The organism is Achromobacter sp. 1014246743 (genome assembly GCF_059760725.1).
In genome coordinates this window covers 167,693-222,949 of sequence record NZ_JCBANA010000001.1, presented here as the reverse complement: position 1 = coordinate 222,949, position 55,257 = coordinate 167,693, and the positions used below count along the sequence as shown (strand labels likewise).

50 protein-coding genes and 2 tRNA genes (1 of these 52 running past the window's edge) are annotated in these 55,257 nt (G+C 65.0%); 17 read left to right on the top strand and 35 right to left on the bottom strand.

Annotated elements, in window-relative coordinates; translation table 11 throughout:
• Positions 1-68: 68 nt before the first annotated feature.
• From secG to AC6LJ2_RS01050, 3 genes are all read right to left on the bottom strand, one after another.
• Positions 69-560 (bottom strand): preprotein translocase subunit SecG, encoded by a 492-nt coding sequence (gene secG, locus AC6LJ2_RS01060; protein ID WP_263910311.1) that lies wholly within the window; start codon positions 558-560, stop codon positions 69-71.
• Positions 561-581: 21 nt separating this feature from the next.
• Positions 582-1,328 (bottom strand): triose-phosphate isomerase, encoded by a 747-nt coding sequence (gene tpiA, locus AC6LJ2_RS01055; protein WP_263910310.1) that lies wholly within the window; start codon positions 1,326-1,328, stop codon positions 582-584.
• 130 nt (positions 1,329-1,458) lie between these two features.
• Positions 1,459-2,436, bottom strand: a complete 978-nt coding sequence (locus AC6LJ2_RS01050; protein WP_263910309.1) for a zinc-binding dehydrogenase — start codon at positions 2,434-2,436, stop codon at positions 1,459-1,461.
• A gap of 121 nt (positions 2,437-2,557) precedes the next feature.
• On the opposite strand from AC6LJ2_RS01050, the gene AC6LJ2_RS01045 reads away from it, so the two are divergent.
• From AC6LJ2_RS01045 to AC6LJ2_RS01035, 3 genes are all read left to right on the top strand, one after another.
• Positions 2,558-2,647, top strand: a tRNA-Ser gene (locus AC6LJ2_RS01045).
• 256 nt (positions 2,648-2,903) lie between these two features.
• The gene (locus AC6LJ2_RS01040; RefSeq protein WP_498150552.1) at positions 2,904-4,325 is read left to right on the top strand and encodes a DUF1254 domain-containing protein; all 1,422 of its coding nucleotides are present in this window, start codon (positions 2,904-2,906) and stop codon (positions 4,323-4,325) included.
• A gap of 84 nt (positions 4,326-4,409) precedes the next feature.
• Positions 4,410-5,153 (top strand): 2'-5' RNA ligase family protein, encoded by a 744-nt coding sequence (locus AC6LJ2_RS01035; protein ID WP_263910307.1) that lies wholly within the window; start codon positions 4,410-4,412, stop codon positions 5,151-5,153.
• Between the two features lie 2 nt (positions 5,154-5,155).
• Here the strand turns inward: AC6LJ2_RS01035 and AC6LJ2_RS01030 are convergent, their stop codons facing one another.
• The 6 genes from AC6LJ2_RS01030 to AC6LJ2_RS01005 all read right to left on the bottom strand — a co-directional run bounded on the left by AC6LJ2_RS01030 (position 5,156) and on the right by AC6LJ2_RS01005 (position 10,771).
• Positions 5,156-5,788 carry a PqiC family protein gene (locus tag AC6LJ2_RS01030; RefSeq protein WP_445658329.1) on the bottom strand — a complete coding sequence of 211 codons (633 nt, stop codon included), beginning with the start codon at positions 5,786-5,788 and terminating at the stop codon, positions 5,156-5,158.
• Complete coding sequence (locus AC6LJ2_RS01025) at positions 5,785-7,446, bottom strand: PqiB family protein (RefSeq protein WP_263910305.1); 1,662 nt, start codon at positions 7,444-7,446, stop codon at positions 5,785-5,787. The genes AC6LJ2_RS01030 and AC6LJ2_RS01025 overlap by 4 nt, the downstream gene beginning before the upstream one ends.
• Positions 7,443-8,075: a paraquat-inducible protein A gene (locus tag AC6LJ2_RS01020; protein ID WP_445658328.1), complete on the bottom strand. Its 633-nt coding sequence runs from the start codon at positions 8,073-8,075 to the stop codon at positions 7,443-7,445. Before AC6LJ2_RS01020 ends, AC6LJ2_RS01025 begins: the two co-directional genes overlap by 4 nt.
• Positions 8,072-8,704, bottom strand: a complete 633-nt coding sequence (locus tag AC6LJ2_RS01015) for a paraquat-inducible protein A (protein ID WP_263910303.1) — start codon at positions 8,702-8,704, stop codon at positions 8,072-8,074. Before AC6LJ2_RS01015 ends, AC6LJ2_RS01020 begins: the two co-directional genes overlap by 4 nt.
• Positions 8,705-8,906: 202 nt before the next feature.
• Positions 8,907-9,890, bottom strand: coding sequence for an AraC family transcriptional regulator (locus AC6LJ2_RS01010; RefSeq protein WP_498150551.1), 984 nt, complete (start codon positions 9,888-9,890; stop codon positions 8,907-8,909).
• A 290-nt stretch (positions 9,891-10,180) separates the two neighbouring features.
• The gene (locus tag AC6LJ2_RS01005) at positions 10,181-10,771 is read right to left on the bottom strand and encodes a lipid-binding SYLF domain-containing protein (RefSeq protein WP_498150550.1); all 591 of its coding nucleotides are present in this window, start codon (positions 10,769-10,771) and stop codon (positions 10,181-10,183) included.
• Between the two features lie 271 nt (positions 10,772-11,042).
• Between AC6LJ2_RS01005 and AC6LJ2_RS01000 the strand changes: the two genes are divergently transcribed.
• Both AC6LJ2_RS01000 and AC6LJ2_RS00995 read left to right on the top strand, forming a co-directional pair.
• On the top strand, positions 11,043-11,858 hold the full coding sequence (locus AC6LJ2_RS01000) for an EAL domain-containing protein (RefSeq protein WP_445658324.1): 816 nt from the start codon (positions 11,043-11,045) through the stop codon (positions 11,856-11,858).
• A 176-nt stretch (positions 11,859-12,034) separates the two neighbouring features.
• Positions 12,035-12,667 (top strand): class I SAM-dependent methyltransferase, encoded by a 633-nt coding sequence (locus AC6LJ2_RS00995; RefSeq protein ID WP_498150549.1) that lies wholly within the window; start codon positions 12,035-12,037, stop codon positions 12,665-12,667.
• On the opposite strand, the gene AC6LJ2_RS00990 is transcribed toward AC6LJ2_RS00995, so the two are convergent.
• From AC6LJ2_RS00990 to AC6LJ2_RS00975, 4 genes are all read right to left on the bottom strand, one after another.
• The gene (locus tag AC6LJ2_RS00990) at positions 12,634-13,569 is read right to left on the bottom strand and encodes a hydroxymethylglutaryl-CoA lyase (protein WP_263910298.1); all 936 of its coding nucleotides are present in this window, start codon (positions 13,567-13,569) and stop codon (positions 12,634-12,636) included. The genes AC6LJ2_RS00995 and AC6LJ2_RS00990 overlap by 34 nt on opposite strands.
• A 29-nt stretch (positions 13,570-13,598) precedes the next feature.
• Positions 13,599-14,558: a Bug family tripartite tricarboxylate transporter substrate binding protein gene (locus AC6LJ2_RS00985; protein WP_498150548.1), complete on the bottom strand. Its 960-nt coding sequence runs from the start codon at positions 14,556-14,558 to the stop codon at positions 13,599-13,601.
• 72 nt (positions 14,559-14,630) lie between these two features.
• The gene (locus AC6LJ2_RS00980) at positions 14,631-15,824 is read right to left on the bottom strand and encodes a CaiB/BaiF CoA transferase family protein (RefSeq protein WP_498150556.1); all 1,194 of its coding nucleotides are present in this window, start codon (positions 15,822-15,824) and stop codon (positions 14,631-14,633) included.
• Positions 15,825-16,029: 205 nt separating this feature from the next.
• Positions 16,030-16,950, bottom strand: a complete 921-nt coding sequence (locus tag AC6LJ2_RS00975; RefSeq protein WP_263910295.1) for a LysR family transcriptional regulator — start codon at positions 16,948-16,950, stop codon at positions 16,030-16,032.
• Between the two features lie 280 nt (positions 16,951-17,230).
• On the opposite strand from AC6LJ2_RS00975, the gene AC6LJ2_RS00970 reads away from it, so the two are divergent.
• The 3 genes from AC6LJ2_RS00970 to AC6LJ2_RS00960 all read left to right on the top strand — a co-directional run bounded on the left by AC6LJ2_RS00970 (position 17,231) and on the right by AC6LJ2_RS00960 (position 21,676).
• The gene (locus tag AC6LJ2_RS00970; RefSeq protein WP_498150547.1) at positions 17,231-18,205 is read left to right on the top strand and encodes an RDD family protein; all 975 of its coding nucleotides are present in this window, start codon (positions 17,231-17,233) and stop codon (positions 18,203-18,205) included.
• A 59-nt stretch (positions 18,206-18,264) separates the two neighbouring features.
• On the top strand, positions 18,265-19,800 hold the full coding sequence (locus AC6LJ2_RS00965) for a tetratricopeptide repeat protein (RefSeq protein ID WP_498150546.1): 1,536 nt from the start codon (positions 18,265-18,267) through the stop codon (positions 19,798-19,800).
• Between the two features lie 157 nt (positions 19,801-19,957).
• A complete protein-coding gene (locus AC6LJ2_RS00960; RefSeq protein ID WP_498150545.1) occupies positions 19,958-21,676 on the top strand; it encodes a thiamine pyrophosphate-dependent enzyme in 1,719 nt (572 codons plus the stop codon).
• Between the two features lie 10 nt (positions 21,677-21,686).
• On the opposite strand, the gene AC6LJ2_RS00955 is transcribed toward AC6LJ2_RS00960, so the two are convergent.
• Positions 21,687-22,610 carry a LysR substrate-binding domain-containing protein gene (locus AC6LJ2_RS00955; RefSeq protein ID WP_498150544.1) on the bottom strand — a complete coding sequence of 308 codons (924 nt, stop codon included), beginning with the start codon at positions 22,608-22,610 and terminating at the stop codon, positions 21,687-21,689.
• An 80-nt stretch (positions 22,611-22,690) separates the two neighbouring features.
• Between AC6LJ2_RS00955 and AC6LJ2_RS00950 the strand changes: the two genes are divergently transcribed.
• Both AC6LJ2_RS00950 and AC6LJ2_RS00945 read left to right on the top strand, forming a co-directional pair.
• Positions 22,691-23,614, top strand: coding sequence for a carbon-nitrogen hydrolase family protein (locus AC6LJ2_RS00950; protein WP_498150543.1), 924 nt, complete (start codon positions 22,691-22,693; stop codon positions 23,612-23,614).
• 511 nt (positions 23,615-24,125) lie between these two features.
• Complete coding sequence (locus tag AC6LJ2_RS00945) at positions 24,126-24,686, top strand: PIN domain-containing protein (protein ID WP_498150542.1); 561 nt, start codon at positions 24,126-24,128, stop codon at positions 24,684-24,686.
• Between the two features lie 31 nt (positions 24,687-24,717).
• On the opposite strand, the gene AC6LJ2_RS00940 is transcribed toward AC6LJ2_RS00945, so the two are convergent.
• The 4 genes from AC6LJ2_RS00940 to rpsO form a co-directional block, all read right to left on the bottom strand.
• Positions 24,718-25,935, bottom strand: a complete 1,218-nt coding sequence (locus AC6LJ2_RS00940; protein ID WP_175190891.1) for a threonine ammonia-lyase — start codon at positions 25,933-25,935, stop codon at positions 24,718-24,720.
• Positions 25,936-25,950: 15 nt separating this feature from the next.
• On the bottom strand, positions 25,951-26,685 hold the full coding sequence (locus tag AC6LJ2_RS00935) for a hypothetical protein (protein WP_498150555.1): 735 nt from the start codon (positions 26,683-26,685) through the stop codon (positions 25,951-25,953).
• A gap of 211 nt (positions 26,686-26,896) precedes the next feature.
• Complete coding sequence (gene pnp / locus AC6LJ2_RS00930; protein WP_263910284.1) at positions 26,897-29,059, bottom strand: polyribonucleotide nucleotidyltransferase; 2,163 nt, start codon at positions 29,057-29,059, stop codon at positions 26,897-26,899.
• 90 nt (positions 29,060-29,149) lie between these two features.
• Positions 29,150-29,419, bottom strand: coding sequence for a 30S ribosomal protein S15 (gene rpsO, locus AC6LJ2_RS00925; RefSeq protein ID WP_006223612.1), 270 nt, complete (start codon positions 29,417-29,419; stop codon positions 29,150-29,152).
• A gap of 272 nt (positions 29,420-29,691) precedes the next feature.
• Here rpsO and AC6LJ2_RS00920 point away from each other — a divergent pair, with 272 nt between their 5' ends.
• Entirely contained in the window at positions 29,692-30,210 is a 519-nt protein-coding gene (locus tag AC6LJ2_RS00920) for a hypothetical protein (RefSeq protein WP_445658315.1), read from the top strand.
• A gap of 69 nt (positions 30,211-30,279) precedes the next feature.
• On the opposite strand, the gene pssA is transcribed toward AC6LJ2_RS00920, so the two are convergent.
• From pssA to AC6LJ2_RS00900, 4 genes are all read right to left on the bottom strand, one after another.
• Positions 30,280-31,053 carry a CDP-diacylglycerol--serine O-phosphatidyltransferase gene (gene pssA / locus AC6LJ2_RS00915; protein ID WP_025136926.1) on the bottom strand — a complete coding sequence of 258 codons (774 nt, stop codon included), beginning with the start codon at positions 31,051-31,053 and terminating at the stop codon, positions 30,280-30,282.
• Between the two features lie 181 nt (positions 31,054-31,234).
• Positions 31,235-32,251, bottom strand: coding sequence for a ketol-acid reductoisomerase (ilvC, locus tag AC6LJ2_RS00910; protein WP_263910280.1), 1,017 nt, complete (start codon positions 32,249-32,251; stop codon positions 31,235-31,237).
• A gap of 74 nt (positions 32,252-32,325) precedes the next feature.
• Positions 32,326-32,817: an acetolactate synthase small subunit gene (gene ilvN / locus AC6LJ2_RS00905; protein ID WP_006217868.1), complete on the bottom strand. Its 492-nt coding sequence runs from the start codon at positions 32,815-32,817 to the stop codon at positions 32,326-32,328.
• Positions 32,818-32,827: 10 nt separating this feature from the next.
• Positions 32,828-34,597 carry an acetolactate synthase 3 catalytic subunit gene (locus AC6LJ2_RS00900; protein ID WP_498150554.1) on the bottom strand — a complete coding sequence of 590 codons (1,770 nt, stop codon included), beginning with the start codon at positions 34,595-34,597 and terminating at the stop codon, positions 32,828-32,830.
• 555 nt (positions 34,598-35,152) lie between these two features.
• Between AC6LJ2_RS00900 and AC6LJ2_RS00895 the strand changes: the two genes are divergently transcribed.
• Positions 35,153-37,375, top strand: a complete 2,223-nt coding sequence (locus AC6LJ2_RS00895) for an FUSC family protein (RefSeq protein WP_498150541.1) — start codon at positions 35,153-35,155, stop codon at positions 37,373-37,375.
• A gap of 74 nt (positions 37,376-37,449) precedes the next feature.
• Here AC6LJ2_RS00895 and yaaA read toward each other — a convergent pair whose 3' ends face one another.
• From yaaA to AC6LJ2_RS00880, 3 genes are all read right to left on the bottom strand, one after another.
• The gene (gene yaaA, locus AC6LJ2_RS00890) at positions 37,450-38,220 is read right to left on the bottom strand and encodes a peroxide stress protein YaaA (RefSeq protein ID WP_263910278.1); all 771 of its coding nucleotides are present in this window, start codon (positions 38,218-38,220) and stop codon (positions 37,450-37,452) included.
• 13 nt (positions 38,221-38,233) lie between these two features.
• Entirely contained in the window at positions 38,234-39,016 is a 783-nt protein-coding gene (locus tag AC6LJ2_RS00885) for a 3-hydroxybutyrate dehydrogenase (protein ID WP_498150540.1), read from the bottom strand.
• Positions 39,017-39,165: 149 nt separating this feature from the next.
• Positions 39,166-40,452 (bottom strand): cation:proton antiporter domain-containing protein, encoded by a 1,287-nt coding sequence (locus AC6LJ2_RS00880; protein WP_498150539.1) that lies wholly within the window; start codon positions 40,450-40,452, stop codon positions 39,166-39,168.
• Positions 40,453-40,703: 251 nt separating this feature from the next.
• Here AC6LJ2_RS00880 and AC6LJ2_RS00875 point away from each other — a divergent pair.
• Positions 40,704-40,794 (top strand) — tRNA-Ser (locus tag AC6LJ2_RS00875).
• 75 nt (positions 40,795-40,869) lie between these two features.
• Here the strand turns inward: AC6LJ2_RS00875 and AC6LJ2_RS00870 are convergent.
• From AC6LJ2_RS00870 to AC6LJ2_RS00855, 4 genes are all read right to left on the bottom strand, one after another.
• Positions 40,870-42,498, bottom strand: coding sequence for a methyl-accepting chemotaxis protein (locus AC6LJ2_RS00870; RefSeq protein ID WP_498150538.1), 1,629 nt, complete (start codon positions 42,496-42,498; stop codon positions 40,870-40,872).
• Positions 42,499-42,882: 384 nt separating this feature from the next.
• Positions 42,883-43,860 (bottom strand): Bug family tripartite tricarboxylate transporter substrate binding protein, encoded by a 978-nt coding sequence (locus AC6LJ2_RS00865; RefSeq protein ID WP_263910273.1) that lies wholly within the window; start codon positions 43,858-43,860, stop codon positions 42,883-42,885.
• A 119-nt stretch (positions 43,861-43,979) separates the two neighbouring features.
• A complete protein-coding gene (locus AC6LJ2_RS00860) occupies positions 43,980-44,888 on the bottom strand; it encodes a dihydrodipicolinate synthase family protein (protein WP_498150537.1) in 909 nt (302 codons plus the stop codon).
• A 14-nt stretch (positions 44,889-44,902) separates the two neighbouring features.
• A complete protein-coding gene (locus AC6LJ2_RS00855; protein ID WP_445658309.1) occupies positions 44,903-46,030 on the bottom strand; it encodes a mandelate racemase/muconate lactonizing enzyme family protein in 1,128 nt (375 codons plus the stop codon).
• A 157-nt stretch (positions 46,031-46,187) separates the two neighbouring features.
• On the opposite strand from AC6LJ2_RS00855, the gene AC6LJ2_RS00850 reads away from it, so the two are divergent.
• Positions 46,188-47,051, top strand: a complete 864-nt coding sequence (locus tag AC6LJ2_RS00850; protein ID WP_498150536.1) for a LysR family transcriptional regulator — start codon at positions 46,188-46,190, stop codon at positions 47,049-47,051.
• On the opposite strand, the gene AC6LJ2_RS00845 is transcribed toward AC6LJ2_RS00850, so the two are convergent.
• A complete protein-coding gene (locus tag AC6LJ2_RS00845) occupies positions 47,048-48,247 on the bottom strand; it encodes an amidohydrolase family protein (protein ID WP_263910270.1) in 1,200 nt (399 codons plus the stop codon). The genes AC6LJ2_RS00850 and AC6LJ2_RS00845 overlap by 4 nt on opposite strands.
• 55 nt (positions 48,248-48,302) lie before the next feature.
• Positions 48,303-48,503, bottom strand: coding sequence for a hypothetical protein (locus AC6LJ2_RS00840; protein WP_263910269.1), 201 nt, complete (start codon positions 48,501-48,503; stop codon positions 48,303-48,305).
• 190 nt (positions 48,504-48,693) lie between these two features.
• Here AC6LJ2_RS00840 and AC6LJ2_RS00835 point away from each other — a divergent pair, with 190 nt between their 5' ends.
• Positions 48,694-49,197 (top strand): ASCH domain-containing protein, encoded by a 504-nt coding sequence (locus AC6LJ2_RS00835; RefSeq protein WP_263910268.1) that lies wholly within the window; start codon positions 48,694-48,696, stop codon positions 49,195-49,197.
• Between the two features lie 305 nt (positions 49,198-49,502).
• Positions 49,503-49,844, top strand: a complete 342-nt coding sequence (locus AC6LJ2_RS00830) for a virulence factor (protein WP_025136912.1) — start codon at positions 49,503-49,505, stop codon at positions 49,842-49,844.
• Positions 49,845-50,124: 280 nt separating this feature from the next.
• Here AC6LJ2_RS00830 and AC6LJ2_RS00825 read toward each other — a convergent pair whose 3' ends face one another.
• The 4 genes from AC6LJ2_RS00825 to AC6LJ2_RS00810 form a co-directional block, all read right to left on the bottom strand.
• A complete protein-coding gene (locus AC6LJ2_RS00825) occupies positions 50,125-50,373 on the bottom strand; it encodes a hypothetical protein (protein ID WP_082380555.1) in 249 nt (82 codons plus the stop codon).
• Positions 50,374-50,667: 294 nt separating this feature from the next.
• Positions 50,668-52,014 carry a serine--tRNA ligase gene (gene serS / locus AC6LJ2_RS00820; protein ID WP_498150535.1) on the bottom strand — a complete coding sequence of 449 codons (1,347 nt, stop codon included), beginning with the start codon at positions 52,012-52,014 and terminating at the stop codon, positions 50,668-50,670.
• A 42-nt stretch (positions 52,015-52,056) separates the two neighbouring features.
• The gene (locus tag AC6LJ2_RS00815) at positions 52,057-53,397 is read right to left on the bottom strand and encodes a replication-associated recombination protein A (protein WP_263910266.1); all 1,341 of its coding nucleotides are present in this window, start codon (positions 53,395-53,397) and stop codon (positions 52,057-52,059) included.
• Between the two features lie 159 nt (positions 53,398-53,556).
• Positions 53,557-54,348 carry a deaminated glutathione amidase gene (locus AC6LJ2_RS00810; protein ID WP_498150534.1) on the bottom strand — a complete coding sequence of 264 codons (792 nt, stop codon included), beginning with the start codon at positions 54,346-54,348 and terminating at the stop codon, positions 53,557-53,559.
• A 186-nt stretch (positions 54,349-54,534) separates the two neighbouring features.
• Between AC6LJ2_RS00810 and AC6LJ2_RS00805 the strand changes: the two genes are divergently transcribed.
• A protein-coding gene (locus AC6LJ2_RS00805; RefSeq protein WP_498150533.1) for an amino acid deaminase crosses the window boundary here: on the top strand, positions 54,535-55,257 show its 5' portion. It continues 546 nt past the right edge of the window; the window shows 723 of its 1,269 coding nt (coding positions 1-723); it begins with the start codon at positions 54,535-54,537; the stop codon falls past the right edge of the window.

Below are 55,257 nucleotides of genomic sequence, written 5' to 3'. Positions count from 1 at the left end.
CGGCTGCCCAGGGTTGCCGCGCCCATGAAAAAAGCCGGCTTGCGCCGGCTTTTTTGCATGCGAAGGGCTTACTTCGCAGGCGTTTCGGCGGGCTTGTCGCCGGCAGCGGGGGCCGACGGCACCGACGCATCGGGCTTGGCGGCCGGCGCCGAACCCGGAACCGACGAAGCGCCCGGCACGGACGAGGCGCCCGGCACCGAAGCGCCACCCGGCACGGACGACGCCCCCGGCGTGGCGGGCGCCGCGCCCGGCACTTGCGGCACCGAACGGTCGGCCGGGAAGCTTTGCATCACGCCGCTGTCGACCGCGGAAGCCCCGGTGCCCTTGTGGCTGACATAGGCCAGGCCGGCGGTGGACGCGAAGAAGACCACGGCGGCCCACTTGGTGGCACGCGACAGGAAGTTGGCCGCGCCGGTGGCGCCGAACAGGCTGCCCGACGAGCCGCTACCGAAAGCGGACCCCATGTCGGCGCCTTTGCCCTGCTGCAGCAGGACCAGCACGATGATAGCCAGCGCCGAGATCACTTGGACGGCCAGCAGAAGTTTGAGCATCAAGGGCATTACAGACTCCGGAACGGAAACTTAGATGGCGGCGATTCGCAAAAATTCTTCGGCCACGAGCGACGCGCCGCCGACCAGGGCTCCGTCGATATCAGTCATGGCGAACAAACTGGCGGCATTGGCAGCTTTGACGCTGCCGCCGTACAAAACCTGTACCTGGGCCGCGCCCAGCGCGGCCAGGGCGGCGCGGATGGCGCCGTGGACTTCCTGCGCCTGCTCGGGGCTGGCGGTGCGGCCGGTGCCGATGGCCCAGACGGGCTCGTAGGCCAGCACCATGCGCGAGACGGCCTCGGCGCCCAGGGCCAGCACGGGCTTGAGCTGGCGCTCGATGACGGCCAGCGTGTTGCCGGCTTCGCGGTCGGCCAGGGACTCGCCCACGCAGACCACCGGGGTCAGCCCGGCGGCCAGGGCGGCGCGGGCCTTGTCGGCGACGACCTGGTCGGTTTCACCGTGCAGTACGCGGCGCTCGGAGTGGCCGGCCAGCGCATAGCGGCAGCCGAATTCCTTGAGCATGGGGCCGGAGACTTCGCCGGTATAGGCGCCCTTGTCGTGCGCGCTGACGTCTTGCGCGCCCCAGGACACGGCGCTGCCGGTCAGGGCCGACGCGGCCTGGGCCAGATACGGAAACGGAACGCAGACGCCGATTTCGCAATGGCTCGCGGCATCCGCGGCGCGCAGCTCGGTCAGCAACGCAGCGTTCTCAGCCAGGTTGCCGTGCATCTTCCAGTTGCCCAGCACGAGGCGGGCGCGGTTTTCGACTGAAGTCATGGCGCAAATGTCAGAGTGGATGAACCCGGCGGAAAAAAGCACCCGCCCACGGGCTGGCCTGGAAATAATTCCAGGCGAAACCCGAGATTGTATCCTGTTGCGCGGCGCTGCGCCGGACGCCGCGCGTTTCTTACACCGTCAGGATGATTTTGCCGATATTCTCGCCGCCTTCCATCATGGCGTGGGCCTGGGCGGCCTGGGCCAGCGGGAAGGTGGCGTGGACGATGGGCTTGATGGCGCCCTGCTCCAGCAGGGGCCAGGCGTGCTGGCGCAGCGCCTGGGCGATGGCGCCCTTGAAATCCACCGGTCGGGGACGCAACGTCGACCCCGTGATGGTCAGGCGGCGGCGCATCACCTGGCTGGTGTCCACGCTGGCCTGGGCCCCGCCCAGCTGGGCGATGATGACGATGCGGCCGTCGTCGGCCAGGCACTGCATGTCGCGGGCGATATAGTCGCCGGCCACCATGTCCAGGATCACGTCGACGCCCTGGCCGCCGGTGGCATCCTTCACTTCCTTGACGAAGTCCTGGGTCTTGTAATTGATGCCCAACGTGGCGCCCAGGGCCTCGACGGCGCGGGCCCGGTCGTCGCTGCCCACCGTGGCATAGACCTTGTGGCCCAGCGCGCGCGCCAGCTGGATGGCCGTGGTGCCGATGCCGCTGGCGCCGCCGTGCACCAGCAGGGCCTCGCCGGCCGACAGGCGACCACGGTCGAACACGTTGCTCCAGACGGTGAAGTAGGTTTCCGGCAGGCCGGCGGCTTCGATGTCGGACAGGCCCTTGGGAATGGGCAGGCACTGGGCGGCGGGCGCGACACAGTATTCGGCGTAGCCGCCACCGGCGACCAGGGCGCAGACCTTGTCGCCCACCGAGAAACCGCTGCCGGCGAGGTCGCCGCCGACGATTTCGCCGGCCACTTCCAGGCCCGGCAGATCGGACGCGCCAGGGGGCGGCGCGTAGTTGCCCTTGCGCTGGAACACGTCGGGGCGGTTGACGCCGGCGGCGCTGACCTTGATCAGGACTTCGCCCTGGCCGGGTTGCGGCATGGGGCGTTCTACGGGGACCAGCACCTCGGGGCCGCCCGGGCGGGAGATTTCTACAGCGTGCATCGCGTGCCTCCTTTGCGGCAAATAGATTATTATTGCGCCCTTTACGGCAGGTCGCGTTTTCAGCAGGCGGAGTGTTTGCCTGGCGGCCGGATCGCCGTTGCCGCAGTACATTGCAATACCAGGAAGCGTGGCAGAGTGGTCGATTGCACCGGTCTTGAAAACCGGCAAGGGGTTAAACCCTTCGTGGGTTCGAATCCCACCGCTTCCGCCAACCCCTATTCCCCCCCGATCAGCCACCGGCTCAGGCACTCGCTTCGAGCCAGAAGGCTTGCGCCTGCCCCCTCCCCCCTCGATGCCCGCCGATGCTCGCGCCAGGGTGGGCCAGCGTCTTTGGCGTCAGATGGCAAGCCCCGGACGGGACCCCACTCCTATGATGCAAGGCGAGGACGCGAACGACGGAGCCGCGGCGCACGCCACGATCTGCTTCGCCGCAACGCGTCGATTGTCAGCAATCAGTGGGAGAACCTATGAAGATTACCCGTCGTTCCGTCTTGTTGGCGGGATCGAGCTTGCTTGCCAGCACGGCAATGGCTCGCACAGCGCTCGCCGGTCAGCGGGCGCTTTCCAGCCCCGGCCCCGCGGCAAACGATGCGGATCTGGCGATCGACGCTTACATCTTCGGCTACCCCTTGGTGACGATGGAGATGACGCGCCGGATCATCACCAATGTCGCCGAACCTGGCGGGGTGCGGGGCCCGATGGGGCAGATCATCAAGGCGCGCAGCTATCCCGACGCCTCATTCCGGGACGTCACCGCACCGAACGCCGATACGCTGTACACCAACGCCTTCTTTGACGTGGGCAGCGAACCCTGGGTGCTCAGCATCCCTGACATGAAAGACCGTTATTCCCTGATGCCGATGCTCGACGGCTGGACGACGGTGTTCGAGGTTCCGGGCAAACGCACGACCGGCAGCGGGGCGCAGACCTACGCAATCACCGGCCCTGGCTGGAAAGGCACCCTGCCCGAGGGGGTCAAGGAATACAAATCGCCCACCAGCATCGTATGGATGCTCGGCCGCATCTATTGCACCGGCACGCCCGAAGACTATGCCGCCGTCCATGCCTTGCAGGATGCGTTCAAGCTCGTCCCCCTGAGTGCGTACGGCAAGCCATACACCCCGCCGGCAGGCAAGGTCGACCCGACCCTGGACATGGCTACCGCGGTGCGCGACCAGGTCAATCAGATGGACGCGCTGTCGTACTTCACGCTGCTGTGCGAACTGATGAAGACGAATCCGCCGTCCCAGGCCGATGCGCCGCACGTCGCCAGGTTCAAGCGCCTGGGCATCGTCCCGGGCCAGGACTTCGACCGAAGCCAACAGGCGGCGGACGTCTTCAGCGGCGTTCCGAAGGCTGGCGTCGACAGGATCATGCAGCATTACCAGACCCTCAAGAACGACAACGGCTGGTCATTCACGACGCACACGGGCACCTACGGCACCGACTATCTGATGCGGGCGCTCATCACCGCTATCGGGCTTGGCGCAAACCGGCCCCAGGACGCGATCTACCCGATCTCGAAGAATGATGCAGAGGGTCGTCCCTACAACGGCTCGAACCGCTATGTCATGCGGTTCCCCAAAGGCCATTTGCCGCCTGTGGAAGGATTCTGGTCGTTGACGATGTATGACGACGGCTACTTCTTCGTGGACAACCCGCTCGACCGGTATTCGATCAGTCCGCGCCAGAACCTGCGGGTCAATGCGGATGGATCGACCGATCTCTATATACAGAAGGATTCGCCGGGCAAGGACAAGGAGTCGAATTGGCTGCCCGCCCCTGCCGGGGATTTCATCCTGATGCTCAGAACCTATTGGCCACGCGCAACCGCCCCATCCATCCTCGACGGGACCTGGGCCATTCCGGCCGTGCACAAGGTCAGTTGAGCCGCACGCGTACGCGCCACATCGACACAGCGGGCCGGCGTCTCGCCGGCCCTCGGCAGACAACAACCTCTCGGGATTCACAAGATGAGACATGCGCTCCGTCGCCGCCAATGGCTCAACCAGGCCTGCGCCATCGGCCTGGCAACCTTGGTCAGCTGGAACATCGGGCTGCCGCAGGCGGCCGCCGCCCCAGGCAACGTCACGGCAATCGACATACTCCTGGAACCCGATGCGACCATGCTCGAAAAGGCCGAGACAACCAACGCACGGCTGCTCAGGGCTTATCCCCAGGGGTTCGCGCTGGACGATACCCATCGCCCGCACATCACGGTCATCCAGCGTTTCGTCCGCACGGCCGATCTGGACAAGGTCTATGCAGCGGCCAATGACGTGCTTGCGCAATCGAAAGTAAGACAGATGCGGCTCGAGGCGTTCCGGTATTTTTACCTGCCAAGCGGGGCGACCGGCCTGGCGGCCATTGTCGCCCGCCCCACCCCGGCGCTGCTGGCGTTGCAGGCCGACCTGCTTGCCGCCGTGGCGCCCTACACGGCCGAGACGGGTGACTCGACGGCGTTCGTGACAACCCCCGAAGATCCTGTCATCGATCCCGTCCTGATTGCCTACGTGTCGACCTATGATTCGATCGCGGCGGGTAGAAAATACAGCCCGCATGTCACGACAGGCGTGGCCCTGAAGGCAGATCTCGACAAGATGCTGGCCGAGCCGTTCGAGGCATTTTCGTTCGCGCCTGCCGGCGCCGCGGTCTACCAGCTAGGACAATTCGGCACGGCCTCCAAAAAGCTCAAGCAGCTTGATTTTCCCAAGTAGGCTCAAGATCGCGCCAGCGCAGGCTCGCAACGCGGCTGGCGCGACGTTGACCACGACATGGCGTCCCGGCCGATCTGGTCGGCCAACGCAGCGATCACCCGTTGCTGCGCTTGCACCAACGCGGGGTAACCGGCAGCGGCCGGTTCTTCAAAACGCCCCTGGCATACCCGCTTGTCGGCGCCAGGCTCTCGCGCATCCCCCAGGGTCCAGCCCGCCTCAAGCTGCACGCGCTTTCCCGGCCACGCATCCAATCGGCGGATCTGCAGTTTCACCCTGATCACCGGCACACTGCCTGGCCAGGACAAGCCCGCGACGTCCTGGGTGCCCAGGCGGTCGACCAATCTTGCCGACAACGCAGTGCGTACTTCCTCGTCCAATGGCCCCAGCCATCGTTCGTCGTCCAGGATGGCGAGTGCGCCGCTGTCATCCTGCCGCACCACAAGTTGCGGCTGATTCAGGTATTCCGGCAACGACACCGGCATCACGTCGATGACGAAGCGTGCCGGCGCGCGGTCGGTCTGGATGGCTTCCTGGGGATGCAGCAACGTGTAGTGGCGGACAGGCGCCGAAGTGCTGCAAGCGCCCAGGCCGAGGGTCAGGGCAAGCAGGCTGATGCGCATCGATCGGTTCATCATCGGGAAGTCTCCATCTTGCTGCGGGACGGCGCTGCGGCAGCCTCGGCCGCGGCATTCTCGGGGCGGCCTCGCACCAGCGATTCCGGGTACCGGCTCAGCAGGTCGGTCAACGTGCGAACCGAGCGTGCCGCGCGCTGGACCTCTTGAAGGGCCTGGCCCAGGCTCTGTCTCAGGGACGCATCTTCGGCAAGCATTCCCTGCGCGGCGCCGATGGTCTGCTGCGCCTGGCGCAGCGTCTGCGTGGCCTGCGGCAGGACCTGGCCGTTCACCTGCAACAGCACTTTATTCAGGTTGGCAAAGGACGCGTCCAGATTGCGCGCGATGCTGTCCAACGGCATCTTGTCGATCTTGCCCACGATGCTGGCGAACCGCTCCTGCAATTGGTCGAAGCTGCCGCTGACGGTCGGCAGCATCATGGGACGCCGCTCAGGATCAAAGGCCACCTTCGGTGTATTGGGTATGAAATCCAGGGCGATATACAGTTGGCCCGTCAGCAGATTGCCGGTCCTGGCCTGGGCCCTCAGGCCGTGGGCCACCATTTCCTGCACCATGCGCACCAGCCGATCTTCCTCGCTTCCATCAACGTCCGGCATTTTTTCCAGGATTTCGCTCAGTCGCTGCGGATAGATCACGATGCCGACCTTGGACTGGAAGCGACGCCTGACGGCGTCGTAATCCGGCTTGATGGAAATGACCTTGCCAATGTCCATGCCGTCGAACTGCACCGCGGCGCCAATGGCCAGGCCGCGCAGAGATTGCTCGAAGACCAGATAGGCGGCCTGCGACGGGCCGTCAGGGGGAGCCAGGGCGGCCTGCTGATCCTTGGCCAACTCGTACGCCGTATCCTCGGCTGCCGGCTCGCCGGAGGCGCCGGGCGAGGTGCCGAAAGACACGCCGCCAGCGAGAATGGTGGCGATCGACTGCGTCTGCAGCTTGAACCCGTCCGCGCCCAGCGAGACGTCCACCCCGCTGGCATTCCAGAAGCGCGTGGCCGTAGTGACAAACCGGTCGTAGGGCGCATTGACGAAAAGCCGCAAGGCGACCGCCTTGCCATCTTCGCCCAACTGGTATGACGCAACGCGGCCCACCTGAATGCGCCGGTAATACACAGGCGACCCCACGTCCAACGAGCCGAGATCTTCGGTGTGCAAGACGAAGGACCGGCCGGGCGTATCCCCGATGACGGTGGGAGGACTTTCCAGGCCCGTGAAATCCGTGGCGGATTCGCTCGACTGGCCTCGGTCGACACCGATGTATGCCCCCGACAGCAACGTATCCACGCCGGAAACCCCATCGATACCGATGCGCGGGCGCACCACCCAAAAGCGCGAATCGACCCGCGCCAGGCTCGTCGCATCCTTATCGAGCGCCACCGTGGCCACCACGTGGGAGCCGTCTTCGCTCAGGCCGATGGCGGTCACCGTGCCGACATTGACGTCCTTGTACTTGACGAGCGTCTTGCCTTCTTCCAGGCCGGCCGCCGTCCGAAACGTGATGCTGATGACCGGACCTTGCGTCATCCAGGTCTGCACCAGCATGGAAAGCCCGATCAAGGCCGCGATGACCGGCACCAGCCAGACGAGCGAGAGCCGCCATCTTTTACGCGGAATCACCGCAGGAGCGCCAGGCACGGGAAGCTCCCTGGAAGCATCATTCATTCGTCATCACCCTTGATTTCACCGTCCCAGATATGCCTGGGGTCGAACGACATCGCTGCAAGCATGGTGAAAATCACGACCATGCCGAAGAAAAGAATGCCGATGCGGGGCGATATGTCGGTGAGGCCCTGGAACTGCACCAGGGCAGCCACCACCGCCACCACCAGCACATCCAGCATCGACCAGTACCCGACAAACTCCACCATGCGGTACAGCTTGGCGCGCTCCCGCCTCGCCCACCGACTGCGCCGTTGCGAAGTCACGAGCAGCAGCCCAAGCACCAGGAATTTCGCGCAAGGCACGGCCACGCTTGCAATGAAAATCACGAATGCAATGCCGTAGGAGCCTGATGCCCAGAACTCCACCGCCCCTTCCATGATCGTGCTCTCGCTGCCCTTGCCCAGCAGACTGGTGTGCATGACAGGCAGCACGTTGGCAGGGATATAGAAAATGATGGCAGTCATCAGCAGCGCCCAGGCGCGGGCAATGCTGTTCGGGCGCCGTTGGTGCAGCGCCGAGCCACAGCGAGGGCAGCGGCTGTGCCCAGGCGGGTCGGGGTGATCACAAACCAGGCCGCAGGTATGGCAGCCCACCACCGACAGGTCACTTGCGAAGGGCTGCCTGTTCATGCCGCGCTTTCGCTTCGTACCGCCGAATCCTGTTCGGTCTGATCCCACAGCGAAGAGAAGTCCCGGTGGGCAATCAAAGTGAGCAATATCATCAGGGCAGCGGTCGCCCACACCCCCGCGCCAAGGGTGACTTCCACCAGGCTGATCAGCTTGATGATCGCCACCAGGATGCCGAGGATGCCCACCTCGACCATGCTCCATGGCTTCAAGAGCGCCAACATGCGCAGGGCGCCAGCAAAGCCAGGGGCGCGATGGCCGGCCCGCGCAGGGATCAGCACCCATGAAAGCAGAGAGATCTGCGCCAGGGGCACCAGGATGATCACCAGCGCAGTAACCATCGCCAGGGGAGCCACGCTTCCCTGGGCCAGGGCCCAGGCGAATTCCCACAACGTCGCTTCTCGATGCATGCCATTCAGGTTGATGCGTACGACCGGGCAAATGTTGGCAATCAGAAACACCACGGCGGTGGTCAGGGTCAATGCCAGCCAGCGGTCCGCATCCAGCGGATTGGCGCGTTCAAGCACGGCCTCACAGCGGCGGCAGCGTGCGACCTCGCCTGCCGCCAGGCGGCATCGTTGGTACACGCTGTCGCAATGTTCACAGGCCACCAGGTGGGGATAGACGTTCATGTTGTTGCCGGGATAACCGTGGGGTTGCATGGCGAAGGCCGGCCTGGGCAAACCGAATGTCGCTCGTGAACTGGCCTTGGGCACAGCCCCGAGAGGCTACAGAAAGCGCCGCACCCGGGCTTGCCATTCGACGCCAAAATCGGGCGAGACCGGCGTCAAGAGGATCAAGGCAGCAACGGTTGTGCCACGCCGCCCAGTCGGATCAGGCTGGATTGAGCTCGAGGGAGCGGAAGCGAGACGGCGCAAGCCCCGTCCACCGCTTGAAAGCGCGCGTGAAATGCGCGGGATCGCTGTAGCCGACCATATAGGCAATTTCAGTCGCTGAATATTTGCCCAGCCTGATCAGCCGCAGCGCTTCGCTGCGCCGCGTCTCGTCCTTCAGGCTTTCAAAATCGACGCCGCTGCATTGGAGCCGCCGCTGCAGCGTCCGCGGCGACATACCGATTTTCTTGGCAACGGATTCGAGATTGATTTCTTCCTGCTCGGCAATCCGTTCGATCAGCAGACCCGCGGTATCGATGGTCGACTGCAGCGCCCGTGTAATCTTGCGCGAGTCGTCTTTCGGTCCTTGAAAAGGCGCATCGAGCAAATCACGGTCAAATTCGACCATATTATGTTCGGCCCCGGTTTCGATATTCGGACCCAGGCACTCTTGCAATGCGTCGTCACCCCGTGCTGTCGGCGTCTGCAAGTGCACGCGTATCGCCGACGGCGCGCCGGCCAGAAGTGGCACCTTGCGCAATACGGCGAGGCTTCCAAAAATGAACTGCCGCGGATCCGCTCCCAGCGGACCGGTGAACCTATGAATCAGTTTCGTCGTGCGGCCTTCGGTGACGATTCGAACTTCTCCCCCCTGGTGCAGCATCGCCGCGTGGGTGGCGGCCATGGCACATGCCTCGCCCACATTCCGCGTGCCCAGAACCAGATTCCCCCAGGGGCCAAGCGAGCGCAGCTCCATCAAGCGGCCCACCTGGGCGCCGCCGAACGGGTCTTGCGCGATGGCAGCCATTTCGTTGGCGATATGGAAACACTGCGCCCGTGGCAGCCAGATATCCGGCGTCTGGAAAATGTTCGGGCAGACTCCCAGTCGCTGAAAGAATTCAAGCGCGGACACCCCCCGGCTGGCCAGGTAGGGCCCGATGTGCAAGAAGCTTCTGAGTTTGATGGACGGCGTGGCGTTCGACATGGATGCAGGCTTTTACGCTCAGCCCCATTGCCGGACGCGCCGCCTTCGGAAGGTGCTTCGCCCGATTATTATCTTGAGCTGAAAATCGTGGTCGAATTTACACCGTCCCCTTCGCGAAGGAATCAATCAAATCGACAAGCGAGACAAATCAGCATGAATAATGAGACATGGGCGCACGTCGCCTTCACGCACCGACGCCAACCCCAACCACGCCTGCATGGCCCGAGTACAAGCTGGGCCGGCAATCCGTAGCGTTGGAACCGGCATCGGCGACATTCCTGCGCAGCGTATCAGGGTGTGATGCTGGTGATCTTCGAGCCCTCGAGCCCCATGCCCGCCATCAGCCCCTGGGCGCCGAACGGGACGGCAAATACGTCCTGCGACAAGGTGGTGGTCGACACGCTGGAAGCAACGGACTTGTCCCAAGCCACCAGGCTGGGGCCACTGCCCAACGCCCAGCCATCGCTCTTCTCGAGGTAGCTGAGCGATTTCTGATTCATGAAGAAAAGTGCGTAGCCAAAGGTCTGGGCGCCGGCCTGCAGGCCCAACGACATGGCCGAGATTTCGTAGTAACCGATGAGTTCTTTACCCTTGAACAAGGTGCCCTGACCATGCTCGCCGCCGACCAGCAAACCCGCTTTGTAGATCTTGGGAAAAACCAGGACTGCGACCGCTTTCTCGCCCAGTTCTTTGGTGCTTGGTTCGGCAGCGTAAAGGTGTTGCAGCGCACTTGCGGAATCATTGCGGATCGCAAGCGCGTTGTCGGCGAACGCTGCGCTTGCCGGAGCCAGTGCGCAGGCGAACGCCAGCAAGGCCGACCGCATGCAACGCCCCCACTGCAGGCGGAGGACTTTCAGATATTTATTGCTTTCCTTGAACATGGAATACCCTGATTTGGTTAAGCGCCGCGTTACATCAGCACGCTGCGAGTATTTAGACCAGGGTAATCTCTGTCAAGATTGATCGATGCGTCCGCTGCATTTCGAATACAGATTCAACTGCAATTTCGAATTTGGCATCAAATGGCAAGACGCCACAGGATAATCATTCTAAGCTGGGCTGGCGCATCGCCATTTCAGCGTACCCGGCAAATAGTTGTTCCTGTCTTTTTGGATTGCAGTAGATGCTTCATTGATCGTTCAGAGAGGGCTCATGAATCAAGCAGCTTCCAATCAGGCATTCGAGTCGCTGCAAGATGCGCTGACCCATGCGCTGATGCACGACGAGATGTCTCTGCAATATCAGCCCATAGTTGACGGAGCGCGCAGAATTATCGGCATGGAAGCGTTGATGCGCTGGAACTCCGCCGAGTACGGCCAGATCCCGCCATCGCTGTTCGTGCCGCTTGCGGAACGAAGTGGCGCCATACTGAATATGGGCGCCTGGGCCCTGCAAGCCGGTTGCCAGCAACTACAGCGCTGGTCAGAAAGCCCGGCCACTGCGGGCTGGACATTGAGTATCAATGTCAGCGCTCGCCAATTCAATGATCTGCATTTCGTGGACGACGTCCTCAATCTGATAGATAAATATCAGATCGCCCGGGACAGGCTGATTCTTGAAGTCACGGAAAGCATGTTCCTGAACGCGAAGGGAAGCCGTCAACAGAACGACTTTCGGCGCCTTCGCGATGCCGGCCTGGGCATCGCCGTTGACGACTTCGGGACGGGATTTTCATCCATGCAATACCTGCGGTATTTATCCATCTCCCGAATAAAAATCGACAAGACATTCGTTGATGAAGTGGTGGCAAGCAAGAAGGATCAAGGAATCGTGGGCGCCATCCTCATGTTGGCTGACGCGCTGGAGGCAGATGTTGTCGCCGAAGGCGTCGAGACTGCCGGGCAATTGTCTTACCTGAAAAGCGTGGGGTGCTCGGCATTCCAGGGCTTTCTTTTTGGCAGGCCTGGCGACGCCGCGCTCTTCACACAAACCTGCCCCACGCCGATGCACTGCGGGAATGACGCATGACGGCCGCCATCCTTGCCGGCGCAGGGGCAAGGGTTAACGCGACCCCTCGTTAACACGCTTATCATTAACAGCTGAATTAGTCCTGAAATAGGACGAATTCGTCTACTATTTGGCGCATTCCGGGCGGCAGCGGTGGCAAGCCCGGCAAAAAAACCGGCGGCACAGCCAGGTTGACCATGCCCAAACTGAAAGACGCATTGAAGTCAGGTTTGTTTCGCCTGTCTCCCGCCCTGGCCGCGCGCTGCGGCGTGCAATTTCCCTTGCGGGCGCCCAACCGGGCATTCCTCGAACAGCAGATATTCGGCTACCTGAACCAGTTGGCCAACGGCCCGCGAGGCCCGGGACGCTGCCTGTTCCTGGGCATGGGTGAATACACCTGGCACTACCCCCGGTTGCTCAAGCCCGAGTTCTATTCCCTGGACATGGACCCGGAGCAAGCCCGCTACGGCATGCCCGGCAAGCACCTGACCGGTAGCGCCACCGAGATGGCGGCGTTCTACGAGCCGGGCTTTTTCGACGTGGTGGTGGCCAACGGCCTGATCGGCTATGGCCTGAACGACCTCGCGGGCTACGAACGCATGCTGCAACAGTGCCACGCGGTGCTCAAGCCCGGCGGCCTGCTGGTGCTGGGCTACAACGACACGCCCGAGCGCGCGCCATTTCCCGTGCATGTCGACGCATTGGGGCTGTTCACGCCCTTCGTGCCACCGATCCCCGGCGTGGTCCGGCCGCGCCACCCCATCCGCGACAAGTACCACCACGTATTCATCTTTGGTCAGCGGCGCGACACCGAGGCGATCGCCGCGTAGGTTTTCGGAATTCCCGCCGCCGCCACGCCACTGCGCAGGATTTCCTGCGGCAACGCATTCGCCAGCAACTCACGCGCGGCGAGCAGTTCAGCGAGATCCACACCGGTGCGGTAGCCCATGCTTTCCAACATGAACACCAGGTCCTCGGTGACGATGTTGCCCGACGCGCCCGGCGCGAAGGGGCAACCGCCCAGGCCGCCCAGGCAGGCGTCGAACGCGCGGATGCCCTCGTCCAGTCCGGCCAGCGCGTTGGCCAGCCCCAGACCCATGGTGTCGTGCAGATGCAGCTTGACCAGCCGCACGCCGATCGCATCCTGGGCGGCCCGCACGGCATCGCGCACCTGGGCGGGATGGGCATAGCCCACCGTGTCGGCCAGCGCGATCTCGTCAGCCCCGGCACGCGCCACCGCCGCGGCCACCTGCGCCACCCGCCGCACCGGCACCGCGCCTTCCAACGAACAGCCAAAGGCCGTGGCGACGGCGGCATCCACCCGCACCGCCCTCGGCTGCGCCCGCAACCAATCGACGATGGCCGCCACCGCCTCCACCTGCGCGTCCGTGCCCTTGCCGACGTTGGCGTGGCTATGCGTATCGCTGACCGACACGGGGATGGCGATCACGTGGGCGCCCGCCTCGTAGGCGGCGATGGCCCCCTTCAGGTTGCAAGCCAATGCGCAGACGGTCACGCCGTCCAGGTCCAGCGTCGCGGGCAGCACCTGCGCCGTGTCTGCCATCTGCGGCACCCGCCGCGGCGAGACAAAGCTGCCCACCTCGATTTCACGCAGGCCGGCCGCGGCCAGCTGCCGTATCCAGCGCAGCTTGTCGGCCGCCGGCATCATGCCGCGCGCCATCTGCAGCCCGTCGCGCGGGCCGACTTCGCACAGCCTGACTTCCTGATCCATGATGGTTTCCCTGTTCAATGCGCCGGGGGCTATTGCTGCACCACGATGCCCGCCGCGGCGATGGTCCGGCGGGCCTTGCCGATATCGGACCGGATGAGCGCGGCGAACTGCTCCGCGGAGACGGGATCGGTCTCCAGTCCTTGCGAGGCCAGTGCGTCCTGGACGTCCTTGCGCGCCAGCAGCTTGTTGAAATCGGCATTCAGCCGTGCCACCACGTCGGCGGGCGTCTTGGCCGGGGCCAGCACGCCGTAGTAGGTCACCACGCTGAAATCCTTGTAGCCCAGCTCGGCCACGGTGGGCACATCGGGCAGCGCCGGGTTGCGCTTGGGCGACGTCACGGCCAAGGCACGCACCTTGCCCGCCTTGATCAAGGCGGCGGCCGACGAGATCGAGGACCCGGCAAACTGCAGATGCCCGCCCATCAGGTCGGCCAGCGCGGGCGCAGAGCCCTTGTAGGGCACGTGCTGCATCTTGAAGCCGGCCTCGTGCTGCAGCATCTCCATGGCGATGTGCACGCCCCCGCCGGTGCCGGACGTGCCGTACGACATCTTGTTCGGCTCTTTCCTGGCGGCCTCGATCACCTCGGGCAGCGTCTTGTAGGGCGAACTCTCGGACACCAGCAGCACCATCGGCGTGGTCGCCACCAGCGCCACCGGCGCCAGGTCCTTGACCGGGTCGTACGCCACCTTCATCAACAGCGGAATCAGGGTGACGTTGTCGGACTGGCCGATCACCAGGTCATAGCCCTGCGCGGGCGCGCGGGCCGCTTCGGCCAGGCCCAGCGCAGTGCCGGCGCCCGGCTTGTTTTCGGGCACCACGGCCCAGCCGTTCAGCTCGTGCAGCTTGTTGCTCATCAGCCGCCCGATGTAGTCGGTGCCGCCGCCCGGCGTGGACGGGATGATGATGCGGATGGGCTTGTTGGGATAGTCCTGCGCGTGGGCGGCACAGGCGATGGCCAGGCTGGCCACCGCCAAGAGTTTGCGGATCATCGGATAGTCTCCTCTTTGATGGATGTCTTGGCGGTCTGCGCCGCCTCGACGGGGACAGGTTCTACGACCTGGTCATCGGCCTTCGCAACGGATGATTCCCGCCGTGTGCAGGGCCTCGATGCGCGCGGCATCCAGTCCCAGCCCCCGCAGGATGGCTTCGGTATGGCTGCCCTGCCCGGGCGGATCGGAACGCTTGCCGGCCTTGCGCCCGTCGAACTCGATCGGCAGGGCCGCGGCCGAAATCTCGCCGCCGTCCGGCAAGGCCGTGGCCAGCAGCGCGCCGCCGGCGTTCAGGTGTTCGTCCTGCAGCAGATCGTGGGGCTGGCGGATGGGGCCGTACGACAGGTTCGCCGCCTCCAGCGCGGCGCACAGTTCGTCGGTCTTCCAGGCCTTCAGGATTTCGCCCACCCCAGGCACCAGCCACGAACGTGCCGCTTCGCGATCCACGGCCGTTGCCAGGCGCGGATCGGCGGCCCATTCGGGCGGCAGGAATTTCTGCGCGAAATTGCGCCATTGCGCGTCGCCCACCACCGCCACGAAGACTCGGCCGTCGGCCGTCTCGAAAACGTCGTACACGCCCCATGGCGGCTTGCGCTCGGCGCCGAAAGGCTTGGGCGCCGTACCCGTCAGCTGGAACTGCGCGATGAACTGCGCCACCAGCAGCAAGTTGTTCTCGAACAAGCCCGAACGCACATGACGGCCGCGCCCGGTGGTGTGGCGGTCGTGCAGCGCGGCCAGCGCACCCACCACGCCGAAGGTGCCGCCCAGGATGTCGTTGACGGATGCCGCCACTCGCTGCGGGGTGTCGGCGCCGCCATTGATGTAGGCCAGCCCGCCCATCATCTGCACCACCTCGTCCAGGGCAGTGCGATGCTTGTAGGGCCCCGACAGGAAGCCCTTGAGCGACACGTAGATCAGTCCGGGGTTCTCGGCCGACAGGCTTTCGTAGTCCAGCCCATATCGCGCCAGGCTGCCGTCGCGGAAGTTCTCCACCAGCATGTCCGCCTGCAACGCCAGCTGGCGCGCCAGCGCCTGCCCTTCGGTGGACTTCAGGTCGATCGACAGGCTTTGCTTGTTGCGGTTGAAGACGGGAAAGTAGCCGCTGCCCGAGCCCTTCAGGCGCCGCGTGCGGTCGCCGTCGAGGGGTTCCACCTTGATCACCTCGGCGCCCAGGTCGGCCAGCGCCAGGCCGGCGGCGGGCCCCATGATCATGTGGGACAGCTCCAGCACCTTGATGCCGCGCAGGGGCAATTCGCTGGTGTCCATGAAGGGTGAAGCCGGTGCTGCTGTCATCGATGTTTCCTCTTGCCGTGGCCCCCAGCCGAAGGGCATCCCCCTGGGCCAGTACGCAGCCATCATCGCGACCGCTGCACGTTCGGAAAAGCAATCTTTGAGCACCGGGGCATTCTCGTTTGGGAACGTCCGGGTTAGCCCTAGGCCGGACGCCTCGGCATCCCGCGGCGCACCACCGCTAGGGCTTGGACACGGCCCCCAAGTGCGCCAGCAACGCGCGCGCCGCGGGTGGCAAGGCAGCCAGATCGCGCACCGCAATGCACAACGGCGTGCCGGACCAGGGTCCGGACAAGGCGATGAAGCGGATGTCCTGGCTGGCATGGCGCGGCTTCAGGTACATGGGCACGACCGCCACGCCCATGCCCCGCGCCACCAGGTTGCAGATGGTCTCGTGCGAACTGACACGCGCGCTGATGCGCCGGGTGACGCCAGCCTCTCGCGCAGCGCGTTCGAATACCGCGCTGATGCCATTGTCGCGATTCAGCTCGATCAACTCGTACGGCAGCAACTGCGCATAGTCCAGGATCTCGCTGTCGGCCAGCAGGTGCCGCGTCGGCACCACGGCCGCCAATTCACAGTAGCCGCAGGGAAACACCTGCAGGCCGTCGTGGCCGAAGTCCGACCCCACCGCCACGTCGGCGCGCCCTTCCAGCACTTCCTGGAAGACCTGCTGCGTCGTGCTTTCTTCCAGCGCGATCTCGATCTGGGGATAGGCCCGGCGAAACGACTGGATCTGCGCCGGCAGATCGCCCGACAACGCGGCCACGCTGGCCGCCAGCCGGATGCGGCCGCGCACGCCGGTGGCAAAGCCCGCCATTTCGCGGTGCATGCGGTCCATCTGCTGCAGCAGCAGCCGGGCATGGCCGGCCAGCCCCTGGCCGGCGGGCGTGGCCTGCACACCCTTGACGCCGCGCTCCAGCAACGGCACGCCAAAGGCCTCTTCCATGTCGATCATGCGTTTGCTGACCGCCGACGGTACGATGTTCTCGCGCGCCGCGGCGCGCGCCAGGCTGCCTTCTTCCAGCGCAGCCAGGAACAGGCGCAGGGAAACCGGGTCGATGTCGCGGGGATGGGGCGGTGCAGGGGTGGGGCGCTTCATGCCGGGAAGTGTCCCGCGGCGCTCCCTGGACCGGGATCGGGGTTTTCCCCAGCCAACTGCCGCGCGGTCCGATACACTGCGCCTGGCCGTCACGAAGCCCTGCGGTACCGGGCGGGTCCGCGCGGCACAGGACACGCGTCATCACATCGACAACCAGAACAAGACCTGAACCATGCAGTGCCCCAAATGCAATTGGCAGAACCCGGCCTCCCATAGCCACTGCTTCAGCTGCCACGCGCCATTGCCCGCCGCAGCGCCCCCTGCCACGCCCCGCAAGGCCGTGAAAGCCAAGCCAGCCGCCCAGGCCGCCACCCCCCGGAGCGTGGCGCCGTTCCCCGGCATCTGGGCACGGCTGGCGGCCAGCGCGGTGGACGCGGCCACGATGATCGCGGCGATGTTCGCGTTTTCGTCGGCGGCCTCCCTCAGCTATCAGGGGCTCCTGGAACAGCCTGCGCCCGCATTGCTGTGGCTGGCGGCAGGCCTCATCGGCCTGTTGCTGCCGGCGCTGATGGACGCCTGGGGGTCCGGCTCTCCCGGCAAGCGCCTGTTCAAGCAGCGCGTGGTGACGCGCAGCGGCCGAAGCCCCGGCCTGCTTCGCTCCGTGTGGCGGCACCTGATGAAGTTTCCGTTGAACCTGGCGCTGCCCGGTCTGTTTCACCACATCCAGCAAGCCATCTTCGGCGATCGCGCCATGCACAACTGGGCCGCCGGCACTTATGTGGTGTCCAGCCATGCCGATCCCCGGGCGGTGCAGGCCGCGCTGGGCCAGGCACGGTCGATCACCGGCGTCGGCAAGTTCCTGCTGTTCGCCGCGGGCGCGGCGGTGCTGGTGCTGGGTGGCTTCGTGCTGGCCGCGCTGACCTTGGGCAAGCAAGAGGCCGACAGCCCCCTGGCCGCCGACGTGCGCCGGCTGGATCTGGTGTCGGACCCGATCAGGATGCTGGCGGAAAATCATTACCGCAGTGCCGGCCGCTACGCCGCGACATTGCAGGAACTGGGCGTGACGCCTGAATCGTTGGCGGCCAATGGATTTTCGAATCTGGAACTGAATCCGGTGAACGGCGTGCTGCGCTTCACCATCGCCGGCTCGGCCAGCGCGCAGGGCGAACCCACCCTGGCCGGCAAGCATCTGGTCTATCTGCCCGAATTGCGTGCCGAACGCAAAGGCGGCGGTATCCGCCGGTGGCAGTGCGGCAGCGATGACATCGCCGCCACAGACCGGCCCTACAAGTGTCGCCACGCCGCTGCGCCCTGATCGCGCACGCATCGCTCCCCACGGACGCGCCAGCCGGCGCGTCGTCCCTGGAAATCCGCATGTCCAACCTGATCGAATCCATCCTGCTCGCTGACGACGGCGACGACCATCCGCAGATGCTCGCCCTGTGCGAACAGGCGGTGCGCGAACAGCCGAACGTCGCCCTGACGTGGGCGCTGCGCGCCCGCTGCCACGACAAACGCGGCGCGCCGGCGGCGCGTGACGCCGACCTGGCGCGCGCGCTGGCGCTGGACCCTCACTGCGCCGACGCCTTGCGCGTGCGCGCCACGGCAGCCTACGACGACGGCGACCACGAAGCGGCCTGGCACATCCTGCGCGACGCCCGCCAACGCGCGCCCTCGCATTTCGGCCTGCTGATGGCCGAGGCCTACGTGCTGATCAACGACGAACGGCTGCAGGACGCCATCGACTGCTGGACCCGCGCGATCCAGCAACGGCCGCAGGCCGGCGCCCCGCACTGCTACATCGCGTCCAACCTGGCCAATGCCGGTCGCCATACCGAGGCCGTGCCGTATTTCGAGCGCGCCGTCGCGCTCGCCCCCGGCAATGGCCGCTTCATGTATGACGCCGGCAATACCTACCGCCGCCTGGGCGACCTGGACAAGGCCATCGCCATGTTCGACCGATCGCGCGCGATCCTGGGCGAACAGAACGCCATCCAGCACAACCGCGCTTCCTGCCTGCAGGCCATGGGGCGCCACGCCGATGCCGTCGAGGAATGGACCAGCCTGCTGCGCCGCGAGCCCGACTGGGATTGGCCGCTGGAAGGCAAGGCCCGCTCGCTGCACCGGCTGGACCGAGCCGACGAGGCCAAGCCGTTGTGGCGACGTTTGGACGCGCTGTCGGACAACGGCTGGGAAGGCCGCAAGGAACAGGCCCGCGAATACGTGCGCAGCGGCGAGCCCGAACTGGCCGAACTGGCCCTGCGCGATCTGGACCCCCTGTCCAGCGGCGACGCCCAATTGCTGTTCGTGGCCGGCAACGCACAGCGCGACCAGCGCCAGTGGGAACAAGCGCTGGCCTATTACCTGCAAGGCTATGAACTGGCGCCGAAGAACGACTTCCTGCCGGGCAACGCGGCCGACATGCTCGTCCGCCTGGAACGCTACGGCGAAGCGCTGCCCTTGTCGGAAGTGGCCATCGCGCTGGATCCCGATTGGGTGAAATGGCGCCGTGTGCGCATCGACGCCTTGATCGGGCTGGAACGAGGTGCGGAAGCAGCAGCCGAGGCCGCGCGCGCCCAGCAACGCTGGCCCGACGACAGCATGCTGCAGGCAGACACTGTCAACGCCCTGATCGCCGCCCGCCGCCACGACGATGCACTGGCGGCCTGCGACCGCCTGGTCGCGATGGATCCGACATACCGCGACTGGGCGTTGTATTCGCGCGGCGAGATCTACGGCGCCATGTCGCGCCACGCGGAATCGGCAACCGCGTTCCGCCAGGCCGCGGCAGCCTATCAGCAGAACGGCAAGCCTCAGTACCAGCAACTGTCGCTGGACAATGCCCTGGCGGCGGAACAGGCCGCCAGCAAACCGCGTGGGTTGCTGGGGCGGCTGTTCGGACGCAAATAGGCAGAAGGGGAGATCGGGCCGTCCCCTCGCGAAGAAAATCGACGCGGCAATTGGGATACTGTTTCCCACTGCACAAACGCCTGCCTGCAGGAACTTCGGCGCAAGCTCTTGATCGGACTTACTGGTTTCTAGCGAGTCCCTGATCAAGGAGATCTGCATGCCGAGCAAAAAAGTCGCCGAAATCGTTGTCAACGCCCTGGAGGCCGCAGGCGTTCGCCATTGCTATGGCATTGTCGGAGACCCCCTGAACCACGTCACCGATGCCATTCACCGCAGCAAGATCCAGTGGGTGCATGTGCGCCACGAAGAAGCCGCCGCCTTCGCGGCGGGTGCCGAGTCCTATGTCAGCGGCAACCTGACCGCCTGCGCGGGATCCTGCGGGCCGGGCAGCCTGCATTTCATCAATGGCATCTACGAAGCCCAGCGCAATCGGGCGCCCATGGTGCTGATCGCCAGCCAGATCGTCACGTCGCAATTGGGCATGGACTTCCCCCAGGAAGTCGACTTCAAGTCGATCTACACCAATTGCTCCGTGTTCTGCGAACAGGTTCAATCTCCTGATCAAGCACGGCGTGTCGTCACGCAAGCCTGCCAGGCCGCGCTCAACCGCCGCGGTGTGGCCGTCGTGATCCTGCCGGCCGATATCAGCCAGGCCCAGGTCCAGGACGACTTGCCGTACTCGGTGCATTTCCCGCAACCCGTGCTGCGCCCCAACGATGCCGAATTGCAGCAGATCGCCCACCTGCTGGCCCGCGGCAAGAAGGTAGGCATCTACGCCGGCTCTGGCTGCCAAGGTGCGCATGATCTCCTGATCGCCCTGGCGGGCCGGCTCAATGCGCCGATCGCCCATACCTCGCGCGCCAAGGATTTCGTCGAATACGACAATCCGTTCAATATGGGCATGACCGGCATGATCGGCATCAAGTCCGGCTTTCACATGATGAAGGAATGCGACACCTTGCTGCTGCTGGGAGCAGACTTCGCGTGGGCACAGTTCTATCCCGACAAGGCCACGCTCATCCAGGTTGACCGCGATGGCAGCCATCTCGGCCGGCGCCATCCCATTGACCTGGGCGTCGTGGGCGACGTGATTCCCACGCTCGAAGCGCTGCTGTCGCTGCTCGAACAACGTGACGACTGCGGCTTTCTCGAGGAATGCCTGAAGATTCACCAGCAATCGGTGCAGACACTGGAAAAAGAAGAGCAGGCCGGCTCCAGCGACCTGATCCATCCGCAGCATCTGGTCAGCCTGCTCGACAGACATGCCAGCGACGACGCGCTGTTTACCGCGGATGGTGGATCAGCCATGGTCTGGACGCTGCGGCACATCCACACCAACGGCAAACGCCGCACGCTTTCCAGCCTGGTCCACGGCACCATGGCCAACGCCATGCCACAGGCGCTCGGCCTGAAAAAGGCCTATCCGGACCGCCAGGTCATCGCCATCTCCGGCGACGGCGGTTTGACCATGCTGCTGGGCGACCTGCTGACCGCCATCCAGGAAAAACTGCCGATCAAGATCGTGGTGCTGAACAATGCCTCGCTGAACTTCGTCGAGCTCGAGCAAAAAGTGGAAGGTCTGCTGGACAACTACACCGACCTGCTCAACCCCGATTTCGCCAGGCTTGCGGAAGTGATCGGGTTCTACGGTCGCAAAGTGACCGTCGCGGACGAGCTGGATGCCGCGGTCCAGGAATTCCTTGCGCATCCCGGCCCAGCGCTTCTGGATGTCCACACCAATCCCGCCGAATTGGTCATGCCGCCCAAGGTCGAATTCGCCCAGGTCGCCGACACGGCGCTTTACGCCGCCAAGGCGGTGCTCAGCGGTCGGATCAAGGACGTCGAGGCCCTGGTCGTGAACAACTTCCTGAAATAGCCCCTTGGCTTCACCCCCAGCGGTAGCCTTGCAGCAGCCCCAACAGACAACGCCGGGCCGCCGCTACCGCTTCATCCCGCAACGCATCGGCACGCCAGCCCATTTCAATGGCATAGCCCGGCATGGCGATGGGGCACGGCAACAGCCGCAGCCCCGTCCCTGCCGCCAGGCCGCGCGCCGCGTGGGCTGGCAAGGTCGCCAGCGCGTCGCTGCCCCGCAGCAGGAATGGCAAGGCCGCAAAATGCGTGGTCGCCGCCAGCACGCGGCGCGTCAGCCCCATGCCGTGCAGCACCTCGTCCACCACGCCGATGAAGCCCCCCGACGACACCAGCACGTGCGCACGCCGCGTGAACGCGTCGACGGACAACCCGGTCTCGTCCGGTGCCAGGCTGGCCGCGTCCACCAGACAGGCGTAGCCGCCCTGCCCCACCGTCACCCGTTGCAGGGCAGGCGCGATGAGTCCGCCGGACGCGATCACCAGGTCCACCTCGCGCGCCATCAGCATGTCGGCCGCCAGGCGGCTGTGCGTCTGCCGAAAGATCAGTCGCAACCCCGGCGCGGTTTGCGCCAGCGCCATGATCGCCTCGCGCCCCAGCGCAATCTCGAAATCATCCGACAGCCCCAGCGTCACCGAGCGTCCCGCAAGGCTCGCGGCGCCCGGCCTGGCCAGCGAGAGACTCTGGCGGCATTTGTCCAGCGCCTCACCGATGATCGGCCGCAGCTCGCGCGCCCGCAGGCTGGGCGACAGGCCCCGACCCGTGCGCACGAACAGGGGATCCGCATAAAGCATGCGCAGGCGCGCCAACGCGGCGCTCACAGCCGATTGCGTCACGCCCAGCCGCAACGCTGCGCGGCCTGCGCCGCCCTCGTCGTAGATCGCCTCGAACACCTTGAGCAGGTTCAGGTCGGTCGATTCGATATCAATTTGGCTCATATCATTTATCTTCGAGCAGGATTGATTGATTTTAGGCCCACCCCGACACTGGCGGCATTCACCCACCCCAAGGAATCCGCATGACCGCCCAGACCGTCGCCGCATTGCAGATCGGCGCCTCGCCCGAAGGCAAAGAGAAAACCCTGGAACAGATCCTGGCCTTCGAAGCCGAGATCACCGCGTCCGGCGCAGTACTGGTCGTCATGCCGGAAGCCTTGCTGGGCGGCTACCCCAAGGGCGAGATCTTCGGCACCCGCCTGGGCTATCGGCTACCCGAGGGCCGCGAGGCCTACGCCCGCTACTACCGGAACGCCATCGACGTGCCCGGCCCCGAAACCGACGCCTTGGCCGCCCTGTCACAACGCACCGGCGCCAGCCTGGTGATCGGCGTCATCGAGCGCGCCGGCAGCACGCTGTACTGCACCGCCCTGTATTTCGATCCGGCCACCGGCCTGGCCGCCAAGCACCGCAAGCTGATGCCCACCGGCACCGAACGCCTGATCTGGGGCCAGGGCGATGGCTCCACCCTGCCCGTGCTGGACACCGCCGCGGGCCGCATCGGCGGCGCCATCTGCTGGGAAAACCACATGCCGCTGCTGCGCACCGCCATGTATGCGAAAGGCTTGCAGATCTGGTGCGCCCCCACGGTCGACGAACGCGACATCTGGCAATGTTCCATGCGCCACATCGCCCACGAAGGCCGCTGCTTCGTCATCAGCGCCTGCCAGGTGCAGCCGTCACCCGCCGAGTTGGGGCTGGACGTGCCGGGCTGGGACCCCAAGCGCCCCCTCATCAACGGCGGTTCGCTCATCGTCGGCCCGCTGGGCGACGTGCTCGCCGGCCCCTTGCACGGCCAGACGGGCCTCTTGACCGCCCAGGTCGACGTCGACGAGCTGGTACGCGCCCGCTACGACTTCGACGTGGTCGGCCACTACGCGCGGCCCGACGTGTTCAGCCTCAGCGTCGACGAACGGCCTCGCCATACCGTCCAGTTCATCGTGTGATTTCCCCCGGGCGGGTGGCTACCGGGGCGAAAGCGCCCTCCCAAGTGGTATAGTCACGCCCGCCGGATACCGCCCGCGTCCGTAGGGCGCGCGATGTATCCCATTGCCACCCCGCCCAGGGGCCGCAATGCCCGAGTGGTGAAATTGGTAGACACAAGGGACTTGAACTAATTTGAGCCCTTTGGAGGAAACTCCAAAGGTGTAGCCCGTCAAACTCGGCGAATGCCCTGGACCTGTTCCGAGCCAACGCCGAGCCAAGCCCGGTTTGAAAGAACCGGGAAGGTGTAGAGAGCAGACGGCGGGCACCTAAGGCCGCAAGGCTATGGTGAAGGCGTGCTCCAGACCACGAACAGCGCTCACGCGCTGGCGGCGAAAGCCGAAGTGGTAAGAAAATCCCTCGGCCGCAAGGCCGTACCGGTTCGATTCCGGTCTCGGGCACCACCCCATTGAGGCGCCATTGCGCACATCGTCGTCCACACCCCCCTTCATCGTCCTGGACGCCTGCGTCCTCATGTCCGGCATCCTGCGGCGCCTGCTGCTGCGCCTGGCCGATGCCGGCGTGTTCGCCCCCGTCTGGACGGACCGCATCGGCGAGGAATGGCGCCGCAACGCCTCGCGCATCTGGGACATCCCGCCGGAGGTGCTGGATGAATTCTGGGCAGAGATGAACACGCGCTTTCCCGAGGCCAACGAGGCCGACACGCAGGTGTACGAAGCCTCGCTGCGCTACAGCGACCCCAAGGACTTCCACGTCATCGCCGCCGGATTGGCGCGGCGCGCGCGTTGCGGCCTGGCCAAGACGCCTGCCGTGCAGGTGCTGACCTGGAACCTGAAGGACTTCAATCGCTCGGAATTGCGCCGCCAGGGGCTGGACGTGTACAACCCGGATCGCATGCTGGCGCAGTGGTGGCAGGACGACGCCGGCCGCATGCGCGAGGCGATCGCGCAGATCCCGGCGGACTACATCGCGCTGGGACGCGAACCCGAACCGTTGGCCACGACCTTGCACCGCGAACGCCTGTACCGCCTGAAGAACCAGGTGGGGCGTGATCCGGAACTAAGCGCCCGCTGAGACGCCACGCAGCGCGCGCCGCCGCGCCGCGTCAATGGTCGTGATTGCTGGCCGCGAAACCGGCTGCATTCAGGATATCGATCACTTCCTGGATATGTTCCGGCCCGCGCGTCTGCAGCACGAAGTCCACTTCCACATTGCGCACCGGCAGCGACGTGAATGCGCGCTGGTGATGCACTTCGGTGATGTTGGCCTGCGCATCGGCGATCAGCTTGGTGGCATGCGCCAGTGCGCCCGGCAGGTCGCGTAGATCCACGCGGATGCGGGCCAGACGCCCCGCGCGCACCATGCCGCGTTCGATCAGTTCGCCCAGCATCAGGGGGTCGATGTTGCCGCCGGTCAGCACCAGGCCGATGCGCTTGCCCTTGAATTGTTCGCTGCCCGCTTCCTGCGCGCGCAGCAGGGCCGCCAGGCCCGCCGCACCGGCGCCTTCGACCACGGTCTTTTCAATTTCCAGCAGCACCACGATGGCGTGCTCGATGTCGGCCTCGCTGACCAGCTCGATGTGGTCGACCAGCTTGGCTACGATGGGCTGCGTCAGCGCGCCGGGCGACTTCACGGCGATGCCTTCGGCGATGGTGTATTGGCCCTGCGGCATGGACACGCCCTTGACCGCGGCATACATGGCCGGGAAGCGTTCGGTCTGCACGCCGATGATCTCGATGCCCGGCTTGAGCGCCTTGGCCGCGGTGGCGATGCCCGAGATCAAGCCGCCGCCGCCAATCGCGATGACCAGCGTGTCCAGTTGCGGCTGGTCTTCCAGCATCTCCAGGGCCACGGTGCCCTGCCCCGAAATGACGGCTTCGTCGTCATACGGATGGATCATGATCAGCCCGCGCTGCTGGGCCAGCTCGTAGCCATGCGCCTTGGCGTCATCGAAGGTATCGCCCGCCAGCACGACTTCGGCGCCAAAGCGGCGCGTGTTGGCGACCTTGACGGTGGGCGTGAAGCGCGGCATCACGATCACGGCGGGCACGCCCATGCGCTGCGCGTGGTAGGCCACGCCTTGCGCGTGGTTGCCGGCCGACACGGCGATGACGCCCGCGCGGCGTTCGTCTTCGGACAGCGTCAGCATGCGGTTCAGCGCGCCGCGCTCCTTGAAGCTGGCAGTGAACTGCAGGTTCTCGAATTTCAGCCAGATTTCCGCGCCGAAGATGTCGGACAGGGTCCGCGACAGCGTGAACGGGGTCTTGAGCACCTGGCCACGCAGGTTTTCGCGGGCGGTCTGGATGGAAGCGATATCGATCACGATGGAAAATCCCGTTTAGCGCACTGGCAGGAAATTGAACAGCAACAGGCCTTGCGCATAGTTGATGCCGATGCGCCGCGAGTTCTCGCCCAGCAGATTGGCGATCAGGTCGAGGCGGCCGATGATGGCGCCGAACTCGCGTTCGAAACTGAGGTTGGTGGCCGTCTGCGACATCTCGTTGGCCAGCAGCAAAGGCTCGCCCTGATTGTTGCGGCGCGATGCCAGCAGCCAGGCCGCCGCCTCGACGTTCCGTGCGGCATTGTAGACCCGCTGCCCATCCAGCGCGTCGGTGGCGTACAGCCGCGTCTTGCCGTTATGGGCGGCGATGATGGTGTCGGCCAGGCCGTAGATGAAGGCCCCGACCCGATCCCCGGAATAGTTGGGGTCCAACGATACCGCCAGGATCTGGATGTCGTGCAGGCCCGCCAGATCGGCCGGCGGGATGCGCACTTCGATGGCATGTTTGACCCGCGACACCGCGGTCGCGTGGTCCGGCGCCCCCGTCTTGCGCCATTCGCGCGGATTGCGGCGGTACAGCTTGTCCAGCAGGCTGTACAGGCTGGCCAGGTTGTCGCGCACTTCGAGCGTGACGGTACGGTTGAAATCGGTCTGGACCAGCTGGTCCGCCGACATGGTCTCGCCCTTGGGCGATCCCTGGCCTGGCCCGGGGCTGGACATGCAGCCCGCCAGCAGCAACGCGGCGCCCAGCAACGCGAGAGCCGTGCCCGCCAGGGGTGCTTGCCTTCGCATCATGCCCGATCCATCCCGATCCCCCTGTCTGGCGCCTTGCCGGCCTGTCGTCGGCGCCGGCGCTCGTCTCGTACGCGCAAGACTTTACCGTAAGGCGCGCGAAGATGGGAGATGCCGGAGATACCAAGACGAAAGAAGATGAATCAGCGCGGCGCCAGGCAATAAAAAACGGCGCCTTGCGGCGCCGTTCTCGACAAGCTTGCAGCAGGCCTTATTCGGCTTGCGGTTCCGCTTGCGGGGCAGCTTCGGGCGCAGCAGCGGGTTGCTGCTGCTCGATGCCGCCGATGGCCTTGATGGACAGGCGCAGACGGCCCTTGTCGTCGGCCTCGATGACCTTGACGCGGACTTGCTGGCCGACCTTCAGCACATCGTTGATGTTCGCGATGCGGTAGTTGGCGATTTCCGAGATGTGCAGCAGGCCGTCGCGGCCCGGCAGCACTTGCACGATGGCGCCGAAGTCCAGCAGACGCAGGACCGAGCCTTCGTAGATCTGGCCCACTTCGACGTCGGCGGTCAGCTCGACGATGCGGCGCTGGGCTTCTTTGGCCTGCGCTTCGTCGACGCTGGCGATCACGATCGTGCCGTCGTCGGAGATGTCGATCTGCGTGCCGGTTTCTTCGGTCAGCGCGCGGATGGTGGCGCCGCCCTTGCCGATCACGTCGCGGATCTTCTCGGGGTTGATCTTGATGGTCAGCATGCGCGGGGCGAAAGCCGACAGCTCGCCACGCGAACCGTCCAGCGCTTCCTTCATCTTGCCCAGGATGTGCAGGCGGCCTTCGCGGGCTTGCGCCAGCGCCACTTGCATGATTTCCTTGGTGATGCCCTGGATCTTGATGTCCATCTGCAGTGCGGTGACGCCGTTTTCGGTGCCCGCGACCTTGAAGTCCATGTCGCCCAAGTGATCTTCGTCACCCAGGATGTCCGTCAGCACGGCGAACTTGCCGCCGTCCAGGATCAGGCCCATGGCCACGCCGGCCACGTGATCCTTGACCGGCACGCCAGCGTCCATCATGGCCAGCGAGCCGCCGCAGACCGAAGCCATCGACGACGAGCCGTTGGACTCGGTGATTTCAGAGACGATGCGGATGGTGTACTGGAAGTCTTCCGGTGCCGGCAGCAGCGGAATCAGCGAGCGCTTGGCCAGACGGCCGTGGCCGATTTCGCGGCGCTTGGGCACACCGATGCGGCCGGTTTCGCCGGTGGCGAACGGAGGCATGTTGTAGTGCATCATGAAGCGGTCACGGTACTCGCCCATGAGCGCGTCGATGATCTGTTCGTCTTGCTTGGTGCCCAGCGTGGCCACGACCAGCGCCTGGGTTTCACCACGGGTGAACAGGGCGCTGCCGTGTGCGCGGGGCAGCACGCCCAGACGCACGCTGATCGGACGCACGGTGCGGGTGTCGCGACCGTCGATACGCGGTTCGCCGTTCAGGATCTGGCCGCGGACGATGGCCGATTCCAGCGAGAACAGGATGTTGTCGACCGTGACGGCGTCCGGAGCGGATTCGCCCTTTTCAGCGGCGGCGGCAGCCAGCTTGGCCGACACGTCGGCGTAGACTTCGCGCAGCTTGGTGGTGCGGGCCTGCTTTTCACGGACCTGATAGGCGGCGTTCAGGCCATCCTGGGCAGCCGCGGTGACAGCGGCGATCAGGGCTTCGTCCTTGGCGGGCGCTTGCCAGTCCCATTCCGGCTTGCCGGCGTCCTTCACGAGTTCGTGAATGGCGTTGATGACGGCTTGCATCTGCTCGTGGCCATAGACCACGCCGCCCAGCATGATTTCTTCGGACAGCTGTTGGGCTTCCGATTCCACCATCAGCACGGCGTTTTCGGTACCGGCGACCACCAGGTCCAGCTTCGAGGACTTCAACTGCGAGGCGGTCGGGTTGATGGCGTATTGGCCATCGATGTAACCCACGCGCGCGGCGCCGATCGGGCCGTTGAAGGGGATGCCGGAAATGGCCAGGGCGGCGGACGCGCCGATCATGGCGGCGATGTCGGGATCGATTTCAGGATTGACCGACAGCGTGTGGATGACCACCTGGACTTCGTTGTAGAAGTCTTCGGGGAACAGCGGACGCAGGGGACGGTCGATCAGGCGGGAGGTCAGCGTTTCCTTTTCGGACGGCTTGCCTTCGCGCTTGAAGAAACCACCGGGGATACGGCCCGCGGCGTAGGTCTTTTCGATGTAGTCGACGGTCAGCGGGAAGAACGTCTGGCCCGGCTTGGCCTTCTTGGAAGCCACGACAGTGGCCAGGACGACGGTGTCCTCGATCGACACCACAACGGCGCCGGAGGCCTGGCGAGCGATTTCGCCAGTTTCCAGGACGACCGTATGCTGGCCGTACTGGAACGATTTTGTCACTTTATTGAACATGACGATTATTCCTTACAAATGAAAAACCGTGGCCGTCGCGACATACGTCGCACCGACCACGGTTGCGTCATGGGGAGCCAGCCCCGTCGATCACTTGCGCAGACCGAGTTTTTCGATCAGTGCGCGGTACGAATCGGGATTGCGGCCCTTGAGATAGTCGAGCAGCTTGCGGCGACGGCTGACCATACGCAGCAGACCGCGGCGCGAGTGATGGTCCTTCATGTGTTCTTTGAAGTGACCGGTCAGTTCGTTGATACGGGCGGTGAGCAGAGCCACCTGAACTTCGGGGGAGCCGGTATCGCCTTGAGCGCGTTGGAACTGCGCAACGATATCGGATTTCTTGATGTCAGCTACAGACATTGATGACCTCTTCGGACATGCGACAGGGCCGAGGCGCCCTGACGTGGTTGGAAAAAATTCGCGGCTGGCCAAGCTTTTGATTGCGTTCTCACTGCAGCTTGCCGGCGCAAAGCATCGTGCACACGCCCCTTGCAAAACTGCCACGCAAAGTCTATGCACGCGATAAAGCTCGATGATTATAGCTGATTCGCTAGAATTACCCCAGTGGCGGCGCAAGGCCTCCTGTCCAGCGACCGCGCCCCGCCCCTGCCGGCGGCAAGAGGAGCAACATTATGTCAAAACGTTACAGCTTTGCCCGCATCACCCTGGCCGCTGCCGCCCTGGCCAGCCTGGCTGCCTGCGCCAATCTTGCCCAGGTCGCCCCCGGCACCCCCCTGGCCGACGTGCAGGCCCAATTCGGCACCCCCAATTTCGAATGCCCGCAGGCCGGCGGCGGGCGCCGCGTCATCTGGACGCAACAGCCCATGGGACAGTACGCCTGGGGCGCCAACGTCGGCACCGACGGCCGGGTCGACCGCGTCCTGCCGCTCCTGACCGACGCCCACTTCAAGGTGCTGGAACAGGGCCAATGGGGGCCGGACCGTGTCCGCTGCGAATTCGGCCCGCCCGCGCGCATCGAAGAAGCCGGCCTGGGCGAAAAACGCGAAGTCGTCTGGTCCTACCGCTACAAGGAAAACGGCGTCTGGAATTCGCTGATGTATGTGTACATGGGCCGCGATGGCACTTCCATGACGCACTTCCATCCGGGCCCGGACCCGATGTACGACGATGACCGCTTCATGTGGCGTTGATCCATCATTGAAGCCACCCCATGAAAAACCCGCCTCGCGGCGGGTTTTTCATTCGTGCCGGCGTCCGGATCAGGACGACTGGCTGCGGCGTTCCTGCTGCAGGCGGCGCGCGCGATTCCAGCGCCAGGCCCAGATGACCCAGCCCGAAAAACCATACAGCACGAACAGGCCGAACAGCACCACCGGGGGATCGCTGGACACGAACACGAACACCGCCACCACCAGCAAGATGCCCCAGAACGGCACGCTACGGCCCAGCGCAAAGCTCTTGCCGCTGAAGAACGGCGCGTTCGACACCATGGTGATGCCTGCGTACATGGTCAGCGTGAATGCTACCCAGGCCATGACGCTGTCATGGATGGGCAGTTTGTTGTCCACGGCCAGCCAGACGAAGCCGGCGACCAGCGCCGCCGCCGCCGGGCTGGGCAGCCCCTGGAAGTAGCGCTTGTCGACCACGGCGATATTGGTATTGAAGCGGGCCAGGCGCAGCGCGGCGCCCGCCACGTACACGAATGCGGCCAGCCAGCCCCAGCGGCCCAGATCGTTCAGGATCCACTCGTACATGACCAGCGCTGGCGCCACGCCGAACGACGTCATGTCCGACAGCGAGTCGTATTGTTCGCCGAATGCGGACTGCGTATTGGTCAGGCGAGCCACCCGGCCGTCCATGCCGTCCAGCACCATGGCCACGAAAATGGCGATGGCGGCGACCTCGAAGCGGTTGTTCATGGCCTGCACCACGGCATAGAACCCCGCGAACAAGGCCGCGGTGGTAAATGCGTTGGGCAGCAGGTAAATGCTTCGGTGGCGGTTCTCGGAATCGCGCATGGAAAAATTGGGCATAGTCTCAATTACTTACGACAGACACTGAAAGGTTAACTCATCTGGCCGACAAGCGGGCCGCAGCAAGGGCCATGCCTGGCTCGACAAGCCCCCCAAACCCCGAAAATAAAAGCGGCATGCCCTCGCAGGCATGCCGCTTCGACCCGTGGGCGCGGGGCCAGGCCCCGCGCTTTTGCCAGGATCAGTTCTTGGACTTGTCCACCAGCTTGTTGGCGGCGATCCAGGGCATCATGGCGCGCAGCTTGCCACCCACTTGCTCGATCTGCGATTCCGCGTTGATGCGGCGGCGCGAGGTCAGCGTCGGGGCGCCGGCGGCGTTTTCCAGGATGAAGCGCTTGGCGTATTCGCCGTTCTGGATGTCCGTCAGGCACTGGCGCATGGCCTTGCGGGTTTCGTCGGTGACGATCTTCGGGCCCGTTTCGTACTCGCCGAATTCGGCGTTGTTCGAAATCGAGTAGTTCATGTTGGCGATGCCGCCTTCGTAGATCAGGTCGACGATCAGCTTCAGTTCGTGCAGGCACTCGAAGTACGCCATTTCGGGCGCGTAGCCGGCGTCCACCAGCGTGTCGAAACCGGCCTTGATCAGTTCGACGGTACCGCCGCACAGCACGGCCTGTTCGCCGAACAGGTCGGTTTCGGTTTCTTCGCGGAAGTTGGTTTCGATGATGCCGGCACGGCCGCCGCCGTTGGCGCTGGCGTACGACAGGGCGACGTCACGGGCAGCGCCCGACTTGTCCTGGTACACGGCCACCAGGTGGGGCACGCCGCCACCCTGCTTGTACGTGTTGCGCACCGTGTGGCCAGGGGCCTTCGGGGCGATCATGATGACGTCGATGTCTTCGCGCGGCACGACCTGGCCGTAGTGCACGTTGAAGCCGTGGGCGAAAGCCAGCGCGGCGCCCGCCTTGATGTTGGCGTGCACTTCCTTGTTGTAGACCGAAGCGATGTTCTCGTCGGGCAGCAGCATCATGACGATGTCGGCCGTCTTGACGGCGTCAGCCACTTCCTTGACTTCCAGGCCGGCGTTGGCGGCCTTGTTCCACGAGGCGCCGCCCTTGCGCAGGCCGACGATGACCTTCACGCCCGATTCATGCAGGTTCTGCGCGTGCGCGTGACCTTGCGAACCGTAGCCGATGATGGCAACGGTCTTGCCTTTGATGAGGGAGAGATCGCAGTCTTTGTCGTAGAAAACTTTCATGTTGTGCTCCAGATTCCAGTATTTGGATATTCGATGGGTTCAGATGTAGGGTGCGGCTTGGCCTGGCAGGCCGGTCAAATCTTCAAGATCCGTTCACCGCGGCCGATGCCGGACACGCCGGTGCGTACGGTTTCGAGGATGGCACTGCGGTCCAGGGCTTCCAGGAAGGCCTGTACTTTTTCCTGCACCCCGGTCAATTCGATGGTGTAGGACTTGTCGGTCACGTCGATGATGCGGCCGCGGAAGATATCGGCCATGCGCTTCATCTCTTCGCGTTCCTTGCCGACCGCGCGCACCTTCACGAGCATCAGCTCGCGCTCGATGTGGGCGCCCTCGGTCAGGTCCACGACCTTGACCACGTCAACCAGGCGGTTCAAATGCTTGGTGATCTGCTCGATGACTTCATCCGAGCCGGTCGTGACGATGGTCATGCGCGACAGCGTGGCGTCTTCGGTCGGCGCCACGGTCAGGGTCTCGATGTTGTAGCCCCGCGCCGAGAACAGGCCCACCACGCGCGACAGCGCGCCGGGTTCGTTCTCGAGGAGGACGGAAATCACGTGCTTCATGGGGGCCTCCTTACAGGTCTTCAGAGCCAAGCAGCATTTCGGTCAGCCCGCGGCCGGCCTTGACCATCGGCCACACGTTCTCGGTGCGGTCGGTGATGAAGTCCAGGAAGACCAGGCGGTCCTTGTGCTTCTTGAAGGCTTCGCGCAGCGCCGGCTCGACATCCGCCGGGCGTTCGATGCGCAGACCCACGTGGCCATAGGCCTCGGCGACCTTGACGAAGTCAGGCAGCGAATCCATGTACGACTCGGAATAGCGCGAGCCGTAGTCGATCTGCTGCCACTGCCGGACCATGCCCAGGAAGCGGTTGTTCAGGCAGACGATCTTGGGCGTCAGGCGGTACTGGGCGCAGGTCGACAGTTCCTGGATGTTCATCTGGATCGACGCTTCGCCGGTGATGACGGCAATGTCATGCCCCGGATTGGCCATCTGCACGCCCATGGCGTACGGCAGGCCCACGCCCATCGTGCCCAGGCCGCCGGAGTTGATCCAGCGGCGCGGCTTGTCGAACTTGTAGTACTGCGCCGCCCACATCTGGTGCTGGCCCACGTCGGACGTGACGAAGGCGTCGCCGCCGGTCACTTCCCAGAGCTTTTCCACCACGTACTGCGGCTTGATGACTTCGTCCGAGTTGGCGAACTTCAGGCATTCCTTGCCGCGCCAGGTCTCGACCTGCTCCCACCACTTGGTGATGGACGCCGGCTTGTGTTCGGCGGCGGCGACCTCGTACTGGGCGCTCAGGTCGGCCAGCACATCCTTGACGTTGCCGACGATCGGGACGTCCACGCGCACGCGCTTGGAGATCGACGACGGGTCGATATCGATATGGATGATCTTGCGGGCGTTCTGCGCAAAGTGCTTGGGGTTGCCGATCACGCGGTCGTCGAAGCGCGCGCCGATGGCCAGCAGCACGTCGCAGTGCTGCATCGCCATGTTGGCCTCGTACGTGCCGTGCATGCCGGGCATGCCCACGAACTGGCCGCTGCTGGCCGGGTAGCCGCCCAGGCCCATCAGGGTGCTGGTGCAGGGTGCGCCCAGTTGCGACACGAGCTTGTTGAGCTCGGGTGCGGCGTTCGACAGGATGACCCCGCCACCGGTGTAGATCATCGGCCGCTCGGCGGCCAGCAGCATCTGCACGGCCTTCTTGATCTGCCCCTGGTGGCCCTTGTTGACGGGCGCATAGGAACGCATCGAGATCTCGCCCTTGGGCGGGGTGTACTTGCACTGCGCGACGGTGATGTCCTTGGGGATATCCACCAGCACCGGGCCGGGACGGCCGGTGCGCGCGATGTAGAACGCGCGCCGCATGGTTTCGGCCAGGTCCTTGACGTCACGCACCAGGAAGTTGTGCTTGACGCAGGGACGCGTGATGCCGACGGTGTCGCATTCCTGGAAGGCGTCCTCGCCGATGGCCGCAGTGGGCACTTGCCCGCTGATGACGACCATGGGGATGGAATCCATATAGGCGGTGGCGATGCCGGTGACGGCATTGGTCACGCCCGGTCCGCTGGTCACCAGGCAGACGCCGACCTTTTGCGACGAGCGCGAATAGGCATCGGCGGCGTGCACGGCGGCTTGCTCGTGACGAACCAGGATATGCTGAAATTTGTCTTGCTTGAAGATCGCGTCGTAGATGTAAAGCACCGCGCCGCCGGGGTAGCCGAAAACGTGTTCCACGCCTTCATCGGCCAGGCAGCGCACGACGATATCGGCGCCATTCAGTTCCATGTTGTATTTCCTTTCAGTACCGGCCCTGCAACCCTGACTGCTGCCCGCCCGGATACGGCGGCAACGGAACCCATACCGGCTACGACAACATGATCCGGCGCTTAGCGGCTCACGGAGCCACGCCACCCGGACACCTTGCCGACCCGGCACACGCTCGACAGAACGCAGTGCAAACGCCCCTGGGGGACGCTGGAGGTCGAAATGGAAGCCTTGGCAACACACGCTTGTGGCGCGGCCAACGGCAGGTGTAACTGCTGCAGGATGGCTGGGAGGTGACCCTGGCCATCCGCCTCAACGCACCGGTTTCGGATAGGCAGACCGGCGCAAGTGGAGCAATTTACCGCGTTGCGGCAAAGGTAGCAAATCGAGGGTTTTCGAACCGTTGCGAGAAGGTTGCAGGGATGTCGTTTGGTCCGGATTCGTAAAGGTTGCGGGAAACTCCGTAACCATCTGACCCCAAAATGGACGACCCCCACGCCGCGCACGCTTCGCGTGCCTGCTGCCCCCAAAAGGGGGCTCTTTTCCCTTGGGGCGGCCCGGCGGGAAAAGCACTGCCGCTGATGCGGATCTATATACTTGTTTGGTCTTTCGCAATCGAACACGCGTCCCATGGATCTGCGCATTGCCAGCATTCGCCGTTTCCTCTACAGCCACTACTTCTTCGGCGGAGTGCGGCAGGGGGTGGGCATGCTGTTGCCGGTGCTGGTGCTGGGCGGGTTGTTCGGCCACTACACCACGGGCCTGGTCGCCACGTTCGGCGCGCAGTGCCTGGCCATCATCGACCAGCCCGGCGGCCCGCAGCGGCATCGCACCAACGAAATGCTGGGCGGCGCGGCGCTGGGCACGGTGACCGTCATCATCACCGGCCTGGCCTCGACCCACCCCGTGCTGATCTGGCTGGTGGTCATTGCGCAGTGTTTTATCTATTCCATGTTCACCGTGTTCGGCAAGCGCGGCGGCCTGATCGGCTTTGCCGGCCTGCTGCTGATGACGCTGACCATGCACTCGCCGCTCGAACCGCACGAGGTCCTGGCGCATGCCGCTGCCACGCTGGGCGGGGCGCTGTTCTACGTCGTCTTCAGCCTGGGATTCTCGCGCCTGTTCTGGCTGCGCGAGGAACAGCAGGCCATGTCGGTGGCGCTGTTCGCCACGGCCGACTACGTCGCCGCGCGCGCCGCTTTCTATGACGAAACGGCCGACCTGGACGACTCCTATCGCAACCTGATCCAGCGCCAGTCGGTCATGACTGAAAAGCACCAGGCCGCGCGCGACATGGTGCTGCGCGCCCTGCCCCGCGGCAAGGGCATGGGCGACCGCCAGCGCGTGATGATCTGGAACATGTTCGTGGACATGCTGCAATTGCTGGACACGCTGGTGGCCACGCACACCGACTATGCCGCGCTGCGCCGCGCGCTGGCCGGCAACGATTGCCTGATGTTCATGCGCGACGCGCTGGTGAAGATGTCGCTGGAACTGAACCGCATTGCGCTGGACGTGTCGCGCGGACGCAAGGTGCAATACCGCAGCAGCGCCAAGGCCGAGCTGCGCGCCATCGAATACGAAATCGAACAGCTCAAGCAGCAGGGCCTGGGCGAGCGCGACCCGGAAATGCTGGCGCTGATCGTGCAGGTGTTGCGACGCCTGCGCAATTCCGCCCGCATCGTCGACCGCCTGGCCGACCACACCGCGGCCTCGCCGCACGCCAAGCCCACCGATGTGCTGCGCATCAACAAGTCGCTGACCCGCTTCATCTCGCGCCAGGAATTCCGCTTCGGGCTGCTGACCAGCAACCTGCGGCTGGACTCGCCGCACTTTCGCTATGCGCTGCGCGTCACGGCGGCTGCCGCCATCGCCATGACGCTGGCCAGCCGCTGGCTGTCGCCTGCGTTCTCGGCGCACAACTACTGGATCATGCTGACCATCGTCATCATCATGAAGCCGGGCTTTGCGCTGACCCGCCAGCGCAACGGCTGGCGCCTGATGGGCACGTTGATCGGCTGCATCTGCGCCCTGCTGCTGTTCAACGTGACCGACCGGGCCGAACTGCTGTTCGCCGTGCTGCTGGCCGCCTGCATCATGGGCAACAGCCTGGTGCAGCTGAACTACATGGCCAGCGCCATCTTCAATACGCTCTTCGTGGTGCTGGTGTTTCACTTCGTCTCGCCGGGCACGGTATCCATGGCGGTGATCGGCGAACGCGCCATCGACACGCTGCTGGGCTGCACACTGGCGCTGGTGTGCAGCTACATCCTGCCCTGGTGGGAAGCGCGCTACCTCAAGCCGCTGGCCGCGGCCGCCACCCGCGCCAACCGCGCATACCTGATGGCCGGCCTGCGCTACGTCGAAGCCATGCAGGCCCACGGCGCGCCGGTCGGGGCCAGCGCCGACGAGATTCCCGCGGTGACCGACGCCGACCTGGCCTGGCGGCTGGCGCGCAAGAACGTGCATATCGCATTCAGCAATTTCGCCGAAGCCTTCTACCGCATGATGAGCGAGCCGAAATCGCACCAGGTCAGCGTGCCCGAGCTGAACAACCTGCTGATCCAGAACCACGTGCTGGCCTCGCAGATCACCGCGGCCATCCCGATCCTGGCGGCCCTGCCCGCCACGCCCGAAGCCGTGCAGCAGGCGCTGACCGGCATGGTCGACCTGCTGGACGAAAATCGAGCCCAGCCGCCGGCCAACCTGCCTACCCAGTTCGACACCGCAGGCGAACAGGCGGCGCTGGTGTATCCGGTCAAGCAGATGTTGAAGGCGGCGCACATGATCCGCCAGGAACTGCAGGCCCTGGCCGACCCGCAGCATGCGCCGCCGGTGGCGGCGCCGGCCTGAGGCCAGGAAACCCCCACCCATAAAAAACGCCGGCCCCCGCAAGAGGCCGGCGTTTCTGCTTGGGCTCGCGCCGCTCAGACCTTGCGGCGGAACACCAGTTTGTCTTCAGTGGACGCCGAGGCATCGAACTTGTAGCCTTCCAGGTCGAAGCCGTGCAGGCCTTCGGGCTTGGCAACCTTGTGCTGGATCGCGTAGCGCGCCATCAGGCCGCGTGCCCGCTTGGCATGGAAGCTGATGATCTTCCAGGCGCCGTTCTTCCAGTCCTGGAACACGCACTGCACCACCCGCGCCTTGAGCGCCTTCAGGTCGACCGACTTGAAGTATTCCTCGGACGCCAGGTTGACGATCACCGGGGCCTTCTGGCCGGCCTGGCGCTCGTTCAGGTAGTCGGCGATGCCGCTGCCCCAGTACTCGTACAGGTTCTTGCCCTTGGGCGTTTCCAGCCGCGTACCCATTTCCAGGCGGTACGGCTGCATCAGGTCCAGCGGACGCAGCACGCCGTACAGGCCGCTCAGGATGGCCACGTGCTCTTGCGCCCAGTCCAGCTGCTTGGCCGACAAGGTCGAGGCATCCAGCCCTTCGTAGACATCGCCATTGAAGGCCAGCACGGCCTGGCGCGAGTTGGCCTGCGTGAACGTGCGCTTCCAGTGCGCATAGCGCTGCACGTTCAGTTCGGACAGGGCCGGACTCAGGCTCATCAGCTCGGAAATATCTTCGGCGCTCTTGGTCTTGAGGACCTTGATCAGGCCGGCGGCCTGGTCCACGAACAACGGCTGGGTATGGGTCTCGACGTGCACGGGCGAGTCATAGTCCAGCTTCTTGGCGGGGGAAAGCAAAAACAGCATTCGGGTTCCTTTATCAGCACGCCGTCCAGCCGCCATCGACGGAAACGGTCGTACCAGTGATTTGCGCGGCGGCGTCGGACGCCAGGAAAACGGCCGTACCGCCCAATTGCTCGGGCGTGACGAACTGCAGCGACGGCTGCTTTTCGCTGAGCAGTTCTCGGGCGGCGGTTTCCTGGTCGACGCCGTTCTTTTCGGCCAGCGCCGAAATCTGCTTTTCAACCAGGGGCGTGCGCACCCAGCCCGGGCAGATGGCGTTGGCGGTGATGCCCTGGCCGGCAGTTTCCAGGGCCGTCACCTTGGTGAAACCCACCACGCCGTGCTTGGCGGCCACGTACGCCGACTTGTTGGCCGAGGCCACCAGGCCATGCGCCGACGCGATGTTGATGATGCGGCCGAAGCCTTGCTTTTTCATGTGCGGCAGCGCGGCGGCGGTGCCGTGGAACACGGCCGACAGGTTCAGCGCCAGGATCGCGTCCCACTTGTCGGCGGGAAAATCCTCGATCAGTGCGGTGTGCTGGATGCCGGCATTGTTCACCAGGATGTCGATGCGGCCAGCCTGGCGCACGGCGTTGTCGATCAGGCCGCGCACGGCGTCGCCCTTGGACAGGTCGGCGCCGTCGTACCACACCTTGACGCCATGCCGGGCCGCCAGGTCGGCGCGCAGCTTGTCGATCTCGGCGGCGTCGCCGAAGCCGTTCAGGACGATATCGGCGCCCTGCTGGGCCAGGGCCGTGGCGATACCCAGGCCGATCCCGCTGGTGGAACCGGTGACGACTGCGACTTTTCCTTTGAGCATAGATATTCTCCTGTGGCGGGGCGCGGAATGCGGGCGTCGGCCGAAACGCGCCGGCCGGCGCCGCGGGCGAAACACGGGCTGAAAAAACAGCGTCAAGTGTAGCTGCCCGGCAAGGCGCCAATCATGCCATGCCCCCACGGGCGGCGGGGTCAAGCAGAGGGCTTGCCGGACCTGGAATCAGACCGTTGCACGTCCAGCTCGGCCGGCGGCCGATCAGTCCCGGCCGACAGCCGGTCGGCGTTGGCGGATGGTGCGCCGGGTTCGGAAGCTGGCGCAGGCTCGGCCACCGGCAGATCGGCCATGCCCCCCAACCGTTCTGGCAGCCGTTCGAGCAGCTTGATCAGGATAGGCACCACGCCCATCGATATCGCCACCACCACGGCCAGCACGTCGCGCTGGTCCAGGTCCATCAGATGGTTGCTCCAGGCCTCGTTGAAGATCGCGAAACTGAATTCACCGCCCTGCGCCAGCACCATGGCAAACAGCAGGCGGTGGTAGCGCGGCAAGCCCAGGAAGCGAGCGAAGCCGTACAACACGCCCGCCTTGACCAGCAGCAGCGCCGTCACGCCCGCCAGGATGAAGGCCCAGTGGTCCGCCACGACGTGCAGGTTCACCGACATGCCGATCGCCACGAAGAAGAGCCCCAGCAGCAGGCCCTTGAACGGATCGATGGCCCGTTCCAGTTCATCGCGGTAGCGCGATTCGGCCATCAGGACGCCGACCAGGAATCCGCCCAGGCCCGCCGACAGCCCCGCATAGTTGAACAGCTGGGCCGTGCCGATCACCATCAGCAGCGCCGCCGCCGTGAACAGTTCGTTCACCTGGGCCTTGGCGGCCCAGCCCAACAGGCGCAGCCGATAGGCCACGGCCACCACCGCCACCGCGATCAGCGCTTCCTTGAAGGAAGGCTCGGATGCGCTGCCCGCCCCCAGCAGGCCGGCCGCGACCAGCATGGGAATTGCCGCCATATCCTGGAACAACAACACGCCAAGCGCCGACCGGCCCATCGGCGTGCGCGTCAGGCCACGCTCGTCCAGCAAGCGCAGGGCCACGGCGGTCGACGACAAGGCCAGCGACAGTCCGCAGAGCACCGCGGCCTGCCACGCCATGCCCGCCAGGTGGCGCAGCGCCGCGCCGAATACCAGCCCCAGCAGCAGGCCGCACACCAGCATCTGCAGCGATCCCAGCGCGAAGACCTCGCGGCGCATGGCCCATAGCCGCTTGGGCGCCAGTTCCAGACCGATGATGAACAGCATCATCACCACGCCCCACTGCGACACATTGACCATGTCGCTCACGTCGGTCACCAGCTTCAGGCACGACGGCCCCACCAGCACCCCGGCCAGCAGATAGCCTGGGATGGCGCCCAGTCCCAGCCGCTGGGTCAAGGGAACGCACAGGACAGCGGCGAGCAACAAGATGAGGATCAGGTTCATCGGGGCCAGGCGACGGGGACGAGACAGTCCGATTCTGCGCAAAGAATACCCGCCGCGAAAGCCGATGAAACCCCCTGTAGCCGACGAAACCGAGGGGCTTTACACAAATTATTTTTTTGCTGTAGAATTGCGGGCTTCGCTGCTCCGACAACGCAGATTCTTCCGACCAGGGATCTGATTGTGAAAGGAAAAGCGCCGGTGGTCTCACCCCCATCTGCGCAAGACCAGACGCCGTTACGGAATCCAGCCACGGAGAGGTGGCAGAGTGGTCGAATGTACCTGACTCGAAATCAGGCGTACGGTATCCCCGTACCGTGGGTTCGAATCCCACCCTCTCCGCCAGTATTCCAAAAAGGCCAATCCCTCGGGATTGGCCTTTTTCTTTCTCAGCCCAACGCCCGCAGGCGCTGGACAGACTCAGTACGCGGCGATTCGCAGCGCGTGGCCCGACGGATGGTCGGTCGTCCCCGTGGATGCCAGGGCCTGCCGACCCGCCACCTGACTGCCGTCCGGCAGCTTGAACGCGCTGACCGCCCGGGTGAGTTCCGCAGCCTGGTCCTGCATCGAACCCGCCGCCGCAGCAGCCTCTTCCACCAGCGCCGCGTTCTGTTGCGTCACCTCGTCCATTTGCGATACGGCGCGGTTGACCTGCTCGATGCCGTCGGCCTGCTCGGCTGACGCCGCGGCGATCTCGCCCATGATGTCGGTCACACGCTGCACCGAACTGACGATTTCCTGCATCGTCGCGCCCGCGCGCTCCGCGCTGCCCGAGCCCTGGCGGATCTTCGAAACCGTGTCCTCGATCAGGACCTTGATTTCCTTGGCTGCCTGCGCGCTGCGCTGCGCCAGGGTGCGCACCTCGGCCGCGACCACGGCGAAGCCCTTGCCTTGCTCGCCGGCCCGCGCCGCTTCCACGGCGGCGTTCAAGGCCAGGATGTTGGTCTGGAAGGCAATGCCATCGATCACGGACACGATATCGGCGATCTTGACCGAGCTGGCCGAAATCGCGCTCATCGTGCTGACCACTTCGGATACGGTGGCGCCGCCCCGGGATGCGGTGTCCGAAGCCGCCGCGGCAAGCTGGTTCGCCTGTTTGGCGCTATCGGCATTCTGCTTGACGGTGGAAGACAGCTCTTCCATGGACGCGGCGGTCTCTTCCAACGATGCGGCCTGCTGCTCGGTACGGGACGACAGATCGGTATTGCCGGCCGCGATCTCGCCCGACGCGGACGCAATGCTGTCCACGCCCGTGCGGATTCTGGCGACGGTGCCAACCAGGGTGGCGTTCATGGATTGCAGCGCCTGCATCAATTGGCCGATCTCGTCGCGGGAGGTCACGCTGATGGCGCTGGTCAGATCGTTGGCGGCCACGGTGCGCGCCACGCGCACGGCCTGCGACAGCGGCCGGGTGATGCCGCGCGTCAACAGCACGGCCAGCAGCAGGCCGCTGACGACTGCGATGGAACCGATGGCGATCATCCAGAAATTGGCCGCGCCATAGGCCTTCTCGATTTCGGCGCCTTGCGCTTCGATATCGGCACGCTGCAGATTGGACAACTTCGTGATCTGGTCGATGAACTGGCGCGTGGCCGGCAGGAATTCCTGCGTGAATATCTTGTTGGCGGCCTCTACATTGCCTTCCTGCTTGGCCTTGAAGATACCATCGCGCGTACGCAGATATTCCGCTCGCGACTTGCCGATGCCTTCCCAGAGCTGCCGCTCTTCGGGGCTTTCGATCATCGGCTCGATCTTTTGCTGCAACGCCGAAGAATTTCGCGTGGACGTGGCGGCTTCTTCCGTAAAGAAGCCGGCCAGGCTGGCATCCGCACTCTTGGCGATTGCGGTGGTGCGTGTGACGCCGGTCTGGATATTGCGGGCCCAGTCGCTGATCAGGCGCTCTTTGATCAGGGACCGCTGCGTCACGGTCTCGACCGATGCATTGATATTGGCCAGGCTGACCAGTCCCACGATGCACATCGTGATGATCATGGCCAGCAAGATGGCAAATCCACCCGCCAGGCGGGTTCCAAGCTTCAAGTTGTTCATACTGCCTCCAGCTACCACCCGGGCAGGATTGAAGGCGTGTTCCGGCGGTTGTAGTGACCTCGCATGAAACTGCGCTGCCAATGTCGACCAGATGCCCGCAAGCCCTGGATGGTCCGCCCCTAAATATTAGTCATCATGCATCAAGGAAAATGCCGCCGGAGAGTTCGAATTCGAGGGTTCTCGCGAGGGTCCCGATGATGCTAGCAGTCCGGAATTCGCCGACATCCGGCGAAATGCAGACCTATTTGACGGAAGTTCCCCTGTTTGACTCGCCCGCCCCGGCTGGCGAGCGTCTATCTTGCCTCCGCCGGTATCCCTGCGCGTTGACGACGCGCAAAAAAGGCGGCCTGACAGGCCGCCTCGCTGATCGACGCCGCGCTCCCCTCAACCTTCGGCGACGATCTTCGCGTCCTGGATGGTCTTGGCGTATTTACGCTGCTCGTCGCGCATGAAATCGGCAAAGCGCTGCACGCTGCCGCCGCCGTCCTCGGCCCCCACCTGCGCCAGTTTCTCTTGCACGTCGGCCATGGCCAGCACCCGGTCGATGTCCTGGTTCATCCGCTGGACCATGGAGGCGGGCATCCTGGCCGGGCCGACCATGCCGAACCAGATGCTGGCCTCGAACCCGGGATAGCCTTGCTCGGCCACCGTGGGCACGTTGGCCTGGCTCCTGGAGCGCTGCTGCAAGGTCTGCGCCAGCGCAATCACTTTGCCCGACTGGATCAGCGGCGTGGCGGTCGTCATGCCTTCGAAGCAATACTGCACATGGCCGCCCATCAGGTCGTTCATCAGCGGCGCCGACCCCTTGTAGGGCACGTGCAGCACGTCGATATTGGCCCGGGCCTTGAAGATTTCCAGCGCCAGGTGCTGGGCCGAGCCGCTGCCCGCGGATCCGAAGATGATCTTGCCCGGCTGGGCGCGGCACAGCGCCACCAGGTCTGGCAGGGTCTTGGCGGGCTGGTCCGCGCCGCCGATCAGCAGCGTGGGCGTCTTGCCGACCAATGCAATGGGCGAGAAATCCCGCTCGGCCGAATAGCCCAGCTTGGGCTGCAGGCCCGGCGCGATGCCGTGGCTGTTCACGTGGGCCATCAGCAACGTGTTGCCGTCGCCCTGCTGGCGCGCCACCTGCTCGGCCGCGATGATGCCGGCCGCGCCCGCGCGGTTTTCGACGATCACCGGAATGCCCCACATCACGCCCAGTTTCTGGCCCAGCAGCCGAGCCAGCACGTCCGTGCCGCCGCCTGCCGGAAACCCCACCACGATCTTGACCGGGCCGGGTGGCAAGTCCTGCGCCCGGGCCGACGGCAGGACGAGCGCCGCCCCCAGCGCCGCGGCGCCGGTAATGAAATGCCTGCGTTGCATGCTTGTCTCCTCGCGCGCCGGGTTCATGCCCGGCGACTGTTTAAGTAAGCCTTGCTGGCTGTCCGCCAGGCCGGCCGCGATGCGGCCTGCCTGGCGGGCGGCTTGTCCTGCCGAGTGATTCAGACCACGGGCGCCGCCAGGCGCTGCGCCAACTGCGCCGCCTGCGCCTCGGTGAGCTCCACCAGCGGCGGACGGACCGTCGCCCACACCGGGTCGTTGCGCCGCTGCGCGATGGCGGCTTTCATGGCCGGAATCATCGGATACGACTGGAAGATGGCACGGGTTTCGTTCAACGCGCGCTGCCGGTCTTCGGCGCCCGCTTCTTGCCACGAACGGTACAGCGCCACGATGGGGCCGGCGTTGACGTTACCCGTGGCCGTGATGCAGCCTGCGCCGCCGGCCCGCATCGTCTCCAGCAGCACGGTTTCGGTACCCGCGAACACATCGAAGCCACGCGGCTGGAAGTCGCGCAACATGGCCTGGGTGTTGGCCCAATCGCCCGAACTGTCCTTGATGCCGGCGATGATGCCGGGAAATTCGCCCAGCAGCCGGTCGATCAGCCCCAGGCTGATAGGCACGCCCGACACCGGGGGGATGTGATACAGGTAGATGCGCAGGCGCTCGTCGGCCACCCGTTCGATCACGTGCGCAAAGGCGCGGAACAGGCCTTCGTCGCTGACCCCCTTGTAGTAGAAAGGCGGCAGCATCAGCACGCCGCCGCAACCGGCATTGACCGCATGGCGGGTCAGTTCCACCGCATCGGGCAGCGCGCACGCGCCGGTGCCCGGCATCATGCGCGCAGCCGGCAGCCCCGCATCCAGCAAGGCGTCCAGCAGGTGGCGCTTTTCGGCCACGCTGAGCGAATTTGCCTCGGAATTGGTGCCAAAGATCGCCAGCCCCGCGCCCTGCTCCAGCAGCGCGCGGCAGTGCCCGACAAAGCGCGACGCGCTGGGCGACAGGTCCGCGTTGAACGGCGTCAGGACCGGGGAATACACGCCTTGCGGCCGGTCAGCGGCTTGGGTGCTCATGGATGCTCTCCTCGTCAGCGGCCGATGCGGGTCCACTTGCCGTAACGCTCGACCATGCGTTCGTCGAAACCGAATCCCAGGCCGGGCTCCTGGTGCAGCACCACGCGGCCTTCCTTGTGGGTCAGTTGACGGTCCACCAGCTTGCGGAAATTCAGGACCTGATCGTCCCAGAAAAACTCAACATAGCGCGCATTGGGCGTGGCGGCCACCAGCGGCGCGTGCACGTCGTGGAACCAGTGCGGGCACACTACCACGCCATAGCTGGCGGCGGTGGCGGCGATGCGCTTCCATTCGGTAATGCCACCGCAGACGGCCGCGTCGGTCTGCAGGATGCCCGCCGCGCCCTTGTCCAGCAGTTCCTTGTGGTACCAGCGGCCGTAGCCGATCTCGGCCGTGGCGATGGGCAGGTGCGTCAGGCGCGCCAGCTTGGCATGGCTGTCGATATCGTCGGGGCCGAACGGCTCTTCGATGAAATAGGGCTCGTACTGCTCGAAACGGCGGATGTACTGCATGGCCTGGGTCACGTCCTGCCAGGCGTTATTGCAGTCCATCATCAATTCCACGTCCGGCCCCACGGCCTCGCGCGCCGCCTTCAGGCGCGCTTCTTCTTCGCGCGGCGACAGGCGGCCCGTCTTCATCTTGACGGCCTTGAAGCCCTTGGCAACGTAGCTGGCCATTTCCTCGCCCAGGTGCTGGGGCGTCTTGCCGTCCAGGTAGTAGCCGCCACTGGCGTAGGCCGGCACCGTTTCCAGTTCCATTGCGCCCAGGAACTTGTGCAACGGCAGGCCCGCGCTCTTGGCGTTCAGGTCCCACAGGGCGATGTCCAGCGCGCTCAGCGCGCGCATCACCGTGCCCTGGCGTCCTTGCAGCAGCGCTTCCTGGTACATGGCCTGCCACAGGCCTTCCACGGCGTGCGAGTCGCGGCCCAGCAATACCGGCGCCAACAGGCTCTGTACCGCCGCTTCGAAGATCGCACCGCCGGCACTGCCCACATAGCAAAAGCCGATGCCTTCCACGCCATCGGTGCTGCGGACCTTGACCAGGCCGTAGTGGCGGGTGGAAACAGTGCGGTTCGAAAACGAAGTGACCTTGTCCAAGGGCACCGCGGCGGCGCAAACGTCGATGGATTCAATGATGGGCACGGCTGGCTCCTGATAAGGGAATAGTGCGGGTTACGGCACCGGCGCGCTTTGCGCCGGCGCAACGCTGAACTGCATTCTTGCCCTCGACAAAGAAACAAACAATTATCTTGAACCATCTTTAGAATATGAAAAAAACATCTTCTTAGAGCGCCTGCCCATGGATTCGAGATTCCTGCAGACCTATGTACATGTGGTGGAACTGGGTTCCATCGCGCAGGCAGCCCGCCACCAGGGGCTGACGCCCGCCACCGTGCAGCAGCGGCTGCGCGCGCTGGAAGCCGACATGGGCAGTGCGCTCATCGCGCGCTCGGGCCGCACCGTCAAGCCCACCGCGGCCGGCACCCGCATCCTGGAACGGGCCCGCAACGTGCTGCGCGATCTGCGCGACCTGCGCTCGGCCGCCACCGAGTCCGACCTGCCCGCCGGCCCGCTGCGCCTGGGCGCCACCCCCACGGCGTTGACCGGCATCATGCCGCCGATGCTGCGCACCTGGGCGGCGCGCCATCCGCAAATCGAGATCTATATCGAACCGGCGCCCACCACCCTGCTCTATGGCAAGGTGCTGGCCGGTGAACTGGATGGCGCGCTGCTGGTGCATCCGATGTTCACCTTGCCGAAATCCTGCGTCTGGCGCGACTTGCGGCGCGAGCCGCTGGTGCTGGTGACACCGGTGGACATGGTGGTGGATGACCCGCTGGCCGTGATCGCGCGAGAGCCCTACATCCGCTACGACCGCAGCGTGGTGGGCGGCCGCATGGCGGACGACTACCTGCGTGCCCGCAACCTGCATCCGCAGGTACGGTTCGAGCTGGACGGCATCGATTCCATCGCCAAGCTGGTATCGGAAGGATTGGGCGTGGCGCTATTGCCCGACTGGGCCACCACGGGTACTTCGACCGCGCCTGTCATGCGCTGGCCGCTGCCCGCCCCCTGCCCCACGCGCACGGTGGGTGCGATCTGGCCGCGCTCGGGCGTGCGGTCGGAACTGATGCGGGCGTTCGTGGAATTGGCGGAACGCTAGACCGCCCAGTCGCCCTGCAATTGGCCGTCCCGCGCCACGACCTGGCCGCCCGACACCACCAGGCGGCGCGGCGCGCGTTGCGCCACGGCCTCGGCAATACCGCTGGCCTGCACCAGCACCAGGTCGGCCCGGGCGCCCGGCATCAGGCCGTAATCGGCGAAGCCACAGGCGCGGGCCGCACTGGCGCTGACGCATTCAAACGCCCATTGGACTTCGTCGTCACGGCGCAGGTCGTTGCGCAGGCCGATCATCATGGCGCGCGTCAGCATGTCGGGGCTGCCATAGGGCGTCCAGGTATCGCGAATGCCATCGTTGCCGCCAAAAATCGTCACGCCCGCCTCGCGACAGGCGCGCAGCGCGGGCACCGGACGCGACGGCGGCGCCGTGGTCAGTACGGCCACGCCCAACGCGGCCATGCGTTTGAGCAGGCCGTCCAGGCGCTTGGCGTCGACGCCGCCCAGGCAGAAAGCGTGGCTGACGACCACCCGGCCGGCCAGCCCCAGCGCCTGCGTGCGATCCAGAATCAGGTCCAACGTGAAAGCGCCCAGATCGCCCGGCTCGTGCAGATGAATATCGACGGGTTTGCCGTGCTTGTCGGCCAGGCCGAACAATACGTCCAATGACTGCGCCGGATCGCGATCGATGGCGGACGGGTCCAGGCCGCCCAGCACGTCGGCGCCTCGCGCCAACGCCTCGTCCAGCAACGCCGCGGTGCCGGGCCGGACCAGCAGGCCCGACTGCGGAAACGCAACGGTCTGGATTTCCACCCGTCCGGCGAGCGCCTCGCGGGTCTGGTGCACCCCGTCCAGATGACGCAGCCCCGCATCGGTATCGACGTCGACGTGGCTGCGGATGCGGGTGGTGCCTTCGCGCAGGAACGCCAGTGCCAGGGCCCGCGAATGCGTGGCCGCGTCGTGACCGCTGGCGGCGCGCCAGGCGCGCTCGTTGTCGATGCGGTCCGTCAGGGCCGGCCCCACCTGGTTCACGTACCAGGGCGACTCCCAGGTGGTCTTGTCCAGATGGGTATGCCCTTCCACCAGCCCGGGCAGCAGCAGCGCGCCGCCGCCAGCTTCCCGTGGCACGCCAGCGGGCGCTTGCAGGTTGGGGCCAATGCGTTCGATACGGCCGCGGCTGACCAGCACGTCGGCCGCGGTGCCGTCAGGCAGGCGAACGTTGTTCAATAACAGGTCGGTCATGGAAGCGTCCTTGACGCGCGGTGCAGCCGACGCGCGGCGCCAGGGCCGCGCCGGCTCAGGCTTGCAGCGGCGGTTCGATCCAGAAGAAACGCTGCCCCTGGCGAATCATGTCGGCCACGCCTTCGGCGCCGAGGCGATAGTCGGTGCCCATGAGCGTGGCGCCGCCGTCTTCATGGATATGGATGACGGCCAGCGGGTCGGAGGCCATGGTGTACCAGTAGTAACCGGGCTTGAGATCGTGCAGGTCTGTGTTCATGGTTCGAGTATACAAACAACCTTCGGGCGTATTCAAAAAGACACACAATTAACCCTTTGCCTGACATGGCGTCGACGACGCGTCATACTGTTCGTGCGAGGCTTTGTAAAGTCCGCCATGTTGGCACGCGTCGACTCGGCCGCAGCATCATTAGCGCGCAAGCGTTGATCGTGAGGGGAACAGCGAGCGTATGAAAAGGCAGGCACTTCAATTCAGCGAGCCGCTAAAACAAGCCATCCTGGACGGCCACAAGGTGCAAACCCGCCGCATCGTCAAACCGCAGCCCACCAAGCCCACCACCGCCTGGTATGCGGATGCGTCCGATTCGGGTAAATGGGTCGCCATGGGACCCGCCAAAGAAGGCTCGACCGAGTTGCGCAAGACCTCTGCCTGGGTCACTTGCCCCTACGGCAAGTCGGGTGACAGCATCGTTCTCGAAGACGAAACCGGCAAGCCTTTCGCAACGGCCGTCATCGTCGGAGTGCGCATCCAGCGCCTGCAAAAGTTGTCCGACGCGGATGCCCGCGCCGAGGGCACGAAAGCACTGTATCAATCCTCCGCCCTGCTGCCGGGCGTGCCATTGCAAACAGCGTTTGCCTTGACCTGGTGCGAGCGCTACGGTGCCCACGCCTGGGCAGCCAACCCCTGGGTGTGGGTGGTCGAATTCCGTTGCCAGCAACCGAGCGACGCCTGAGGCCTGGCCTGACGCAGGCGTACCGGTGTTGTCAGCATGGGAATCGGCGCTGCCTGATGGTGACTACCTGTAACCCTGTTCCCGCCGTCACGGGCACACGACCGTATTTCAGTCGATTTCAAGCGCGGGTTTACCAGAGCGAGGCCCATCTGCGGCAACGCAGCAAAGTGCAACGCACGCGCTGCCCACCCGTAGCGGATTGTCGCTATTGACGCAGGCCGACTTACCCACGCAGAACCGAAAAGACCGAAAATGGTCTCAACGAATACTTAACTTTGCTGCGTCACGCAGTGGGCAGGTGCAACATGAAAAAATGGCTAATCGCAGGTGTGGGTGCAGCGGGTCTGCTGATCTCCAGCGTCGCATTGGCTCGCGTGGACGTCGGAATCTCCATCGGCGTACCCGGGGTGGTATACCCGGCCCCGGTGTACGTGGCTCCGGCGCCAGTCTATGTTGCACCCGCGCCGGTCTACGCGCCGCCGCCCCCGGTCTACTACCGTCCGGCGCCCGTCTACGTCGCGCCGCCGGTGGTCTACCCGGCCCCGGTGTACATCCGCGGCGGCGGCTACTGGCGCGGCCACGGCCATGGCTATTACCGCGGCCCCGGCCCGGGCTATTACCACGGTCGCGGCGACTGGCGCCGTTGATACCTCGCCGGCCATCCGCGCCGGCGCCCCCCAAAACAAAGGCCACTCTTGCGAGTGGCCTTTTTTCCTGCGGGACAATTTCCGGTGCCCCGCAAAAAGCGTATCAGACCACAAGGGCCTGAGAGAAGCGTGTCAGACCGCGGGGGCCTGAGCGGGTTTGCCTGCCGAGACGACAGGCGGATGCTGCGGCACCGGGACGGGCTTGCCATCAGCCCACCGCGGCGATTCCTGAACAAGATCGATCCAGCGACGCGGCGCACTCGACGCCCGCCACCAGCCATTATGCGGACGCATGAGCAAACTCCGGTTCACCGTTGAAACGCACACCATTGATTTCTTCAAACAATTGCCGGCTTTCCTGTTCTGCTTCGTGCAAGCTTGCGAACGGCGCCTGTCCGGGCACAGTCCAGCATTTTTCCGGTGCGGTTCCGCCTACCCGGCGAGTCCATATCTGCACGCGGAAACCCTGTTCGTCATCCTGAGCCACAGAGCATCTCACACGAAAATCTCCAATCATTCTTGAAGTCATGGACAACTCCTTGTTATATAAGTGAATGAAGCGTGTAGAACGCATGCGTATTGTGCCGTAACTATCCGGCCCTTATATTGAAAATACACAATTGCTCACATCAAAATCAAGCACTCACGCGTTCAGCATAATCTCCCAACACGACAGATTTATGTCGCCATCATAAGCAGGCTGGATTATTCGCAGCATCCGTCGTGTGGCGGATGGCGCCCGCGGGGAAGACGCGACAACGGCTGTCGAGAATAAAAAACGGAGCGCGAAGGCTCCGTTTTCTTATTTCATCCGCTGCCGATCTCAGGGCTTGAGCACCGTCAGGCCGCCCATATAGGGCTGCAAGGCTTGCGGAATCAGGACGCTGCCGTCGGCTTGCTGGTGGTTTTCGAGCACGGCCACCAGCGCGCGGCCCACGGCCAGGCCGGAACCATTCAAGGTGTGCACGTATTCCGGCTTGCCCTGGGCATTGCGGAAACGGGCCTGCATGCGCCGCGCCTGGAAGGTTTCGCAGTTGGATACCGACGAGATCTCGCGCCAGGTGTTTTGCGCCGGCAGCCAGACTTCCAGGTCGTACGTCTTGGCCGAGCCGAAACCCATGTCGCCCGTGCACAGCAGCACCACGCGGTACGGCAGGTCCAGCAGCTGCAATACGCGTTCGGCGTGGCCAACCATGTCTTCGAGCGCGGCGTAGGACTGGTCCGGTTGCGTGATCTGGACCATTTCGACCTTGTCGAACTGGTGCTGGCGGATCATGCCGCGGGTGTCGCGACCGCCGCTGCCGGCTTCGGAACGGAAGCACGGCGTGTGGGCGGTAAGCTTGAGCGGCAGGTCGGCAGCGGCCTGGATGGTGTCGCGCGCCACGCTGGTCAGCGTGATTTCCGAGGTGGAGATCAGGTACTGGTCTTCGCGCACGAAAGGCTTGCCGTGCTCGTCGACCTTGGGATCGTCGTCGCCGCCGCCCTTGGACACGGCGAACATGTCATCCTTGAACTTGGGCAATTGGCCCGTGCCGTAAAGCGTCGAGGCGTTGACGATGTACGGGGTATAGCACTCGGTATAACCGTGGGTACCGGTTTGCAGGTCCAGCATGAACTGCGACAGCGCGCGGTGCAGGCGGGCGATGGGGCCGCGCATGAACGAGAAGCGCGCACCGGACAGCTTGGCGGCCATGTCGAAATCCAGCCCCAGCGGTTCGCCGAGGGCCACGTGGTCGCGGGCTTCGAAGGGCAGCGGCTGCGGATTGCCGTCGGCGCCGGCCGCGGCAGGCAGCCAGCGGCGGACTTCGACGTTGTCGTCGGCCGATTCGCCCAGCGGCACGCTGGCGTGCGGCAGGTTGGGCACCGACATCAGCAGCTCGTTCAGCGGCTGCTGCAAGGAGGCCAGTTCTTCTTCCAGCTGCTTCAGGCGCTCGGGCACGGCTTGCGATTCCGCCATGACGGCGCTGGCGTCTTCGCCCTTGGCCTTGAGCTGACCGATCTGCTTGGCCAGCGCGTTGCGGCGGGCCTGCAGGGATTCGGTTTCGGTCTGGACAGCCTTGCGGCGAGATTCCAGCTCGTTGAACCGTTCCGTGTCGAAGGACACGCCACGGCTCTTGAGGCGGTCTACGACGGTTTGCAGGTCTTTGCGCAGCAGTATCGGGTCTAGCATAGTGGTGTCGGTGAGGTTGCGAGAAGCAACGGGCGGCGCCCGTTACCGTTTCTTGGCACGTTCTTCTGCGTCCAGCTGGCGCAGAAATGCCAACTTTTGCTGGATTTTAGCCTCCAGGCCGCGATCGGTCGGCCGATAGAAGGACGGATTGAGCCCATCGGGGAAATATTGCTCGGCCGCGGCGTAGCCATGGGGCTCGTCGTGGGCATAGCGGTAGGCCTTGCCGTGGCCCAACTGCTTCATGAGCTTGGTGGGCGCATTGCGCAGGTGGATGGGCACCGGCGCGCTGCCGTGCTCGGCCGCGAACTTGCGGGCCTGGTTGTAGGCGTTGTAGACGGCGTTGGACTTGGCCGCGCACGCCATGTAGACCACCGCCTGGGCCAGCGCCAGTTCGCCTTCGGGCGAGCCGAGCCGTTCATAGATGTCGGCACCGTTCACCGCCAGGTCGGTGGCGCGCGGGTCGGCCAGGCCGATGTCCTCGACCGCCATGCGCACCAACCGGCGCGACAGGTACTTCGGGTCGGCACCGCCGTCGATCATGCGGCAGAACCAGTACAGCGCAGCATCGGGGTTGGAACCGCGCACCGACTTGTGCAACGCGCTTATCTGGTCGTAGAAGGCATCGCCGCCCTTGTCGAAGCGCCGCAGGTTCTGCGACAGCGAGATCTCCAGCCACTCGGCATCGACCGTGTCGCGGCCGGCGGATTGGGCGGATTCGGCCACCACTTCCACGGCGCTGATGAGGCGGCGCGCGTCGCCGTCGGCCCAGGCCGCGAGTTGTTCGCGCGCGTCGGGCGCGATGTGGATCCTGGCGCCGTCTTCCAGCCCGTCGTTGAGCGCTTCGGCGGCGCGATCGACCAGTTGCTGCAGTTCTTCGGCGGTAAGCGACTGCAGCACGTAGACGCGGGCACGCGACAGCAACGCCGAATTGACCTCGAACGAGGGGTTTTCCGTGGTGGCGCCGATGAAGGTGAACAGACCGCTTTCGACGTAGGGCAGGAAGGCATCCTGCTGCGCCTTGTTGAAGCGGTGCACCTCGTCGACGAACAGGATGGTGCGACGGCCCTGACCCTGGGCCACCTGGGCCACCGTGACCGCGTCCCGGATGTCCTTGACGCCGCCCAGTACGGCGGAAATGGCGATGAATTGGGCGTCGAAGCCGTCGGCCATCAGGCGCGCCAGCGTGGTCTTGCCCACGCCGGGCGGCCCCCAGAAGATCATGGAGTGCGGACGGCCGGATTCGAAGGCCACACGCAGGGGCTTGTCGGGGCCCAGCAGGTGCGACTGGCCGACCACGTCGGCCAGCGAACGCGGGCGCAGGCGTTCGGCCAGGGGCACATAGGGCCGATGCGCAGGATCGGCCGCGAAGAGATCGTTGCTCATTGGCAGCAGATGGGGGAAGACGGCAAGGAAATCAAGCCAGTATTACACCATGCCGGACCGGTCGCCTGCGGCGGGTCGGGGGCCGGCCCTGCTGCCGATTTCAGCGCGGCTGGGCCCCTTGCGCCACCGCGCGGCCCGGCTTGCGGGCCGCGTCAGCCGTCAGGCCAGTTGCGGCGCCGCGAAACGGCGGTTGGCCAGCACCGGCAGCACCTTGCGGGCATGTGCCAGGCGTTCCGGGTCGATGTCGGCGAACACCAGGGCCGGGGCCTCGCCGGCCCGGGCCGTGACCACGCCCAGGGGATCCACCACCATGCTGCAGCCGATATTGCGTTCGCCGCATTCGCCGGTAGCGGCGACATAGCAGGTGTTTTCCAGCGCGCGGGCCGTGACCAGCACCTCCCAGTGTTTCTCCTTGAGCGGACCGCGCACCCAGGCCGCCGGCAGCACCAGCAGGTCGGCGCCATCCAGCGCCAGGCGGCGCGCCAGTTCGGGGAAACGCACGTCGTAGCAGGTCATCAGGCCGATTTTCAGGCCGCCGATCTGGAGCAGCGGCGGGATGTCGCTGCCCGGCGTGACGTTGGTGGATTCCTTCATGGTGAAGGCGTCGTACAGGTGCAGTTTGCGGTACTGCGACACGATGCGGCCATCCTGGATCGTGACCAGGGTGTTCCAGGCTCGGCCTTCGCCGGTGGGCACGTGCACGCACATCATGGTCGCCAGATCCGAACCCCGGCTGGCCTCGATCAGCCGCGTCATGAAGGGGCCGTCCAGCGGCTGCGCGGCTTTCAGGACGATCTGGGGATCGGTGATGTCGCGCGCCAGGATACCTTCGGGCAACACCAACAGACCGGCGCCGCCCTCGCGGGCGCGGCGCATGAGATCGACACAGACCTGGGCGTTTTCTTCCCAGACGCGGCTGACGGCGAACTGGCCCAAAGCGACTTTCAGCATGACTCTTCCTTGTGTGGGGCGGCGGGCGCGCTGGCCCGTGGATTCCGTGGCGGATTTCCTATTGTCGCGCCAACCGGCCAAACGCACCGCCTACGGGAAACTCCCAACTCCCGCTTGTAAATTCTTTTCACGATAATGAAAAAAAACGGATTTGCCGTAAATATTTTCCATAAGCAGGCGCCCACCATGACCCATTCCTCATCCCCCGCAGCCCCTCTGGACGTCAACGGCAAAGGCCTGGGCGCCTTCCCCGAGGCCTGTACCACCGCCGACGTGGCGGCGCTGAACTGGAACCTGCTGGCCGAAGACGTCAGCCTGCCCGTGGCAGTGCTGTACGAGGCCCGGGTGCAGCACAACCTGCAATGGATGCAGCGCTTCATGGAAGCGTATCGCGTCAAGCTGGCGCCGCACGGCAAGACCACCATGAGCCCGGCGCTGTTCAAGCGCCAGATCGACAACGGCGCCTGGGGCATCACGCTGGCGACCGCCCCGCAGGTGGTCGCCGCCTACCAGCACGGTATCCGCCGGGTGCTGATGGCCAACCAGCTGGTCGGCCGCGCCAATATGGCGCTGATCGCCAAGCTGCTGCGCGACCCCGCCTTCACCTTTTTCTGTATCGTCGATTCGGTCGCCAACGCCGCCCAGCTGGGCCGCTATTTCGGCGAACAGGGCCTGGTACTGCCCGTACTGATCGAACTGGGCCCCACCGGCGGGCGCACCGGTGTGCGCGACGACGCGCAACTGCAGGCGGTGGTCGAGGAAATCGGCCGCTGGCCCGGCCTGGCCCTGGCCGGCATCGAAGTCTACGAAGGCGTGCTGCAGGAAGAGGCGGCCATCCGCGCGTTCCTGCGCCGCGCCACTGACGCGCTGCGCGGACTGGCCACGGCCGGCCGCTTGCGCAAGCACGGC

Bases quoted from the DNA above. Each gene is read 5' to 3' on its own strand.
- AC6LJ2_RS00935 (WP_498150555.1), bottom strand. From the start codon at position 26,685: ATGCGAAGGCAAGCACCCCTGGCGGGCACGGCTCTCGCGTTGCTGGGC.
- AC6LJ2_RS00965 (WP_498150546.1), top strand. From the start codon at position 18,265: ATGTCCAACCTGATCGAATCCATCCTGCTCGCTGACGACGGCGACGAC.
- AC6LJ2_RS00835 (WP_263910268.1), top strand. From the start codon at position 48,694: ATGAAAAGGCAGGCACTTCAATTCAGCGAGCCGCTAAAACAAGCCATC.
- yaaA (WP_263910278.1), bottom strand. From the start codon at position 38,220: ATGCTGTTTTTGCTTTCCCCCGCCAAGAAGCTGGACTATGACTCGCCC.
- AC6LJ2_RS00985 (WP_498150548.1), bottom strand. From the start codon at position 14,558: ATGATCCGCAAACTCTTGGCGGTGGCCAGCCTGGCCATCGCCTGTGCC.
- pnp (WP_263910284.1), bottom strand. From the start codon at position 29,059: ATGTTCAATAAAGTGACAAAATCGTTCCAGTACGGCCAGCATACGGTC.
- rpsO (WP_006223612.1), bottom strand. From the start codon at position 29,419: ATGTCTGTAGCTGACATCAAGAAATCCGATATCGTTGCGCAGTTCCAA.
- AC6LJ2_RS00990 (WP_263910298.1), bottom strand. From the start codon at position 13,569: ATGGATCAGGAAGTCAGGCTGTGCGAAGTCGGCCCGCGCGACGGGCTG.
- AC6LJ2_RS00960 (WP_498150545.1), top strand. From the start codon at position 19,958: ATGCCGAGCAAAAAAGTCGCCGAAATCGTTGTCAACGCCCTGGAGGCC.
- tpiA (WP_263910310.1), bottom strand. From the start codon at position 1,328: ATGACTTCAGTCGAAAACCGCGCCCGCCTCGTGCTGGGCAACTGGAAG.
- AC6LJ2_RS00840 (WP_263910269.1), bottom strand. From the start codon at position 48,503: ATGAACACAGACCTGCACGATCTCAAGCCCGGTTACTACTGGTACACC.
- AC6LJ2_RS00980 (WP_498150556.1), bottom strand. From the start codon at position 15,824: ATGGACACCAGCGAATTGCCCCTGCGCGGCATCAAGGTGCTGGAGCTG.
- serS (WP_498150535.1), bottom strand. From the start codon at position 52,014: ATGCTAGACCCGATACTGCTGCGCAAAGACCTGCAAACCGTCGTAGAC.
- AC6LJ2_RS00865 (WP_263910273.1), bottom strand. From the start codon at position 43,860: ATGCAACGCAGGCATTTCATTACCGGCGCCGCGGCGCTGGGGGCGGCG.
- AC6LJ2_RS00860 (WP_498150537.1), bottom strand. From the start codon at position 44,888: ATGAGCACCCAAGCCGCTGACCGGCCGCAAGGCGTGTATTCCCCGGTC.
- AC6LJ2_RS00815 (WP_263910266.1), bottom strand. From the start codon at position 53,397: ATGAGCAACGATCTCTTCGCGGCCGATCCTGCGCATCGGCCCTATGTG.
- AC6LJ2_RS01020 (WP_445658328.1), bottom strand. From the start codon at position 8,075: ATGAACAGGCAGCCCTTCGCAAGTGACCTGTCGGTGGTGGGCTGCCAT.
- AC6LJ2_RS01040 (WP_498150552.1), top strand. From the start codon at position 2,904: ATGAAGATTACCCGTCGTTCCGTCTTGTTGGCGGGATCGAGCTTGCTT.
- pssA (WP_025136926.1), bottom strand. From the start codon at position 31,053: ATGCCCAATTTTTCCATGCGCGATTCCGAGAACCGCCACCGAAGCATT.
- AC6LJ2_RS00955 (WP_498150544.1), bottom strand. From the start codon at position 22,610: ATGAGCCAAATTGATATCGAATCGACCGACCTGAACCTGCTCAAGGTG.
- AC6LJ2_RS01005 (WP_498150550.1), bottom strand. From the start codon at position 10,771: ATGTTCAAGGAAAGCAATAAATATCTGAAAGTCCTCCGCCTGCAGTGG.
- AC6LJ2_RS00920 (WP_445658315.1), top strand. From the start codon at position 29,692: ATGTCAAAACGTTACAGCTTTGCCCGCATCACCCTGGCCGCTGCCGCC.
- AC6LJ2_RS01015 (WP_263910303.1), bottom strand. From the start codon at position 8,704: ATGAACGTCTATCCCCACCTGGTGGCCTGTGAACATTGCGACAGCGTG.
- AC6LJ2_RS00975 (WP_263910295.1), bottom strand. From the start codon at position 16,950: ATGAAGCGCCCCACCCCTGCACCGCCCCATCCCCGCGACATCGACCCG.
- AC6LJ2_RS01010 (WP_498150551.1), bottom strand. From the start codon at position 9,890: ATGTCGAACGCCACGCCGTCCATCAAACTCAGAAGCTTCTTGCACATC.
- AC6LJ2_RS00995 (WP_498150549.1), top strand. From the start codon at position 12,035: ATGCCCAAACTGAAAGACGCATTGAAGTCAGGTTTGTTTCGCCTGTCT.
- AC6LJ2_RS00950 (WP_498150543.1), top strand. From the start codon at position 22,691: ATGACCGCCCAGACCGTCGCCGCATTGCAGATCGGCGCCTCGCCCGAA.
- AC6LJ2_RS01025 (WP_263910305.1), bottom strand. From the start codon at position 7,446: ATGAATGATGCTTCCAGGGAGCTTCCCGTGCCTGGCGCTCCTGCGGTG.
- AC6LJ2_RS00870 (WP_498150538.1), bottom strand. From the start codon at position 42,498: ATGAACAACTTGAAGCTTGGAACCCGCCTGGCGGGTGGATTTGCCATC.
- AC6LJ2_RS00810 (WP_498150534.1), bottom strand. From the start codon at position 54,348: ATGCTGAAAGTCGCTTTGGGCCAGTTCGCCGTCAGCCGCGTCTGGGAA.
- AC6LJ2_RS00845 (WP_263910270.1), bottom strand. From the start codon at position 48,247: ATGACCGACCTGTTATTGAACAACGTTCGCCTGCCTGACGGCACCGCG.
- AC6LJ2_RS00850 (WP_498150536.1), top strand. From the start codon at position 46,188: ATGGATTCGAGATTCCTGCAGACCTATGTACATGTGGTGGAACTGGGT.
- ilvC (WP_263910280.1), bottom strand. From the start codon at position 32,251: ATGAAAGTTTTCTACGACAAAGACTGCGATCTCTCCCTCATCAAAGGC.
- AC6LJ2_RS01035 (WP_263910307.1), top strand. From the start codon at position 4,410: ATGAGACATGCGCTCCGTCGCCGCCAATGGCTCAACCAGGCCTGCGCC.
- AC6LJ2_RS00825 (WP_082380555.1), bottom strand. From the start codon at position 50,373: ATGACTTCAAGAATGATTGGAGATTTTCGTGTGAGATGCTCTGTGGCT.
- AC6LJ2_RS00945 (WP_498150542.1), top strand. From the start codon at position 24,126: ATGTCCGGCATCCTGCGGCGCCTGCTGCTGCGCCTGGCCGATGCCGGC.
- AC6LJ2_RS01000 (WP_445658324.1), top strand. From the start codon at position 11,043: ATGAATCAAGCAGCTTCCAATCAGGCATTCGAGTCGCTGCAAGATGCG.
- AC6LJ2_RS01030 (WP_445658329.1), bottom strand. From the start codon at position 5,788: ATGATGAACCGATCGATGCGCATCAGCCTGCTTGCCCTGACCCTCGGC.
- AC6LJ2_RS00895 (WP_498150541.1), top strand. From the start codon at position 35,153: ATGGATCTGCGCATTGCCAGCATTCGCCGTTTCCTCTACAGCCACTAC.
- AC6LJ2_RS00885 (WP_498150540.1), bottom strand. From the start codon at position 39,016: ATGCTCAAAGGAAAAGTCGCAGTCGTCACCGGTTCCACCAGCGGGATC.
- ilvN (WP_006217868.1), bottom strand. From the start codon at position 32,817: ATGAAGCACGTGATTTCCGTCCTCCTCGAGAACGAACCCGGCGCGCTG.
- AC6LJ2_RS01050 (WP_263910309.1), bottom strand. From the start codon at position 2,436: ATGCACGCTGTAGAAATCTCCCGCCCGGGCGGCCCCGAGGTGCTGGTC.
- secG (WP_263910311.1), bottom strand. From the start codon at position 560: ATGCCCTTGATGCTCAAACTTCTGCTGGCCGTCCAAGTGATCTCGGCG.
- AC6LJ2_RS00880 (WP_498150539.1), bottom strand. From the start codon at position 40,452: ATGAACCTGATCCTCATCTTGTTGCTCGCCGCTGTCCTGTGCGTTCCC.
- AC6LJ2_RS00830 (WP_025136912.1), top strand. From the start codon at position 49,503: ATGAAAAAATGGCTAATCGCAGGTGTGGGTGCAGCGGGTCTGCTGATC.